Raw genomic sequence first — 57,671 nt, 5'->3', positions numbered from 1 at the left:
GAGATTTTGCATGAAAACTCGACACGTTCCCATGATCACAAAGCTTTGGCGGACTGCGATTTTGGTTTTGGCGCTGCTGCCGTGGGTTGGAACCGCCGGGGCAGACGCGACGCTCGACGAGCAACTCATAAAGGCAGCAGCGCGTGGGGACGCGCCGCTGGCCAAAAGCCTTTTGGACAAAGGGGCTGACGTAAATGCCGAGAGAGTTGGTGGCACGGTCCTCATGGCTGCTGCTCGTGCAGGCAACCTGGAGCTGGTAGAGTACTTTATCGACAAAGGGGCTGATGTAAATGCCACGAACGTTCTTGGCCAGACGGTCCTCATGATTGCAGCCGCAAGAGACAACTTGGACATGGTAAAGTACCTTATCGACAAAGGGGCTCACATAAATGCCAAGGACATCCGCGGCGACACGGCTTTGACTTATCTGACTAGGTATATGGATGCTGATTCAACAGAGATGGTCCGATATTTGCGGTCTCATGGAGCGAAGTAATATATCGACATTTAAACACCCTATTTTAAATGAAAACAGGTCAAGTCTCCTCTTGGCTCATGTTGAGTTTTTGTGCGGCCCCCCAAGCGTCAGGGATGAAACAAGAGCGAGTTTGGCCCATCCTGTAAATTCTTCCTAGGCTCTAGTCTTGATAGCGCGTCCGGTCATTGTCCGGTAGGCCCATTCCGCGGCCAGACAGATCGGAACCAGGGCTATCATCGTGATCAACGCGGGCCGTGAGTTTTCGTAGATGTAAACGGACAAGACAGCAAACATGGCAAGACAGCTAACCAGGGAAAGAGTCACGATCCACTTGTTCCCACCTGTTTCAGCCAGCACTCTCAAATGGGCCGCGTGGACACAAGCGTAAATCAACAGAAAAGCACCGCTTCCCATCATTGCGATACCCGACAGATCGAAAAACAAAATGAATACGATCACAAGCCCGGCGGTTATGAATAAGCCGCCCGTCGCGTCTTGCCGCAGCTTCCATGAAAACACGCGGGGCAACTCACCGTCACGTGCGATCATATAGCTGACGTTTGCTGCACCGAAAAGGGTTGCATTGATCGCGGATGCAGTGGAGAACAGCGCTCCTATGGCAATAAGCCTGAAGCCAAAGTCTCCGAGGAACGGTTTGGCAGCTTCCGCCAACGCGTAATCCTTTGCCGCCAGGATGGCCTTGACGTCAAGGTTCCCAATCACCGCGACCGAGACCGCCACGTAGATTAGAATGACAGCGATGACGCTTAAATAAAGGGCCTTTGGAAGCATCTTCCGCGGGTCGTCCATATCTTCAGCCGCGTTTGCCACCAGGCCGAAACCCTCGTACCCGATGAATAGGACCCCCGCGCCGAAAAGAATACCGGAACTCGAAGGCCAGGACGCGGGCGTCAAGTAACCCGGATGAATGAAATACAAGCCCGCAACAGCGAACACTCCGAGAATGATCAGTTTTACAGTGACAATGAACGTTTCCGAGCCACCGACGACCCTCGCGCCTACAACATTGACCGCTGTGAATATTAGGACGATGCCGACGCCGAATCCCTTGGAAATCCAAGGCGGCAAATGCGGTGGAAAAAAGGTCATGGCATACCCGGCAAATCCCTGAGCGTAAAGGGCCAGAGCAATCACGTACCCGACCCACATGTACAGGTTTATTCCGCCGCTCAACACACCGTCCCCGAAGCCCTTAACCAGGAATTCCACGGCTCCTCCTGCTGACGGATAGCGGACCCCGAGCTTTGAGTACGAGTAGGTTGACAGCAGCGCGACAACCCCTCCTATCATAAACGACAACCACATGGCCGTTCCCGCGGCTTCAGCCACAACGCCGAGGATGGAGAAGATCCCCGCACCGATCATCCCTCCTATGCCGATGGACATGGCAGCGAACAGACCGATTTGGCCGGCCGAAGAACGGGCCGATCCACTCCCTGAATTGGAGCCCTGAAGCATCATTGAAGCACCCCCAAAGTACAAGTGGCTCTACTGGAATAACCCGAAACCCTTGCGGCCATTCTTAACTATTTCCAGGAGCCTGTCACTTAATTCCCGAGACAGGCCAAGACCGTTCAATTCCGCTTCCAGCGACTCAACCTTGCCGTGTCCCCCGAGTAATCCGTTCAGCCGCGCGGCCGCGGTAGAGTTGACGAAATCGTTGGGATTAGGATAAATCGCGTCGAACTGCTTCATCAATTCCCCGTGCCTTCTGAGGCTATATTTTTGATGGTACGCCTCAGCCAGATAAAACTCCGTAAAAGGAATAATTTGAGTGTTTATCTTTCGCCCTTTGCGTGCCTGCTCACGGTCCCTTGTTTGAATAGCGATCCTCTTTTGTTCTTCGTCGTGATAGAAAACAGCCGCCATGTATTGTTTTGACCAAGCCTGCTCCGTTGGATTGTGGCTTCGCCAAAACACATTCAACAGGTCTTCGTACGAGATCTGCGCAGGGTCGTAGTCGATTTCTATGGTCTCGGTGTGATCACCCAGGGCATGATACGAAGGGTTTTTCTTCGTGCCTCCCGAGTATCCCACGCGAGTCCGAACCACGCCTTTCATGCTCCCAAACTGGGAATCAGGGCCCCAAAATCAGCCCAAGGCGAAGGTCGCGGTTTCCGTCCTTGCCGGCGCAGAAGCGTCAATGGCCGGTATCGCTTCAATTCCAACTGCTTTCATCTGGGTTTGTATCATGGCTTCTTTCTCCCCGGCGATTCCAAGGTCTGCGGTAGCATCGCTCTTATTAGTGAGATAAAGCAGAGCAAAACAGGAAGCAACTACCAAACAAACAATTGCCGTTATGTACAAGGTCTTATGAAGTCTGTGATTTACCTTTGAGCGCAAGGGATTCGTCGATTCTCCTACGCGGTCCATATTTTTGTCCTGCATCTAAACCTCCGGTTGGACATTCGCCATAGAGGCATATTGTTATAATTTAAGCATTAGTAGAGCCATTGGCATTTGTGAAATCGCGCGGCTATTACTACCTTTCCTTATAAGTGATACGGGATCGCCTTCAAACGGTGAAGATTGTTTGATCCAAAATCAGCACTGACCTGGTTCCCAGGTCAGTGGCACCCAACAGCCTACCGGTATCGGCCTTCGGGTGCCACGGACCGGAGGTCGCTCAGGTCCGTGCGGGATCTACCTGATCCTTCAGTGTTTGAACGTGACCTGGTATGAATGGCCAGTTCAGGCCTCAGCGGAGAACGATTACATTGAAAGAAAAGAGGGACGCAAATCATGAGATTTTTGATAAAGGTGTCGATTCCTGTAGAGTCAGGCAACAAGGCGGCTAAGGAAGGTCGCTTGTCCAAAATCATCGGGTCCATTTTGGAGGACCTGAAACCCGAGGCGGCCTATTTCTTCGCGGAAAATCGGCAGAGGACCGGCCTTATCTTTTTTCACGTGCAGGACAATTCCGAAATACCAAAAGTGGGCGAACCGTGGATGCTCGGGCTGAACGCCAGCATCGAGATACATCCAGCAATGTCGCCCGAGGACTTGCAGAAGGCGGAACCGTACATCGAGGAAGCGGTTAGAAAATATTCCTGAGAAAGGGAAGAATCGTGGAAATTGAAGAGGCTTTCGATAAAATCACGAGCATATTGACGGCTGCAAGCGCTCGAGGGATCACGCCGTCGGTAAGAGTTACTCGTGAGGAGTGGGTCTGTACCATTGAAGACAAACAAGTCAAAACCAACATAATTGCCAAAGAAGGGGAATTAATCATCGTGAATATGGATTTACAGAAAGGGCGACCGGAAGTGGATAGATGCAAGGCCCCTGACCTTGCCCGGGAAAAGATCGTAGAACGGATCGAGAAAGCCTTAACCAAAGTGCGTGCCGATTAATACCGTTTCGCAATTGTTTGCCTAAGCCAGGCGGTAGGCCTCCGGAGCGGAGTTAGGTCAACCGTTCGTAGCGAAGGAGGCCTACCGCCTGGCTGGGAAGTTGTGATCTTTATGGCGAATCAGAATAACGATGGTTTGGCAGGAATAGCCGTTTCTCCCTCTTCGGCGGAAGGTTCGAGGCAAAAAAAAAGCCCGACCGGAAGTCGAGCTTGGAGGGTATGCAAATTGCGGTCGGGCAATAAAATCGGGGGAGGAATAGGGGTAATACCGGCTAAACCTGCATCAGAAGAGAAATCCGATCTGAATGAAAGCCCCATCCATGGTCGTGTCGAACATCGAGGCCGCTTGATCGGTTTTCAGGCTTGCATACCGATAACCGCCTTTGACGAACCCGAAACGGCCGGCTTTGATCGGGATCATGTAATTCAGCCCTATTTCTCCCTCATAACCGAAGGTGTTGCTCATGAAGGCCAGCCCACCTTTGAGGTTAAGAGCGAGAGTGTTGCCTCGATAGTTCTTCAGGCACTTTTCAAATTCCAGACCAGCCACGGCCAAGCTCTTGTTGGTGTCCCAGGTTACCGAGGAAACCGTGCCGGAGGTTGCGCCGATGCTCAATCTGTCCTGGACATACATCCATTCGGCAAAGAAGCTCGTCATGCTGTTGGTCGTCTGGCTGATGTTGAATAACAGGCCTGCTCGGTGCTCATAACGCTCCCATTTGGAGTGGATCGGCGTCAGAGCCGCGAAGCTCGTGCCCGAGAAGGAGAAAGCTGTCTTGGGACTGGCGGTCGCTTCCATCATTATCGGGGTGAAGGAATACCTGAGGCCCCAGCGCGGCCGAAGCTGATAGAAGGCCTCAATAGACCAGATCGGCCTGCCGCTTCTGGGAAATCCCAGATGATCCTCGAAGTTCACCACGGATGCCGCTGCACCGCCGAGCATTTCCGTCCCTTTGCGCACATCGCCACGCATCCTCGTAAAGGTCACTTTCGGGCCAAGGAGGAACTGCCCTTTTGCCGGCGTGGGCAAATAGCATTCCGGTCCCCAGGTAATCGGATTGTATCGGGAGAGACCCCCGAACTTCGACATGATGCCTGGCTTGACCTTCAACGGAGTGGGCTCGGTCGGCTTGACTTTCGCGATAGACTTGTATCCCGGTGGGCAATCAAGCCGAGCGCCGCTAGCGAGTTCTTCGTTTGTGGGCGCGGAGTCTGCGGACGCGACAGCCGGGAAGACTGCGGCGATAATAATCATAATCCACAAGTACTTCTGGTATTTTCCTAACATAACACCCTCCCTCAGTGTTCTAATGACTTGCAATTGGGAGATTAACCAGATTTAAAATATTGTCAAGAAAAAAATCTACCACAACCTTAATAAGTTATACCGAAAAGCTAGAAAACAGTTTAAGAAGAGGCCGTTCGAGGCCTTCCCTGCTCGACCAAAATACGGAGCCGGAACGCGTCATCTTTGAGACCTCCGCAGAGGGCAAGAGGCCCTTTTTGTTATAATGATAAGTAATAATAGCTCGTTATAGCCCCCCCCACCAAGATCGACCAAAAAAGGAACTCATGCCTCCGGCATGAGCCAGGCGGTTCAAGGAGAGATATCAACTTTAAGGGTTAGTGATAAGTGCCTGATTATAATGAGAGTAGTGGGTTAATTAAGAAGGAGCCTCTGGCCGCTGTTGGTGTTCAAACGGTGAGAAACGGTTATTCCAATGCACGATCAAGCCGGTGATGTGAACGTGGGGCGGCAGGGAGAAAGGGTCTCAAGATTCATCCATCTGGCGGAATGGTTTTACGGACGGCAATTGCCCTTCCCGGGTGGCCCGGACGTGTGGTGGGACAGGCTTCCAGCCTGTCTATTGGGATGACCGGCAAGATGCCGGTCCCACCAGCGGGTCGCGAAGCGACAAGAGGTGTATTTTTTGCACGGCGTTCCAGCAGTGGGGATTCACGATGGAGGGGGATTAACGCACTTCGGTGTAGTAGTTTCTCAGGGTGCTACCGCGTTGCCCGATAAAAATGCGGAAACTTGCCAGGCCCCATTTCTGAAGCCGGAAACGTACGGAAGTCCACAATACTCCGAGCCCATAGACCACGGAACGCTGAAAATTGATGGAAGAGGCCTCGGGAAAGTAGCGCGTGGGGCAGGAGATCTCCCCCACGGAGAAATTGAAATAAATGGCCTGGGCAAGCATCTCGTTGTCGAACAGAAAATCGTCCGAGTTTTCCTGGATGGGCAATTCTTCAAGCACTTTTCGGGAAAACGCGCGGTAACCGGTATGAAATTCGGAGAGTTTGGAGCCCAGGAGCAGGTTTTCCACCAGCGTCAGCAGTCTGTTGGATATGTATTTATAAACCGGCATTCCGCTTTTGTGGGCCTTTCCCCCGAGGATGCGGGAGCCCAAAACCACGTCATACTCCCCCGAGACGACCATGGCGGCCATGGCTGAAACCAGCTTGGGTGAGTATTGGTAATCCGGATGGAGCATGACGATCACGTCCGCGTCCGATTTCAGGGCCTCGGAATAGCAGGTCTTTTGGTTCCTGCCGTACCCGTAATTCTTGTCGTGGAGGAAGCAGCGGAGGCCCAACTCTTTGGCCAAAGCAACCGTGTCGTCCGCGCTGCAATCGTCAACCAGGAGGATGTCATCCACGACTTGCCGGTCCAATTCCGAAACAGTCTGGTGCAAGGTTTTGGCCGCGTTATATGCGGGCAGCACCACGGTTATCTTTTTCCCACTGAGCATTTGTAAGATCTCATTCTAAATGGCCGCCCCCCATGGAAGCGGTTCCTGGTTTGGCCCGTTCATATGAAGGCTCATCGGAATTGACCCAAGTGTCCCGCCAAAGGGCGCGGGTAGCGACGCGGCATGCCTTACCCTTGCAAGAGCACAAGGTCCGCCGATGAAGCGTCATTTTCGATGTTCCGAGGCACGGTTCGCTCCGGCCTTTGTCGAGAAGTTGTCAAAATTACACATTCAGAGTCTGGAGCCGCTCCTTACGGTTACGAATCTGCACCATCTCCGCGATTATGGACACACCTATCTCCTCGGGCGTTTCTCCTCCGATGGGCAGGCCGATGGGAGCGTGGACCCTCTGCAAGTCTTCCCTGGAAAATCCTTCTGCCAGCAGGGCCTGATAGATGAGGTTGATCTTGCGACGAGAGCCGATCATTCCAATGTAACCGGCTTTGGTTTTGAGCGCCTCGGCCAGAACGGTCTTGTCGTGGGCATGCCCGCGGGTGACAACGACCAGGTAGCTGTCTTCGTCAATAGGCAGATTCGCAAGAGGATTCGCGAACGAATCCAATACAACGACTTGATCTGCAGAAGGGGCCCGTTCCAAATTTGCGAACTCCGCGCGGTCATCCAACACGACAACCTTGAAGTCCACATACGCGGCCAAATGCGCCACGCATACGCCCACATGTCCGGCACCGAACACGTACGCCGTGCCCGTGGGATGGAGCCACTCAAGGAAAACAGGATAATCGAGGCCCGTCACCTCAAGAAGCTGCGCGGGTTTGAGCAGCCGCGACTGGGGCATTGCTCTGAGGGCCGTCTCGTCGCCGGGAAATCCTCCGATGCGCCGCCCGGAATCATCTATCAGCAGATGTTGAACGGGCGAGGGGTCTTCGCCACCCACAGGCATGGCAACGCTTGTGAGAAAATATCCCGAGGTTTTGTCCCTGCTGACGATCTCCAAACGGCTGAAAATCTCCTCCTTCACCCGATCGGCCGCATTGACAAATTCCACCAGGACTTCGGCTTCACCACCACAAATCATTTCTGCGGATTGAGCGTCCTTGCCCGTGAACGAAAAGAACGCCCTATGAGATGTGCCCGATTCCAGTGCAGAAGCAGCGAATCGCTGGACCGAGGCCTCGAGGAGGCCACCTCCGATGGTTCCAACTATGCCGCGGTTCTTCCGCACCAGGAAACGAGTCCCCACATGCCTTGGAGAGGAACCTCGCACCGATATAATGGTCGCGAGCACAAAATCCTCGCCCTTGCGGAATTCTTCAACAGCAGTTCGCCATATTGAAAGCATGTTCCCTGGTCCACTCCCGGGCGACTGAGACGCCGCCCCGCGCCTGATACGACCGAATTGAAAAGCGTCCGTTTGTAATATAACTTTAGACTGCCAGCATACGCAGTGACCCGGAGGTTGTCAAGGCTGGGCGTGCGTCCATGCCGGCCCTTGAACATCGCGTTAGATCTGTGCGCGGCCATGTGGTATCCTCTCCGGGAAAAATTTGCGCTTAAAGCGCGATTGGCCGGGAAGCGGGTCATATCTTCAGTGAAATAAGACGGGGGCATGTATGAAAAAGATTTTTGCGATTTTCAGCCTCATGGCTTTTCTGATTTTGCTGCCGATGTCAGTGAGTTCCGACTATGAACTAGTGAGCTGCTGCCTCAAGGGGTGCGGCTGACGGTCGAGCGACGAGCCGAAATGCTTGGAGATTCCGAAATCGGAATGCAAGCGACTCGGCGGCCAGGTGGTCGGTGACTGCCTATTTTGTAACTAGAGCGACCTTAGAGAACCGGAGAGGTTTCCCCGACGTTTGTGCGGGCAACCCGGATAATGCGGCGGGCAAGCCGTGACGACGATCCATGTCGGCCAAGTATTCTTTCAATGGAGGTATTCAGAATATTTCCGGCAAACGAGTGATTCTAGCCAGGCACGGCCAGACAGTTTTCAATCAGGATAACTTTGTGATGGGCCGGTCGGACTCTCCGCTGACCGAGGTGGGCATACAGACGGCGAAACAGATGGCACGGATGCTGAAACCGGAAGGCATCGCCGCAGTCTTTTCCAGTCCGCTTGGGAGAGCGACTTCCAGTGCCAACATTTACGTGGAACCTCTGGGCCTTCCAATTGCCCTGCGCGATGGCATGGCCGAACTCTCTTGCGGCCTATGGGAAGGCAAGCCTCGTAGCGAATTTACTCAGCACGCGTGGAAGCTGAGAGAAACCTGGCAACAAAAGCCTCCTGACGGGGAAAGTTATGAGGACGCGGAAAATCGGGTCGCGGCGGTCATTAGAGAGATTCGGACAAAAAGCGTTCCACCGGTGGTTCTGGTAGTAGGTCACGCGGGGGTCAATCGTGTTTTCTTGAAGCTCTGGTTGGAATTGCCGGAAGACACGGCAATCGAGATCATGTTTCCTCACGACATTGTCTATCTGCTTGAAGGCGACAACAGGGTTCGCGGCAAGTCAGCCGCGGGGGAGGAATTCAGCGGGTTACTCGTCGAAACGGAGCGCTTCTCTGGTGACCATCAGCGGGGCAGCCGCTAGCCTTTCGTGAACCGGCTCGCCAAGGTCGATTCGATGAGGAACCAGTGGGGAAACCTTTGCACGCACTATAACGTTCCACCCTACCCGGTTATAAGGGAAGACTCTCCCCAGCGCTCTATCTATCCAGCTTAGGGCGTCCAATCTTAAGAACTCCTTGTGCGAAAGCCGCAGGGCCGGCAGTTTGTAAGGAACCAGGTAAACCGATCGCCAGCTAAAGCTGCCAAAACCCGCGCGCTTCAATTTACGTCCCAGACTCATAGGTGTATAGAATCGCAGATGAGTGTCGTCCCAACCGCACCACTCCTTGTTTCCTTGGATAGTGCGCCGGTACGTGCCTTCAAGGAGATAATTCAAGGATAGCGAATTCTGGGTGCTCAGCACTAAGGAGCCGCCCGGGGCCAGGGCCTTCCTGGCCGCTAAAAGCAAATCTTCGTCGTCAGCAACGTGTTCCAATACGTCTTTCATAAGAATGACATCGAAGCGAGGCCTGCCGATCAGCGAAGGAAAGGTCTCACTCAGAATGAATCTGCATGCTTGTTCGACGCCTTCGCGGCGGGCAAAGTGCTTGGCCGCGGCCAGGGCCCCACTCTCCGCGTCTACCCCTACGACTTCCACTGCGCCGCCTTCAGCCGCGTGGACCACAAACATCCCTCCGCCGCAACCGTAGTCGAGGAAATGCTTGCCTTCCAGATTGCCGACTAAATCGCGGATGTACGCGTTCTTTACCCTGCTATAAGCCTTGGACTGTTGGTCCATGTAGGCTTCGAGGGCCCTTTCCGGATCTTGCGACCTCAGCCAATGGCCTTCTGGGTAAAGCTTTCTGTTCATATTCATGCGATACACTTCCGCTTGGGCAAGCCGCGACTTCTCATTCTTATGATGCAGTCATTGCGCAATCAGTTCCATTGTCGATCTTTCACTCTTCCGGTCGGGACAACAAACGCGTTCGTAAGCACTCCTCCGTTGGTGGGACAGGCTTCCTGCCTGTCTATTTGAATGACCGGCAAGATGCCGGTCCCACCGAAGAACGGAGATTGCTTTTCCGCGGAACGGGGGACTTGACTCCTCGCAATGACCAGGTGATACGAGCGACACCAATCCTGGAGGCGGCTCGCTGGTATTTCCCCACACATCAGTGGGGCACCATGCGCGGCGCGGCCGGTCATATCTCAGAAGCTTAGCAGCTCTCGGTACACCTTTTCCCACGCTTCCCTCTCCCTGGATGGTGAGAATTCCTTCATTCGGGTCCTTCCCGCGCTGCCAAGCTCCTGAGCCAGCCTCGGATTGTCCATGATCTCACGCAGCGCGGCTGCCAGGGCCTGGGAATCTCCCCAGGGAACCAGCAGACCGGAGACGCGATCTTGCATCAGGTCTTCAACCGCGCCGGTACGCGTCGCGATTGAAGGCACGCCTGAAGCCATAGCTTCCATCAATATGTTAGGGCATCCCTCGGTAAGAGACGGGAGGACAAACACGTCCAGGGTACGCAACCACTCGGGTATTCGTTCATGCGCTAGCGGCTCCAACAAATGGCATAAGGTTCCAAGACCTGTCGAATCACGCATATGCTCAAAAACGGCTCGCTCCGAATCTCGGAGTTGCCCTCGTAGCTCCAGTCTCAGGCCCTCAACGGAGCCTAGCTGGGCCACGGCTTTGAAAAGATAGGGAAGCCCTTTCGCGTATTTGAATATTCCCGCGCAGCCTATTCGGAACGAATCGTCCGCGTTTCTCGTTCGCGACCAGCTTTCCCCGGGGATTTCCACTGAGTTGTAGATTACCCGAGCCTTGCCTTCCATTGGAGTGAGCGCGTGGGCCATTTCCACCAGGTCGCGGCTCAGCGCAACCACAATATCCGCGTTTTCCAGCCCACTCCGACAAACAGCTACTTTTTCCGGGCTGAAGATGTATTTCTTTATGTCATTGCCGACCACGGTGACGATGGATGCCACGTGCATTCTGGCCGCGAGCATACCCGCGACAAATCCCACAGGGTAGAGAAAAAAAGAATGAAAAAGATCGAATCCCTCGTCTCGATGAAGCATTTCCAGAGATTGATACATCATCTGCAAAGTCATGTTGTGCGGGCAATCCCAAAGCTCTCGCGGCGAATCGGTCATGGTTTCTTTGCCGACTCGTATCCGGTGGACCGTGATCCCGCCAACAGTTCGGGTTTCCCGGTTTTCATCGAGAAGTACCGGCCCGGTGGAATCCACCACCAGGTGAGCAACGTGAACGTCCAATCCCATGTCAGCCGCGTGACGGGCTACCCGTTCCACCGTCCGCGCGAGGCCGCCCCATTGCTCCGGGGGGAATTCGGGTGTAGCTATGCAGATCTTCTTGCCAGGTTTTTCAGCCGGGTTCATGTATTGATCGCTTTTTCCCTTTTCGGGAATGTTGCCGTCAGGTATCGTTGTAATCATCTTTCTACCATCGGATGAACCGGAGAGGAACAAGAATAGATGTCCTGCCCCTTGCGTCGCCAACCATTGCGCGGAGGTTCGTAATGCACCATACCGTGATCACCAACGCCATGAAAGTTCGTAGGGCGGGCTGTGCCCGCCATCTTTTGAATTCCTGGCCAACACGCATTCTCACGTTCCTGACGCGGTCGCTGGCTATGATTTTGGTTTTGACCCTGCTGCCTTCCCTTTCAATCGCAGGGGCCGATGCCTCTAAGAACGCGCAACTCACACGAGCAGCGGCAGGTGGGGACCTGGCTGTGGTCAAAACGCTTCTGAACCAGGGCACTGGGGTTAACGCTAAGGATGACTTTGGGATGACTCCACTGATGTGGGCTTCTGACAAGGGTCAACTCGAGGCCGTGAGACTCCTTTTGGAAAAAGGAGCTGAGGTCGATGCAAAGAATAATTATGGCATGACAGCATTGATGAAGGCTTGCGTCAACGGTCACCTTGCGATTGTGAGCCTGCTTCTGGACAAAGGGGCTGATGGCAACGCTAGGGACGACAGTGACATGACCACATTAATGACCGCTTCCAATGCAGGTCACTTGCGAGTTGTAAAAATGCTTTTGGCAAGAGGAGCGGCTGTCAACGCATCTACATATTTCGATGGCCGGACGGCTCTAATGGAAGCGTCCGAAGAGGGCCACCTTACCGTTGTCAGGCTACTTCTGCAAAAAGGCGCCCACGTCAATGCAATGACAAACAAAGGCTCCACGGCATTGTCGCTGGCTTCTGAAGGGGGCCACACCCAAATCGTGGAACACCTCAAAGCGCACGGAGCGAAATCCAGAAAAACCAGGCGGCAAATGAAATGATGGGCTTTTGGCCTCGGAGCGGTTTATGCGAGTCGGCATAGTCTTTCACAAGAATCCTTTTGGTCCGCCAACGGGCATTGATCTGGTGCGGTTGCGCGCGGTGGCAACAGCGCTGACCGGAAAAGGAATCGAGGTGGAAATTGTAGCTCCGGTTGAAAGAGAGAGGGAGCTGGAGGAAGGGATTCCGGTACGCGCGCTGTCGGTTCTAAGGCAGTCCGGCCGGTACGATCTAGTCAAGACTTGCTATCACCAGTCGATCATGCTTGTGGAAGACCACAAGGGACCTGTGGTCTCCCGGATAGTGAGAGTCGTGGACCACAAACTGCCTGAACGCGATGACGCTTTTCGGGCAACACTGCTTTCCTGCCAGGAGCGCATCAGAACTCGTGCCTCGGCTCTCGCGCTGAACAACATTGAGAACGAACATCGGTGGCGTGGACTCTACGGCTCGGAACTGCCCATTGTTCTTGCTCCGACCGGATGTCCCGCGACTATTCCTCCTTCGAGAGGCAATCCGTTTAACCGCAATCTGCCTGTAGTGCTGTTTCTCGGTAGTCTTGCCGCGCCTCGCATGGTCCACACGCTCAATCATGCGGCCCGGAGGCTGCGCGGCAAGGCTGAGGTTCATTTGGTAGGTCTCAACAAGGCCTGCCTGTACGGCGGGGACGAAGATTGTTCGCTGGACCCGCTGGTTATTGACCACGGCGAACGCAGCGAATCGGATGTGTGGGATTATATCCGGCACGCGGCCATGGGTTTGGCCGTGGCAACCGGACCGCATGGCTTTGACAATGATGTGTCCAAAATCCTGAACTATCTCAGGGGTGGGCTTCCAGTGCTGTCAGAGGAGCCCATTCTTAATAATGATCTTGTACGTCAGACTCAATACGGAGAGACCTTTGATTTCGGCGACATGGATATGCTGGTCCAAAAAGCGTTGGACCTGCTTGAAAACCCTCCCACGGAAAGGCGCGAACAGGTAATGTCCTTTATGGCCGAAGAACATTCGTGGGACAGACGTGTCGAGACCTACGTGGAATTGTTCAATAGGATACTCAAATAATGAAAGTTGTGCTCGTGCGGCCACCGTTCTATGCCCTTTTCGGGGTCACCACGCCGAAAATGAAGACCTATCCTCTGAACCTGCTTTATTTGGCCACGTACGCCAGGGACAAGGGCGGCCATGAAGCCGCAATCGTGGATGGTGAAAACATTTCGGTTCCCGGCCTGGAACCGCTCGGTTCGTCCGCACAAGACCCTGCAATTTTGATGCACGAGGGAATTCCTCGGATGGTGGAGGTGCTAGGTAATCCCGAACACGCTCTCTGGGTGGAAATGGAGCGCCGCGTTCTTGCCGAAGACCCGAATCTTGTGGGCATCACGTGTAATTCCGGAAACATGGATACTGCCCGCCTCATGGTGGCCAGGCTCAAAAAACACAAGATTCCCGTCATTCTCGGAGGGAGCCATCCTACGGTGCTCCCGGAGCAGAGCCTCAATTACACGGCTGCGGACATGGCCGCCATTGGTGAAGGGGAACCAACGTTGCTCCGCGTCCTCGATGCGATCGGCGGGAAAGGATCTCTCGAAGCGATTCCGTCACTTGCGTGGCGAAACCATGATCGCATAGTCGTGAACCCCAAGGGGAAACTGATCGTTTCGGTGGACGATCTGCCGATACCGGACCGCTCTTTCATCGACCGGTCAAATTATTTCGGTGAGGTGATCCTCACAGGCCGAGGCTGCCCTTTCAATTGCGCTTACTGCGCTTCCAGGAATATTTGGGGTCGAAAGGTCAGGCTACGTTCGGTGTCTTGCATAATCGAGGAGCTGCAAATGCTCAAAGACCGGGCCGAGGCCTTGGATGAACAATCCCCGCCTCAATCGAGCGCTTCGATAACCAAGGACTCCTTTGACCACCGACCCGGCCGGTGGGTTGTAAAAGTGGTGGATGATACCTTCACAGTGAACAAGCAACGCACGTTGCAGCTCCTGGATGAAATTGTTCTCCGCGGGCTCAATTGCTTCGAATTCACCGGTGGGGTGCGCGCGGACACCCTTGATGAAAACCTGGTCACCCGGATGCGGGAAGCTAATTTCCGGCGTGTGACCTTGGGGATTGAAAGCGGGAGTCCGCGAATTCTGAAGATGATTCGCAAGGGAGAGACGAACGAGGACGTGAAGAGAGCCGTTAAGCTGTTGAGAGAAGCAGGAATCCACTCACACGGCTTTTTTATGATTGGGCTGCCCGAAGAGACTCCGGAAGATATAGAACTCTCCAAGAAGCTGATACTGGAAGTTCAGCCCGACCACGTTGAAATAAACATGGTTACGCCTTACCCCGGCACTGACATCTTCGAGAAGCTGATTCCCGAAGACCCCATGAAGATCGACCGATGGTATAGATGGTTCCATCAAGGGATGGCAACTCATTCAGAGCGATTGGGTTACGATTTGGACGCCGCGTATGAGGATTTCGTCGAATTCGCTCGTGGGTACAATGCTCGTTCGAATCACTGATTCTCGTCCAGGATTTCCTCGACGTACCATGGCAAAATCTTCGGCTCCACCTCAGGCACGTCTTCTATGGCGACGTTCCCTATTCGGAAGAACTGCCATTGCCCGCGCAATTCGTTTCCGAGAGGCCTCGGTTGGGGTTCGCCGATCGCTCCGGACAGTGGCGGCAATGCAGTTGGAGACAGCGGCATGCCTCCCACGTCTTTAATGATCACGCCCTGGTAGTTGTTGTTATGGTCGTACGCGAGATATTGCTTGTAGATTTTCGGTGCCTGGGGCTCCGTCATGGATGCCTGGATGAAACCCGCGTATTTCCCCTTGGCGTCGAACAGAGTGAACCGCCTTCGCACATCGTCCCACAACGATGATCCAATGATATTGCCCGTGTTCCGGTCCACAATGGAGTACTTGCCTTCAAACTGCATGGATGGCTGCAAATTGAAGCTGTATTCAAAAATGGGTTTTTCTTGCTGACTCAAGGAATCCGCGGGATTGCCGTCCCCAAGCGCGGTGCTGGCCAAACCTGTGATGGCAACTGCCATGAGCACTGCTCTCAAGAGGGGGAGTCTTATCGGCTGTGGTTTGCTACAATTCCAAGTCAAGAGAACTCCTCCGGAAACTCCCCTCTTAACATGGTCTCGTATTCGACTTGCCATTTCTCACCAAACATCTGCCTGCACATGTTTTCCATATCTTTTTTATATCCTTCGGGATCTCTTTGTTTCCACTCTTTGTCGCGATCTTTCGCCTCGTTACACACCGTTTCCATTGATCTTTTTTGATGCAGCAGGCCAAAAGCTTCGTCGATTTCAGCCAGGTTTTCGTCTTTCGCCGGGTCTTTTTTCATGTCGTTTACTCACCCTCGTCGCCGGTCTTTGGAATTATGTGAATGATATCACAAAACCGCCTATGAGACCCCGAAGGTTTCAAAATGTCGTTCCACCGGAGAGACCGCCAAATCCACCCTTAATCCCCCCTTTATAAGCGGGTTGTTGTATTTGACAACCCCATTTTTTCTAAACGGGGGTAAATCATGATGGGGGCGCTTCGTTCTCTTGCTTATCGACTGCGATACGGGCGGTATCCTTCAAGACCCGGAGTAGTTCATGTCGAATTTGGTATTCTAACACGAGGGGCTCAGCATATGCCTCTGGATTATAATGCCTTGCAACGTCAGTTTGAGTTAAAGGGTACCGGAGAGACTTCGCAATTCCTGAAAGTAGATCAAGGTAAGCGTAATGAAGAAGCCCCTCATTTCCAGGACGAGATTGTTGAGAGCTTAAATTGTAATAATTATGCCACAATTCTATTATGCGTGGCTTGTTGGCAAATATTACATCAATCAAATTCAATGAATTCACCAACTCGGACGATTGGAAACCTCCTGCGCGGTAAGCCATGAGCACTTCAAAAAGTCTCTGCTGGGCTTCGAGTTTTCGTCTATAGTACTGATACCAAATGGAAAACCCGAAGGAGAGAATAATGGCTATGCTGGGGCCAGAAATCGTAGCGACAAGGGTTAATAAAGAAGGATCTGGAGAGGACATGTCAACCTCCGACCTTATCATTTATTAGGGCCTAAATGGCCTTAACATACTGAGTATAACGGGAAAGGTCAAGGATAACATGCGGAAATCGCGAAACAAAATACAGATTGCCATGAACTTATCTTTTCAGTTGCGCAATCACAAGGGGTTGCGCGAAGATCCTTTTTGGCAACCATACAAGCTCGTGAGTTTATGGGACATGTTGCACATATACGCTAAATCATTCGCTGCGACTTGTCAGAGGCTGTCTAGCTTTAGTGCTATGTTGTTCGCTGCAAAGCGGGCACAAGGTGCCAATGTTCCGCCCACCAATGGAGATCAGCTCCTTGAAGGATTAAAACTATCCGAACTTGTTGATGATTTTGAAGCAATGGAATTGCCATTAGCTAGTAAGGCAGCCCAAAGGCTTGCGAATTATTTGAAGGATAACCCAGCAGCGCAAGCTGAGCGCGTTGAATGTGATATTCGTGAATTGATTAAGCGATTCAACGATGAATTAAATGACAGGCTTTTTATGATGCTCTTGTCGTCGTCTGCCCAATACTATGAACTTCCAGGCACTATTCTGGGAAAACAGATTACAGAGTGGTGGCCTGAATTAATTGAAGATGCAACAGAGGCCGGGAATTGTTTCGCACTTGGCCGCTATACAGCATGCGTGTTTCATCTAATGCGCATTGTAGAGCGATATGTTCAAAAAATGGGAGATGATCTTGGCTTGCCTGAAAAAATAACCCGTGAGAAAGAGTGGGGCTACATTCTTAATAATATGAGAGGGCCAATCAAAAAACGTTATCCCAATGAAAAAAATGACATGAGGGTGCGGTATGAGGCCGTAATTGCTTCCCTTGACACAGTAAGAATCACTTGGCGAAACAGGACAATGCATCCAAAGGCAACCTATACGAAAGAAGAAGCAGAAAAAATCATTAGAGCAGTCCAAACATTCACTGAAGACTTTTCAGTGTTATCAGGCTTCTTCAGCCTTTGGTTGTTCTTCAGGATCTTTGCATTTTGACAAAATCCGCTTCATAGCCTCTTCAAATCTTTCTTCTGCGTCCTCAGCCTGAATCCGCTCGGCAGTCTCTATGAACCGAGCGGATCTTTCCAGATCATCCGGTTCAGGTTTCTTCTTTCTGCCCATTGCCTTTTTGCTTCTCCTTGTCAATTAGTCGTTTGATAGGTTAACCGCCTTCCCGCTACGCCTTTCAGGAGTATGGCGGCTCTCTCGGTGTCAGGAATTCCCTTACCACAACGATTATTATACCTGAAATCGAATTCCGCAAGATAGCGGTGCAGATGCTCTTTCTTGCAATGCTGATAAACACCCTTCATGCCACGCTTGAAGATGGAAAAGAAGCCTTCAGCGCAGTTGACATGAATTCCCTTGTCTTCCGCTGAAACATACTCGCCTCGACGGTGGCAAACAACCTGATGGTCTGCAAAATGATCTTTGAGGTAACGATATTGTCCGCCCTCGTCAGTCAGTACGCGGGCCTCTTTGTCGATGTTTTCTTTGAGAATGGGCACGAGAGTCTTAGCGTTTATACTGTCAACCACGAAGCTGCGCGCCGAGCGCGAATCACGGTCAATGAGTGACAAGACTTTGCGCTTGTGACCGGTTCCGGGCTTTATTTCTGCCCCCGGTTCATTCCAAATAAAAGTCTCGTCAGACTCGACGCTTCCCCCATTTGCGCCAAAGGGAGCCAGGTCGCCACTTCTCATAGCTTCACGGATACGATGCCCCATGAACCACGCAGTCTTAAGGGTAACGCCCAGGGTGCGATGGAGTTGATTCGCGCTGATTCCCTTCTTTGACGCGGCAATCAGATAGATCGCTGATACCCACACGTCAAGCGGAACGTGGCTGTCCTCGAAAATAGTCCCGATCTTGACAGTGAACTGCTTCCGGCATACATAGCACTTGTAAAGCCCCTTTCGGTAGCTTTTGCCATGCAACTTGCCGATTCGCTTGGTAGCGCCGCAATGGGGGCAAACGGGGCCTTTGGGCCAAAGCAACCCTTCAACGTACGCGTACGCGGCCTCTTCGTTATGGAATCTTGGGTGGGAAATAATTGAGTTTTTCATGGCAGTCCCCCTTATCTGGACCTAATTTAACACAAGGCAGTGGGGTTGTCAAGTATAATATCGCGTTTATAAAGGGGGTATGGGGGGATTTGGAAGCATTTTCTACTGATGGCTCGAACGGGACGCAAGATTGGCTCCGTTTTATCAATTGACTCTACCAACGTACCTGTTATCATGTTTTTAGGGGCATTATATCTGTCACGGCAACTGTAACGCGAGACGGTTTCAATAACTTGGAAGCGCTCGAAGACAGGCCGGAGCAACGTTTGCCTGCCAAGAATACCTTTCCTCTTCTCTGCCCCTCGTTCAGGACCTCCTGAATGTTTGCGAACGCTTCCCGGAATCCATGAACTCACTCTAACCCGAAGCAACCTCAGGAGGGGGCCAATGAAAGAAAAAGGGTCTTACGACAGGTTGAAGTTCGTGGAAGACGCTCGGGCATCCGAACAGTTGAGGCTGGACAAAGTGGAGGCGTGGAAGCAGCAAAACCAACCCTGGATCAAGGAAAATGGCCCCATGCCCTTCGATGTGCCGAAGCTGATTTTTGACGGCAAGTAAGGGGCTGATTTAGGCCCATTACCGCAAGGACCAAAGGGCGATCTCTCGCGGAAGCGAGCAAGGATGTACCTTACTCTGCCTTTGAAGGTTTCAAGCGAGCGGGAGAGAGGAGGAGTTCGTGTCAATTACGCCAACGGAAAGACAGAACATCAGGCTGGGTTGAGATCAGGAAAGGTCCGGGAAAACCTTGCACAAGAAAGCTCTGCCGGAGAAGCCCTGTTTAAGACCACGAGTGCACAAAATGCTGCTTCCTGAAACGTCGAAACTTTTCATTCTTCACACTCTCTTAACAATTCCATAACAATCTTTTCTGTGTTAATTTACCGGCCCATTCGCGGTAGACGGTTCTGTTCACAAATCGGGTAAACAGCGCCAAACGAAGATCTCTGGGCTGTTGTGCGGCTTGGCATAAAGCGGTGTTTTTTGTTATGCAGCCGCGCGAGCCGCATTTTTGTCATTCTTCCGCCTGACGTTGAGCCTTCGGGCGGAAGGAAGGCAAATTGAGGGGCTATGACGGTAGAGCTGTACCTCCTTATATTGAGTGTCCTTGCGGGCGCGTACATGGCCTGGAACATAGGGGCCAACGATTGTGCCAATGCAATGGCCTCCGCTGTTGGAGCCAAGGTCATCACGCTCAGACAGGCCCTCGTGTTGGCCACAGTCTTAACCTTTTTGGGCGCCACTTTTGTGGGATCTCACGTTGCGCAGACGATTCGAAAAGGAATCGTTGACTCACAGGCCATAGGCGATCCGAAGATGATTTGGATAGGCCTTCTTTCAGCCCTGATGGCTGCCTCGCTTTGGGTTTGTCTATCCACGTACAGGAACTTGCCGGTTTCCACTACTCATTCCATTGTCGGAGCAATGATCGGGATAGGCCTTGTCGCTGGCGGTCCCAGTTCGGTGCACTGGGGGCAGGTGGCATACATTGTAGCGTCATGGGTGTTGTCTCCGCTCTTGAGCGGGTTAGCCGCGTTCTTACTAATCAAGTTCATTGATAAGGCCATTCTCAGCCGGATGGACACCGCCAAAGGAGCGGTGATGACGAGCCCGGTGCTCGTGGCGGCAACGGTTTTCATCATGACTCTTGCTTTGTTCCTTGAGACCCCCCTGGGCCAGAAACTTGGCATCCACGGAATCGGAGTTGTGATCATCCCCTGCGCCACGGCTATTCTCGGGTATTTGGTCTGTTTCTTTACCTTGCGGGCCATGCTTCTCAAGGGAAAGCTGGGCGTGGCAGAGGAGATTTTCCGTTACTTGCAGGTAATGACTTCTTGTTATGTCTCATTTGGCAACGGAGCCAATGATGTGGCCAATGCTATGGGGCCATTGGCGGGAATCTACTATATATACTCGACTGGGTCCGTGGCTGAGCAGGCACCGGTGCCGGTGGCCTTGCTCGCATTTGGCGGGGCCGCTATTTGCCTCGGAATTTGGACGTGGGGCTACAGGGTCATCGAGACCATGGGCTCAAAAATAACCGAACTGACTAGCGTACGCGGATTCACCGTGGAATTCTCCGCTGCGTCGGTGATCCTTATTGCCTCCATGATGGGGCTCCCGGTATCCACCACTCACGCGGCCGTAGGAGCGTATGTTGGAGTCGGGCTGGCTAGGGGATTGCAGGGCCTGCTTGACCTCGCTATTCTCGCAAGGATCATGGTTTACTGGATTATCACCGTGCCGGTGGCCGCGGCCACATCGGTGGTAATCTACCTACTACTCTCAGCCCTCTTTTAGGGAGGTCGATTATGAGAATCGTATTGTCAAACTTGCTAAAACGCTCACCTTTTGAAAACACTTTCAAGCACGCGGTGAAGGTTGCACAGTGCGGCCCTCTCTTCGTTGAGGCGGTGCAAGCCTATTTCAAGCCTGATCGCAATAAATTCGAGTTCCTCAAAGAGGAGATACGCGATATCGAAGCGGAAGCCGATCGCCTGAAACGAAATATCCGTGCCCACCTGCCTGCTTCCATACTCATGCCTGTGGAAAAATCGGTGTTTTTCACCTTTCTGAGAGAAGCGGACAAGGTGGTTGATTGCGTAAAAAACTCCTTGTATTGGATGTCCTATTGCGACCTGGTTTTGCCGCCCGAGATCCAACGAGACTACATCTTACTTGTGAAAGAGGTAGGAGATTACCTAGGCTTATTACCGGAAATGGTCCTGCGAGCGCACAATTATTTTAGGAGCCGCATGGAACAAGATCGTATCGCAGTGAAGGATATCATCAGGGAAATCCGATTCCGAGAAAAGGAGTCGGATGATCTGGAAAAGACCCTATTTATTCGACTTTGCGCGGACCAAAGCATTCCCCCGAGAACCTATTTCCTGATGATTCGGCTGGTCGAAACTACCGGTGATATTGCCGATCACCTGGAAAATTCTTCGGACATGATGAGGGCCATGATAGCCAGATGACGCTGGTTGGAAAGTGGCATTATTTTGCTTTGGAATAATTATGGCAGTTGCACAAAGGATTGTTTCCTTAACTCCGCAATAATTGCCCAAGCCACGAAACATGGTTCCGGGGTTTTGCCCCTGGAGCGGGCTCAGGGTTGTCCTTGCGAGGAGTAAAACGACTAGAAGCGGTTGCAAAACCTCGGATGGCATGTAACCGCGTGATATCGCGTATGAAATAAGCCCTTGTACTCCCTATGTTTTTGGTATATTCATCTCACCGGAGGTAAGTCCGGTGAGCAAACGAGTCGTGTACCTGACCGATGAGCAATGGAAGAAGATCGAGCCCCTCATTCCCAAGTCCCCTCCTCGACCGAAAGGAGGTCGGCCCAGGGCGGATGACCGCTTGGTCTTTGAGGGAATCCTCTGGATACTCAAGACGGGAGCCCGGTGGAAGGACCTCCCTGACAAGTATACGCATCCTTCAACGTGCTGGCGTCGCCTGAAACAATGGTACGAGGCCGAAGTTCTCAAGGATATGTGGAGGGCCTTTCTTTCGGAGCTGGATGCCAAGGGCGTGCTTGATTGGGAAGAATCATTCATCGATGCGAGCTTCTTCCCGGCAAAAAAAGGGGTCCAGCGGTCGGAAAGACCAAAAGGGGAAAGGGAACAAAGCTCATGGTGGTGGTCGATGGCAAGGGTATTCCTCTGGGAAGCCATACCGACTCTGCTTCGCCAGCAGAGGTCAGGCTCGCCGAAAAGACACTCCAGCAAATCAAAGTCCCCAAAGCGGGGCCGGGCAGACCGCGGACTCGGCCGAAGAGAGTAATTGGAGACAAGGCGTACGACAGCGATCCCTTGCGCAAGAGACTCAGGAAACGGGGTATCAATCTGCTTTCTCCTCATCGACGCAACCACAGGAATGTTAACAGACAAGATGACCGACTATGGGATCGCTACAGGAGACGATATACAGTCGAGAGAACTTTCAGTTGGCTTGGCAACTTTCGACGCATCGTAGTCCGTTACGAGCATCAGGTCGGCATGTACGAGGCTTTCCTTCAGATCGCCTGCGTCATGATCATCATAAAACGTTTATGAGGTTTTGCAACCGCCTCTAAGCAATCCCGGTTTCGGTGGGACCGGCATCTTGCCGGTCATTCAAATTGACAGGCGAGACGCCTGTCCCACCAACGGAGATTGCTTCCAACGGACCACAAATTAGGTATCGGCCGCAAGCTCTTTATGGCTTGTCACAGGTCAGGCGAAATCCTTTCCTCGATGGCGATGAATCTCGCCGGTAATCATATAAATCACGTCCTCCGCAATGTTTGTGGCATGGTCCGCTATACGTTCGAGGTGGCGAGAAACCAGCCACAGGTTGATCATGGCTTCGATATGTTCTTGGTTCTTGCGGATTTCAGCAGCGAACTGTGCCTGCATAGCCTCCTTCATGAAGTCAACATCGTCATCTTGAGCGCAAACCTGGAAAGCCAGGTTCAGGTCCATGTTTACGAGTGAATCCAGGCTCTTTTGCAGCATCTCTTCGGTCTTTTGACACATGGTCACATAGTCGAACGGCACTTTGAGCCCCTCTTCGGGGGCGATAAGTTCCGCGCGTTCGGCAATGTTCACGGCCAGGTCCCCGATCCGCTCCAGATCGTTGTTTAACTTGAGGACAGCAATAATGTATCGCAGGTTGTCGGCGACGGGTTGGTGCAGGGCCAAGATTTTGAGGCACTCTTCTTCCACGTCGACTTCCGTATGATCTATTTCCACATCGCCTTCGACAACTCTCCGTGCCAGTTCGGGGTCTCTGCATTCGATAGCTTTTACGGCCATGCGAAAGCGTTCTTCCACCAAAGCGCCCAAGGAGATGACGCTTTTATTCAACTTGTCGATATCTCGTTGAAGCTTCACTCTCATAAATCTAGCCCTTCCAGCGTTTGGATGATTTGCCCGGCCCATCCATTTAGGCGGGCAGGTGAATAGAAAATGTGCTTCCGCGGCCGATGAAACTCTCAACCTCGATGCGGCCTCCATGAGCTATTACGATGTGCCTGACAATCGAGAGACCTAGTCCTGTGCCTCCCACTTTGCGGCTCCTTGCCTTATCCACACGATAAAACCGCTCGAATATGCGTGCAAGATGGTCTCTCGAAATTCCGCAACCGTGGTCTTGAACGGTGATAACAATTTCGTCGCGGGCCTTGTGGCCCTCCACCTTTACGCTGCTCTCGGGCTCACTGTATTTGATAGCGTTATCCACCAGATTGACGATAGCCTGTTCCAAGAGGGTGAGATTGATCTCCGCATTCAGGCCGTCGTCAACGGCATATTCCAGCCTTATGTTCTTCGGCTGCGCCTTGTCTCGGCACGTCTTTTCCACAGCCTCGAAAACTTCTTTGATTGAGCCCGTCTCCAGCGCTATTTCTCCCTTTTCAGCGTCTCTCTCTATCCGCGAGAGGCTTAAAAGGTCTTCTATGATAAGGCTGAGGCGATCGGTGTGTTTGATAACTATGTCCAAAAAGCGCTCAGCGTTTTCCGGATCGTTCAGGGCCCCTTCCTTCAGCGTCTCCAAGAAACCTTTTATGGACGTGATCGGCGTTTTGAGTTCATGAGAAACGTTGGCTACGAAATCGCGGCGTATTTTCTCTACGGTCCTTAAACGGCTGATGTCGTTCAGCACTATCAAAGCCCCAAGGATATGGCCTCCGGCATCTGTTAAGGTCACTCCATGAGCCTGAAGGAATTTGTCCGGGTCCCCGATAATGACTATTTCTCCCTCAACCAGCATGCGGCCGGCCAGTGTGCTTGTAACAAACCGGTGCAGGTCGGTATTTCTGATTGCCTCCTGTACGCTCCGCAGACGAACTTTGGTTGCATCGATCTGGAACAGCTTTTCCGCTGACTGATTAACCCTTAGGATACGCTCGCGTGTGTCCAGAACAAGCACCGCCTCCACCATGGCGGATAGTACGGCTTCGAGTTCATTGCGCTGCTGGGTAATAGTAGTTAGGCGTTGATGGAGTTGCGCGGCCATCTCGTTCATGGATTCCGCGAGGGCCCCGAGTTCTTCCGATCGGGGAGTCTCAACCCGAAATTGTAGATCCCCTTGAGCAAACCTGGCAGCCCCCCGCTGTATTTGCTCGATAGGTTTTTCCATTCGGCGGGATACGTAAAGGCTCACCCCTGCGGCAAGCACCAGGATGACTATGCCGGCGAGGAAGAACTCCAGAAAAAAGGGCCGTAATACCTGTGTGAAAGCAGTAATAGGCACCGATGTTCGGATCACCCCGACGACGCGGCCGTCCCTTTGGACGGGTACTGCAAAATATGCCAGGTCCGCGTTCAGGGAGAGGCTGTAGCGAGTCGAAGAGCCGGGTTTTCCTGCGAGCGCCTCTTTGATCTCCGGCCGGATGGCATGGTTGTCCATGCGTTCCGGGTTTTCGTGGGAATCGCCCACCACTTTGCCTGACGGAAGTATTACCGTTATTCGAGTCGAAGTGCTTGCGCCGATCCTTTTCAGTTGCTTGTCTAGTTCGGCCCACCTGTCACCCGAAAATGACCTTTTCACCAACTCCTGCACTAAAAAAGCCTGGGCCTGGAGATTGGCCAGGAGACCCTCTTGGCTAAGTTCCTTCAAAATCTTGAAAGAATACAGTCCCATACCGGTTAGAGACAGAACGACAATGATCAGGTAGGAAGGATATAGCTGCCAAATGAGCTTTCGCCGCTTTCCCATTGCTCACTCCTTAATCCTGTAGCCTACCCCTCTCACTGTCTCTATCCAGTTTCCTGCGGCCCCAAGCTTTTTTCTCAGACCCGCGATTTGCACATCCACCGAACGCTCCGTAACCGGATAATCCCCTCCTCTGATAGCATTGATAATCTGATCTCTGCTGAAGACCCAGCCGGGCCTCCGCGCCATGAAGTGAAGAATCCTGAACTCGGTTGCAGTGAGTTCAATAGGCTTCCCCTTCCACAAGACCTCGTGACGCGCAGGGTTTACTATCATGTCATGTATTTTGACTATTGAAGAGTCATCTTCCTCTTTCTGCTGCCTTCTGCGGAGTACCGCCTTGATCCTGGCCAGGAGCACCCGAGGACTGAAAGGTTTGGTGACGTAATCGTCGGCCCCTAGTTCGAGACCCGTTACGATGTCCGCGTCTTCTCCTTTGGCGGTGAGCATGACTATGGGAGTGTCCGCGGTTGCGGGATTGCCCCGGAGCCGACGGCAGACGTCCAACCCGTCGACGCCCGGCAGCATGAGATCAAGCAAGATTACATCGGGATTCTCGTTTTTTGCCTTTACCAGCGCTTCCTCCCCGGAAGCTACACAGGTTATCCGAAAACCTTCCCGCGCAAGATTGTACCTGACGAGTTCCAGAATGTCTTCCTCGTCGTCCACCACCAGGATCTTTTCTTTAGCCATAGCCTTTGCCCATTCGCGGAGAGTTGTCGAATCGTGAAATTAGAGTTTTGTGACCAATTATTAGTTTATGATGAGACGATCATTCAAAAACGTTGAGTGCAATATTAAGCAAACGAGAGCGATGTTCCTGTTTTTACTTGAAACCCTCGTTTGTGTCAACGTGGCGCCAAGAACCGAGTCAGTACATCCTCCGCACTCTTGCCTGCAAATGGATTTGATATCCGAGATTTCTACCACACTAATCGTTCTACCGCAGCAGCGATCAGTTGCTCGGACTTTTACAAACTGTAAAAGTTGCTGACAACAAGGCTTGCGTCCGGCCGCCTCAAGCAATTGGTCCGTTTGGATCTTCGCTGGTAGATTTGGTCCGTTTGCTCGATCCCGATCGTAAACCATACTTGGCACACGCGTTGCACATTGTCATGAGTGGGAGCTTTTTCAGAGTGAGCCGCGAGGATTTCGCCCAATCCGTCCCAAAATTGCGCGTTCTCATGCCGGCAGCCCAAATGCAGGCGATGAATCATGCGCAGGCCCTTAACCGGAGTATGAATCATGACCAAGGCAAAGCTTATGCTGATTGACGATGAAACAGCCTTTGTAACCGCCATGGAGAAGCGCCTGGCCAAAAGGAATATGGCAATAGTCACTGCCTACAGCGGTCCGGAGGGGCTGAAAAAGCTCGAAGAAAACCCGGAAATCGATGTGGTGGTCCTCGATATCAGGATGCCCGGCATGGACGGCATTCAAACGTTGAGGGAAATCAAAAGGTCATATCCTTTGATCGAAGTCATTCTCCTCACAGGGCATGCAACATTTGAATCCGCCATGGACGGTATGAAATTGGGGGCGTTTGACTATTTGATGAAGCCGTGCGACCTGGAAGAACTGCTGGCCAAAGTGGAAGAAGCCAGAATAAAAAGACAGCGCCATCTTCAAAAAATTCAGGAATGCGCGGGCAAGCCCTTTTCTCGGAGACGAAGTGTGTAATTGCCGTGCATTCCTATGAACAATGCTCGCCTCTCAGAATTTGAAGGGGTAATTCCGCAAGCCGCGGGCAGGAGTGACCTCAAAGGAGAAAGTCGATGTTGGTCAAAGATTGGATGAGCACCAAAATTATCACGGTAAATGTTCAGGACACCATGCAGCACGCTATCAACCTCTCTATGGAAAATCAGGTCAGTCTGTTGCCGGTTCTCGAAGATGGGAAATTGGTGGGTATAGTCACCGACCGTGACCTCAAAAGGGCGTCCCCGTCGGATGCATCACTGATGGACATTCAGCACATCCTTTATCATCTGTCGCGTCTCGAGGTCGGGGCCATCATGAGCCGATATCCGATCACGATGCCTCTTGACTACACTGTAGAGGAAGCGGCCTCGGTGTTGCTGACCAACAAGATCTCCGGCGCGCCCGTTTTAGACGAGCATGGGGAGATAAAAGGCATCATTACCAAGAACGACCTTTTTAGGGCCATGATATCCTTGAGCGGTCTGAACAAGAGAGGAGTTCAGTTCGGTCTTTTGCTCGACGACCGGGCCGGGTCGATAAAAGAGGTTACCGACATCGTAAGAAAACACAAAGCCCGCCTGGTCAGCATACTCAGTTCCCGTGAAAAGGCCCCGCAGGGATATCGCCATGTATACATAAGGGCTTTCAACGTTGACCGCGCAGCGCTCCCGAAACTGAAAGAAGAGATCAGGGATATTCTCAAAGAAAAAGCCCGACTACTCTATGTGGTCGACCACAGAGAAAACAAACGGGAAATTTATAACGAATCTTAGCCGGGACAACTATACCACTTGCCACAATTCTTGACCGTTTGCACAACCCGAGCTCCTAAGTAACCAGTAGGGACCGGCGTCCCTGCCGGTCCCTACTGGTTGATTTATATTGGCAAAATGTGCCGGCACGGAGGCCGGCACCTACCACTTTCCCGGAACCGCTTTGCGCAATCGCACATTATTTTTGACCCTTGCTATATGCTTCACCAGATTGCCTGGTACTGCTTTTCGTAAATTGGATAGCGTATGTCAGGTATCTTTGGTGGGACAGGCGTCTCGCCTGTCTATTGTAATGACGGGCAAGATGCCCGTCCCACCGAAGCCCACGGTGGCCATGCCCCTGGACAGGCCGGCAGTAGCGTCTTTCGAATCCGACTACCGGGTAGTGCCCAACAGCTGCCCCAGCGGAGTGTAGGAGTACCCAAGAGACTGCGCGACCTTCTCGTAGGTCACGTGCCCCTTGTACAGATTTACTCCTTTTTCCAGAGCACTGTCCTGGGCAACGGCATGGGTGAGGCCGTTGTCCGCCAGTTTGACGGCATAGGGAATAGTAATGTTAGTAAGCGCAAAGGTCGAAGTTCTTGCAACCACTCCGGGCATATTTGGAACGCAGTAGTGAATAACGTCGTCCACAACGTACGTCGGATGCTGGTGTGTGGTCGGTCTGGAAGTCTCCACGCAGCCTCCCTGGTCGATCGCCACGTCTACAATTACCGCCCCCGACTTCATCCCGCGAATCATCTCCCTGGTCACCAGTTTCGGCGCCCTGGCTCCGGGGATCAGCACTCCACCTACTACTAAATGGGAATTCGCGACGGAAAAACCGAGGTTCTCTTCATTGGATATCAGAGTCGTAACCCGGTTTCCGTAAATGTCGTCCATTTGCATGAGGCGGTTCTGGTTCACATCCATCACGTAGACGTCCGCTCCCATACCTACGGCTATTTTTGTTGCGGCCCTTCCTACCGTGCCACCCCCGATTATCGTGACGCGTCCTCGCTGGACTCCAGGGACTCCGCCCAAAAGGACTCCTCTCCCTCCCTGTGTCTTCTCAAGGAAGTGGGCCCCGATCTGAACCGCCATCCGTCCAGCTACTTCACTCATGGGCACCAGCAGCGGAAGAGACCCGTCCTTGTCCTGGATAGTCTCGTAAGCGACACCGACTATTTTTCGTTCCAAAAGAGCCTCGGTGAGTTTAGCCGCGGGCGCGAGATGAAGAAAAGCGAATAGTATCTGACCCTCCCGTAACAGGCTGTATTCCGATTCCTGGGGCTCCTTGACTTTCATAATCATCTCTGAACGGCCGTAAACTTCCGAAACCTCTTGAAGGACTTCCGCTCCCGCGTCCAAGTATTCCGTATCGGTTATGCGGCATCCTTCTCCTGCGCCTTTTTCGACCAGGATGCGATGGCCCCTCTGTTTCAAAACTCGAACCCCGGCAGGAACAATCGCAACGCGGTATTCATCTTCCTTGATCTCTTTAGGAATCCCGATGACCATAAGGTGCCTCCCATTAACATGAGACGCTCCGGGATCTTGTTTCCTTAGCGAATCCCGTGCAGCCTCTCGACAAGCAATACATTATTCTGCAAACCGGTCCATTAGATAGTCCATAGTCGAAGCCAATTCAAATAGAAATTGCGTCCCCGGAGTGAACCATCTCGCGGCCGGCCATAACAAGGCCGCGGACAGATCATTGCAGTAGCGGACTCGGTTTGCTAGGGTAGTTTGACAAAACACCCAGAGGCCGAAAGCCATCATGCCCAGGGCATGCCAGTACTCAAGACTAACTATCCCCAATGAAGTTCCTTACGCGGACGTGGCCGCGACATATGTGGAACAGGTGGGGAGAAGCTTCGGATTTCCTCCCGCAGCGCTAGAAGACATTGGAGCCGCGGTGAGTGGAGTGGTCTCCAATACGATCAAGGATGCCTTTGAACCCTCTCAACAAGCCACCATTGACATTAGCTGCGAACGGATTCCTGTGGGCTTGAAAATTGTGGTGAAAGACATGGGCTTGCCCTTTTACCCGGAAGAGATATTGCCTCCCGATGTCTCAGCGGTCGCTCCGAACATGTCAGGGTCTCAGCAAGCTCTTCTGCGGGCAAGAAAACTCATGGACGAAGTCTCCTTCCACAACCTGGGCCCCGATGGCAAGGAAACACATCTCATCAAATACCTGCACAATCGAACCATCGAGGACTATTACCAAGCGTGCGAACTGGAACTCTATGAGCCGGCCGCGGCCGGCGTGCGGCCCGTCACACGGAAAGTTGAATTTGAAATCCGCGGGATGCAAGCCTCGGACGCGGTCGAGATTTCCCGGTGCTTTTACAGGGCTTATGGATACTCCTTTGTTTACCGGCACATATATTATCCCGAGAGGATAATTGAACTGAACGACAGTGGAGACATGATTTCAGCAGTCGCGGTCACCCCGGAGGGCCTGATAGTGGGGCATGCGGCCTTGATTCGGCACAGTGACATGTCAACGGTGGCCGAGATCGGCTTGGCGGTGGTAAACCCGGACTTTCGCGGACAGGGCTGTCTTACCAGGCTCACGGAATACTTGACACAGAAGGCCAAGTCCCACGGCTTTAGAGCCCTGTTTGTGTTGGCGGCCACCAATCATACCTTTTCCCAGCAAGTAATTCACCGGTTTGGTTTCCAGGACTGCGGCCTGCTAGTGGGTTTGGGGCCCGCGTCGATTTCATTCAAGGCCCTTACAGAAACTCTTCCTCAACGAGAAACTTATGTGATTTGTTTCCGATACCTGGAAAAACCCCGAACAGGTGAGCTGTATGCTCCGCGGCACCATAGGCGCTTTGTTCGCAAATTGTACGGAAACATAGGCTACGAGCCTGAGATGGCAACCCCTAAGCAGAAAGACTTGCTCGTTCCGTCCAAGGATGCGGTCGTGACGTCACAGTACTACACGCCGTCGGGTTTTGGACGGATCGAGATAGAAGGGTACGGCCGAGGCCTGCTTCCACAGGTACAGGCGAGGCTCAAGGAACTATGTCTGAAACAAATTGAGGTGATACAACTGCCATGCGACCTCACAAATCCTTTGGCCTATCGTCTGGTCGAGCAGTTCGAAGAGCTTGGTTTCTTCTTCTGCGGGATATGGCCGGAATCAGACACCGGTGATGCTTTGATACTGCAATATCTGAACAATGTTTCCATTGACTACGACAGGATAAAAATAGCCTCTCCCCTGGGCAAGGAAATGCTCGATTATGTGAAAAGCCGTGATCCGAACGTGGTGTAGAGGCCGCACCAAATTTCCTTGGGCACGGTGCGCCGTGCCCCTACAAGTGGGTTACGATTGCCAAAATCTTGGGCCGATTTGCTTGTCCGTGTCATTGCGAGGAGTGAAACGACGAAGCAATCGCTATTCTTCGGTGGGACGGGCATCTTGCCCGTCATTCCAACAGACAGGCGAGACGCCTGTCCCACCAATGGAGATTGCTTCGGGCTGACCCCCTCGCAATGACAAGGTGAATCCGGTCGTCAATGACCACACAGCATGCTGAACCGGCATTTTGGTTATTATTTTGGCAATCGCTCTATGTCATTTCCGATAGCTTTCGGCCAATTGCGACAAGGTGACTGAGTCCACGGCCGTTTCCGTATGAAGCCAGGAAAAGAATGCCGCGAGCTTTTCAAGGAATCGGTCGATTGATGCCGTGGTGGGGTGATGAGGATACCCTCCCGGCATAAGCTCTGAAGAATGGAAAAAGATGGTTACTACATTGCCTCCCCGCCTCTGATGTAACTTCACTGCTGCCTTCAGTCTTCGGAGCCCTACCCAGACCGGCTGTACCGGAAGCGAACCCGCGTTCATGGCAAACCATGAGATCCATTTTTCAGGAAAGATTGATTTATGTGACAGGGAATCCAACCAATGCCCCAGCCGCGGGAAAAGAGGGAGAATCGTCATCGGGACTTCCAGCACCGACGAGGTCCCTGCCCGCAATGGGTTGTCAGGATCGGGATAATATGGCTCGGTCGCTGCTGAAAGGTGGTCAGGGCCGCCGTAGTACCTGCGCATAGGTGCTATACTGCTGTCTACCCTTATCCCCGCAGGCTCCAGGACAGAGAACATCTTGGGTCCCATGTTGAAACGCCCCATTCTGAACGAGGCTGGGGTTGCTCCAAATTTCCCGATCTCGTCGAGCAGCGCGCCGAGTTTGGCGGCCAAAAGCTCTCGCGGCATCAATTCAGACGGTACCGGCTCAGGGTACGGAAGAGTGGTCAGCGGGGGGGTGTTCCATGGGTGCAGGTGCGCACCGATCTCAGCGTTCCAATTCTCTTTCAGTTGTCGCAGTAAATCTCTATGGGGCTCATGACTTGCTACCGGATAAGTTACCAGCAGGGTCGGCTTTATTGCCCATTCCCGGAATATGGGATCCAGTCGCCGCAGCTCGGGCACGTTTTTCACGGAGACATTGTGGGAATCGTACTGGTTGCTGAACAAACCCTCCTCTTCGACATCAATTGTAACAACTAATTTCATGCGGAATTTCTCTGTATGGAAGGGTGCCTCGCTCAGTCTTCAGGTTTGCCTTACGCTCGGTAGCGGGTTGCGGCGGGCACGGCCCGCCCTATGATTGAGCGAAATACTTGCTGTAGGGCAGGCCGTGGCCGCCGATTTTGTGCTTCTGGTGGCAGCCCTGACCTGACCTGTGGTATCGAACAGGAATTTTGGAACCTCCTGTATGACTGAGATAAGGCAGTCCTGCACAAAATTCTGCTCAACCCCGCACACCTTGATTTCATTTGAAAAAGCGTTGTTCCAGAACCTTGCCCATGGCCTTTGCGACGATCTTCCGTCCGTCATCGGTAAGATGCACTCCGTCAGGCTGATATACGGGGACCTGCCTGTCGCAGAAAACGCCGCGAAAGCTGACGAAGTATGGCTTTTCCGCGAGCCGGTCGGCAAGCGAATTGTAGGTTACGGAGAAATTGTGGCGCATGGTCGCAAATCGCTCGGCAGCGAGCACAGCGTTCTTCTCCCGATCCTTCACCGTGCCGGACACAGCGCAGTCTTCCACCCAGAGCATGGGCTGCCAAAACAGAATAAACTTCGCGCCGAAGCAAGCGGACATCTTGTTGACGAAATCGTACCTTTTTTCAGTCATCGCTACCATCTGCCGGAGTTCGGTGGATCCTGGATCCAAAGGTACTGCCACTTGATTGATGCGATCATAAAGCTCTTTGGTGAAAGAGGCATTGAATGCTGCATTGAGCGGTTTCAGCACGCCGAACCAGCTATGGTAGTAGCTTTCGATCAAGGCTCGTGTCCTGCGATATCCGTGATGCCCGTAGGCAGTCCGATGCTCCAAGAAGTACTTTGCATCGTTTGCGCCATCGTAAAAAATGATGAGGTCCGGCTGGGAAGGGCTTTCTATTAGCAGTTTTTGCAGGTATTTGGTTTCCAGCAGAGAATTGAAGGAATTTACTCCGAAATTTGTGACGGAAAAATGTAGGCCTTGGGGATTGGAATTCAGATAGTCGGACAAAAAGCTCGGGATAGTCCATTCGTCGAAATCTGTGGTTCCCCTCATGGTTGAGCCACCGAACATCCATACGGTTCTATTCTTTTTGCTCTCCGCCGCGACCGAATTGCCTACTGTGGGCCGCACACCTGAAGATTGCAGGAAAAGCGTATAAGGATCGTAAACGGCTCTGCTACCCTCTCGTGCATGGCCGTACATGATGAAATTCGTGGCGCTCACAGCGAGAAAGCTAAGAAGCTCAATGCAGAGGATTCCCAGGACAATCCACTTGACCAGTGCAAGCGTCCATCGCAGCAATTGTTTCAATACCGTCACCTGAAGATTGATTTAGCGCGGGCATAGTAGCACGAGGAGTCTATGGCTGCAAAGTTCCCGGAGTAGAGAATGGAACCATCGTAGGGTCAAGCACGGCTCTGAAAAGGTCATTTGTTATCGCAGGAACAGGACTCGCGCTGCCGACGACCATCAATATGACAATTTTCGTTGACACGGCCAACGGTTGCGCTTACGCTCCGTTCAGTCTTCGAACATTTCATCTGTACTCGCCTAATGTGGTTCATACAGGGCTGCTGTTCAACCGGCCGGACATGGTCGGTAAGCCCGGTTGCGTCCACCAATACCAATGAGTCGTTGGAACAAGTACCTATGTCGAGACCGGCGGCACGTCTGACTTTGTTTCAGAGCCATGCCACCGGTCCTACTTGATGAACGGCACATTGGTATAACCACGGATCGCGTGCCATGAACTTCCTATGCTTATTGTCTCCATGTCTTAATTCAACCGCCGAAAGGGGGTGGGGCCCGTTTCCATCGAGGACTTAATCCCTGTAATTCCATGCACCTTTCGTGAGGAGGAGAAATGAAAATGGCGCAGACAGAGAGTCGTTCCGCGTTTGAGTTTCTGAAAAACTGGGGTGACGGTCTTACGCGATGGAGTGAGCGATGGATTCCCGACGCGCTCGTCATCGTCTGGATCCTGAGCATGATTGCTTTTGTGCTTGCCCTCATCTGGGGCAATACAACGCCTAAAGGGGCTGTCATCGCATGGGGGAAGGGGTTCTGGGCGCTTCTGGAATTCGGTATGCAGATGTGCCTCATCATGATAACCGGTTACATTGTGGCCTGCACACCACCTGTCAGGAGGGTCATGGACGGTCTTGCCGGGCTGCCCAATTCGGACAAGCCCTGGCAGGCCATAATGGCCATGGCGCTCTTCTCGATGAGTACCGCTTGGGTGCAGTGGGGGCTCAGTCTCATTGCCAGCGCGATGTTTGCTCTGTTCCTGATACGGAGAAATCCCAAAACGGACTACAGGTTGCTGGTGGCGTCCGCGTACCTCGGGCTGGGATGCACATGGCACTCGGGGCTTTCAGGGTCCGCAACCTTGCTGGTCAACACGCCCAACAACTTCCTCATTCAAGGCAAATATCTCGACGGCACAATACCTACCACCGAAACGATATTTAGCCCGTTCAATTTAATTCTCACCCTGATAGTCATCGTGGTGGTGACGGTTCTGATGTGCCTTATGCACCCATCCGAGGAGAAAACCTACAAGGTCAAGCCGGAACTCCTCGATCAGCTCAAGCTCTACGTAGCGCCGGAAAGGCCCACGGGAAAGCTGGACTTTTCCGACTGGCTGAACTGGTGGCCAGGCTGCAACATCATTATCGCGGGCGCCGGACTCTTGTGGCTCGGCTGGGAGGTGGCAGCGAAGGGTTTTGCCAATTGCGTGAACTTGAACAACATCAACCTGTTCTTTTTGATGTTGGGCGTCCTCCTGCACTGGAGGCCCTGGGCTTTTCTGAAGGCCGCGGAGGACGCGGGAAAAGCCACGTGGGGAGTGATTATTCAATTCCCCTTCTACGCGGGCATTTTCGGGTTGTTCAAGTTTACCGCGTTGGCCGACGTAATAGCCCAGTTCTTCGTAGCCATTTCCACGCCGAGCACTTTCCTACTCATAATTTACTGGTACTCCGGCATTGAGAACTACTTCGTTCCGTCCGGGGGGTCCAAGTGGGCAATCACCGCGCCCTTTATTCTTCCTGCGGCTAAGCAGTTGGGCGTCAGCATTCCCAAGACCGTTCTAACCTACGCGTGGGGTGACATGCTCACTGATATGATTCAGCCATTCTGGGCGATTGCGATGCTGGCCATTGCCAAGCTTGAGTTCCGTGAGATCATGGGCTGGTTGATGCTGGTGTTTTTTGCCTACTTCATCATAACGTCCGTAGCTTTCCTGATTTATCCGTGGATTTGAGCGCAGCCCTCGGTGGAGTTCGATCCGGTGGACCGGGAAATCTGCCGGAAATCCACTGGGGGTTCGACGAGGAAAACGCGGGGAGACCCTTTGTGGGGTCCCCCGTGAATTTCCCAATTCCGCAAATCATGTTTTTCGGGACACGTCCAGAATCTTGACGGGCGCCTCAAAGGTCTTCCACCCGTGACGCTGACCCGCGGGCAAGAAATAGGCCTCGCCAGCATTCAGGAGCCTGACATCCTCCCCGGCGAACATCTGAATATTGCCTTCCAGCACTATCCCGCATTGATCAAAGGGATGCTCGTGGCCGGCGTCTTCCATGCCGGGGCCTATTTCCATGCATGCCATTATGAGGCCGTCACCGATGTGTGCTTTACTCAAGATTCCAGGGCGGAATTCCTCCAACTGAATGGTCGCCAAATCCCAGAACGCCATTTCTTCCTCCTTCCTCACGAATAAGCTTACGTCGCTCCCCGCAATGCCGTTTCTATCAGGACACGGGCCGGCGCGCCGTCTGCGTCTTTAATCTTTAGGGGGAGGCAATAGATTTTACATGGCCCGGGAGGGATTTCGAGAAGATTGACTCCCTCCACTATCAGCACACCCGCGTTCAGGAGCCTGTGGTGAACCGGCGCACCGGGGGTCTGGAACCGTTCGATGGACAGATAGTCTGTGCCAATCAGTTGAACACCTCGCTCGACGAGGAATTCCGCTGCATCTTCGGTAAGATAGACGTAGTCGGTTACGAACTCGGATTGCAGGAGCCTGGGACCGTTGTCCGTCTTTAACAAGACTCGGCTATGGCCGGCTAGGGCGGATTTCTCCAGCGCAGGACGGTCTACGCAGGGCCTGCCTCGCATGTCCAGTATTATTCCAGGCCCGATCAGGACCTCGATGGGAATTTGATCCACCCCCGCGGCGTTCTCAAGGTAGTGAGCCGGAGGATCCACATGGGTGCCGATATGTGTGCCCATGGACATTTCGCACAGGTTGAACGGATCTCCTTTTTCTACCCGATAGAGGCTCCGGAGCTTGAAAGGAGGATCGCCCGGGTAAAGCAACATCCCTTCGTGGATGGATACAGTGGCGTCGTACAAAGGCATGGCAGCGACTCCATAGCTCGAAGTGCATTAACCTTGTCTTACCCGCCGAGCCTGAATAGTATAACAGAAGGTCGCGCATGGGCATCGTGAAAAAGACGAGCGAGAATAAGGGATAATTGGGCTTTTCCAAGAACTGAAAGCTTGTGAAGCTATTTCTCGCCTAACAACAAGAGACCGTCATGAATCCGAACCTGATTCTTACCTGTTTTGTAACCGTGTACTTGTTGCAGCTGGCTTTCTGCATCTGGCTGGAGAACCTCAACCGTAATCATCTGACACTACAAGGAAAAGAGGTTCCGGAACAAATGCAGGGGTTCATCGACAAGGAAAAGCTTGGCCGCATCAACGCGTACGCCGGAGAGAAGAGCCGCATTTTTGTGATTGAAAAGCTAGTGGGGGACGCTATCCTTCTCGGGCTCATCTTTTCCGGACCGCTGAATGATCTGGCCGTTTTTTCCTCGGGTTCGGATACCCATTTCGTGTGGGCCGGCTTGATCTTTTTTCTGATCCTCGGGCTGTTTTTCTTTCTGGTGGGACTGCCGTTTGACTACTACCACACGTTCTTTGTCGAGGAGAAGTACGGCTTCAACCGTTCCGATCTCAAAACATGGGTACTAGACAAAATCAAGGAAACATTGCTCTCCACGGTTCTTCTTGTGGCGCTGCTCGCACCTGTGCTTTGGGCTATAAAGGCTTTTCCTGATTATTGGTGGTTCTGGGGATTCTTAATAGCATCCTTTGTCCAGTTGGTTCTGGTGGTGCTTTATCCGGTGCTGATTGCGCCGATATTCAACAAATTTGAACCATTGCAGGACGAAAACCTCGCCCGCGATGTTGAAGAAATGGCCCAACAGGTGGGCATGAGGACGCAAGGCATATTCCAGATGGATGCGGGAAAGCGCAGCACGCACAGCAACGCGTATTTCGCCGGGTTGGGCAAGGCCAGGCGCATAGTGCTTTTCGACACTCTCCTGAGTTCTCTGTCTCACCAGGAAATATTAAGTGTCCTGGCGCATGAGATGGGGCACTTCAAGCTTAAGCACATTCTGAAATCGTACCTGGCGGGCGAGGCCATAATGTTCGGCGGCTTTTATTTGACCTATCTCATGCTCAACTGGGACAGCTTGTATCAGGCGTTCGGGTTCGATTTCTCTCAGTCGTATGGCATTCTCTTCGTCGTGGGCATTTTTTGGCGGCGGCTGGGGTTCTTCTTGAGACCTTTGTACATGTTCTTATCTCGAAGGGCGGAGCGTCAGGCTGATCTCTTTGCCGTGAAGCTGAGGCAGAAAGCGGAGCCTTTGGCAACCGCGTTGAAGAGAATGTCGGAGCACAACTTATCCAACTTGAATCCGCACCCGCTATACGTATGGTTCTACTACTCGCATCCGCCGCTGCTGGAAAGAGTTGCGACTCTAGAGGATTGTGGAAAGACGATTGAGGGAAGGCCCGTGCAGGGCTAGTTACGACGCGACCTATGCCGCGAATTGCCGTCGCATAATCACCTCTTTAGCTCGATGAGGGACGGTACCGGGACGCACTGAACTCGGGCTTTATCAGCCCGATTGATGTAGGAATTAGAGCACGACTCTGATAGTCATTGCCCTGAAGACGCAGCGTGATGTCAGGATTCCTGTTCAACGCGAAACGCCACGTCTCCTCATCGAGTGGAGTTGGAGGTTAATGATAACTTTGCCGCTCCCTGGTTAGCGGCACTCTTTTCCTGTTGATTGGGCGAGCAATCCGCGTGCCAATTTCAGGCAAGCGATTCACCGAACAACATGGTGTGAATACAGGCTGTTATCGGTACCGCCGATCCGAGCGCTCGGCCAAAACCTGTCGAAGTTTTTTACAGACTGTAAAGATCGGGCGTTGCGTTGAAAATAAGTCGGCGGCCTTATAGAATGTCGCGCAGTTTGAAGCGCCAATCCGCGGCTCAAGGCAGTTGCAGGAAATTCTGTTCTCTTTCTTGAGGCAACCGGCGGTTGGGGATCATGGTTCGGGTGCCACCAGTGGCGCCCGTTGCAGAGCGCTTCCCGGGCAAGGGGACGATGCACCGGCATGAGACCGGCATCCTTAACGGCATTAAAGACATCAATTTTGGAAATTAGTTAGAGAGCAGGCAACGGAATGGAGCTACCGGAGCGCAAGGTATACACGGTTTCCGAACTGACGGCCGGAATCAGGGAACTTTTGGAGAAAGAGTTCCCTTCGGTCTGGATTCAAGGTGAGATTTCCAATTTTCGGGCAGCCCCGTCAGGGCATCTCTATTTTACCCTCAAGGACGAATCCGCTCAGATTCGCTGCGTAATGTTCAAAATCCAGAGCCGTTTCTTAAGGTTCAAACTCGAGGACGGACTGCGCATTATCGGGTGGGGGCGGCTGTCGGTTTACGGGGCCAGGGGTGAGTATCAGATTATCATGGATACGCTGGAACCCATGGGGTTCGGCAGCCTGATGCTGGCCTTTGAGCAACTCAAGAGCAGGCTTGCTGCAGAAGGCCTCTTTGACGAGAGTCGCAAAAAGCCCTTGCCCCGTTTTCCGAGGACAATCGGGGTAGTTACCTCTCCCCGCGGCGCAGCCGTTAGAGATATGATCCGCATAATCCGGCGTCGCTTCCCCGCGGTAACCATTCTGGTCAGCTCCGCTACCGTTCAAGGGGATCGGGCCCCTGACGAAATCGTGGACGCGATTGAAAGACTATGCGCGGCCGGGGATGTTGACGCGGTTATTGTGGGACGCGGCGGGGGATCTATAGAGGATTTGTGGGCTTTCAACGACGAACGAGTGGTAAGGGCGGTCTGCGCATGTCCTTTGCCCATAATAAGCGCGGTGGGCCACGAAACGGACGTAACGTTGACGGATTTCGCCGCGGACCTGAGAGCATCCACTCCTTCCGCGGCCGCGGAATTGGCCGTGCCGGACAAGCTTGAACTGATGGACGGCATTGTTCATATGGTGGCTCGCGTCAGGAATTCCGTCCTTGGGACCACCAGCAGACTTAGGCAAGGGCTCAATGAGTTGGCCAAAAGGCTTTACGATCCACGGAGGCAGATCCAGGAGCGTCGCATGAGGATGGACGATTTGATCATGCGCCTCGGGTTGACCGTGCGCCGTAGACTCGAACTGCTGCGCGGGGAAACTTCCGCCTTGACCGAAAGGATGAGACCTCAGTATTTGCAGCGAATCGTGGCCGCGGACAGGCAGGAATGCGGCTTGTTGTTCCGGCGTCTTGAACGGTCCATGAGCGATGCCTTAAAGCATCACAGGACAGCCGCGGAGAATTCAGCCGCGCGGCTGGACGACCTGAGCCCCCTGGCCATCCTGTCCAGAGGATATTCAATAACCTTGAAGGTGGCTACCGGAGACATAATTACGGACGCTGCAACCGTGGAAACAGGTGACCGGGTTCGTGTTCAGCTCCACCGAGGCGAATTGTCTTGTCAGATTACCGGAAAGAAAGACTCCGACGTGGCCCGATCCAAAGAAAGGGACGTCTTATGACCACTGATATAAAGCCGGGAGATGTGCTCCCTTTCTTGGAGCACATGGTTGGGAAAGCGGGCCGGGTGCTCATGGGGTATTTCCAGGGGGAACTTCACATCAAGCTCAAAGACGACCGCGAGGGGGCCATTGACATTGTTACCGACGCGGACCGCGCTTCAGAAGATCTTATTCTTGAAGCAATCCACAGACAGTTTCCGGGGCACGACATCCTCACGGAAGAGACTCCGACTGAAAAAACAGGGTCGAAATACTTGTGGCTCGTGGATCCTTTGGACGGCACGGTCAACTTTGCCCACAGTTACCCTGTTTTCGCCGTTTCCATTGCGCTCATGGTAGACGGATCGCTGGTCGCGGGCATGGTCCACGATCCGCTAAAACAAGAGACCTTTTCCGCTTTTCGGAACGGTGGGGCTTTTCTCAACGGGACGCCTATTCGAGTCTCGAACGCTGATCGACTGGAGCAGAGTGTGGTCGCCACGGGTTTCCCGTACGACAAGGCTTTCTCTACCGAGAATAATTTAGCCGAGTTTTCCAGAGTGTTGATGAAGGTTCAAGGCATGCGCCGCGGAGGATCAGCAGCCATGGACCTGGCGTACGTGGCCTCAGGCAGGCTGGACGGGTTCTGGGAGCTGAAGCTGAAGCCTTGGGACATGGCCGCGGGGATGCTGTTGGTGGAGGAAGCCTGCGGCCGGGTCACGGATCGGACCGGTCGGCCGACGGATGTTTACACCACGAGTATCTTGGCGACCAATGGGCGGATTCACGACCTTCTGGTGGAGGCTCTCGACGAAAAGCGCCCTAAATTAGCGTGACTCTCCGCCATCCTTCGCGCGGCAACCGCACGGGGCTTCGTTCAGGAAGGGATTCAGGCTATTAAACAAGGCTATCTGTTCTTGGATGGAAAGCTTGCTGACGGCTGTACCGTTTCTTCGGCAGCGACAGGCGGAACATCTGCTTTCTGTGCACTCCTGGCACATCTTGCAGTCCGGACAAGGGTGCTTACGCGGAGCACCTTTTGGAGAAAGCTTTGATTGCATCATGGCATCCGTCCATGTTAGTTTAGCAATTCTTTCGACGGTGTCAAACATCTCCTGCAAGATTTTTGCAGGAATTCACATTAGAAGGACCAGCGCACCATGGGTGTCCAAGTTATGAAGGAGACATCTCTGCCGACATTGACGCTTGCCGGGCGAGGCAAGGTTCGGGATGTGTACCAAATTGAGGATCTGCTCCTAATTGTCTCCACAGACAGGCTTTCGGCTTTTGACGTGATCCTTCCGGACCCTATCCCCTTCAAGGGAAGGGTGCTCAACAATCTGAGTCTTTTCTGGATGCGCGAGACAGGGCATTTGGTCCCGAATCATTTGGTTACGGCTGACGTGTCCCAATATCCGGACGAGTGCAGACAGTTTTCTTCTGTGTTGGAAGGTCGGAGCATGTTGGTGAAGAAGGCTCAAACCTTTCCTGTGGAATGCGTGGCCCGCGGCTATGTCATCGGCAGTGGGTGGAAAGATTACCAGGCTACGGGAGCAATTTGCGGTATCCCTTTGCCCAAAGGCCTGGCCCAAGCCCAGAAGCTTCCTGAACCTGTATTCACTCCTTCCACAAAAGCGCAGATAGGCGATCACGACGAAAATATTACATTTAGCCGGGTGAAGGACCTTGTAGGGGAAGAGACCGCGCGGTGGCTTCGTGACAAAACCTTGGAACTATATCTTCATGGCGCGCGTTGGGCCGAGGAGCGCGGAGTAATCATAGCGGATACAAAGTTCGAATTCGGCGTTATAGATGGCGTGCCTTCACTTATTGACGAAGTGCTCACACCCGATTCCTCGCGGTTTTGGCCCATGGCGGACTACCGCACGGGCATTTCTCCCCCGTCACTGGATAAGCAGTTTGTAAGGGATTATTTGGAAGGGCTGAAATGGGATAAAAGACCGCCCGCGCCCGGACTGCCACAGGAAATTATCTCCAAGACGACAGAAAAGTATCTGGAATTATACAGAATCATCACCGGCCAGGACCTTACGCAGGGCGTTTAGGGCTTTATTTCCCGCGGTCGTCCTCTGCATTGATTTATGAAGCTTTAATGAGTAAAATTAGGAATATAAATCCGGCCAAATAGCCGCTTGACATTGAACTTTTTCCGTAAGAGATTACCCCCGTCGTTGGGTCCGCCATTCTGTCAGCCAAAGGACGAGCGAGGTGAAAAGCAAACGATGTCAAATAGTTGAATCGTGCCGCGGACCTTTTGAAACCGGGCGGTTCGGCATGCGGCGGTCGGCCGTCTGATGGCAAGTAGTGCTGAAATGAGGCAATTGAGAGGCGAACCGTTTTTCGAGGAAGGTTCCCCCGGAAATTTGTCGTTTGAAAGCCCATTTGCATGGGCGCGGAGCAGCCCATCACTGATTGCAGGGTCTGGAGCAGATCATGTATAAGAGCACAAAGTTCATATTCGTCACCGGAGGGGTTCTATCGTCACTCGGGAAGGGGCTGTCCGCTGCCAGCATCGGCGCGCTGATGGAATGCAGAGGCCTGACAGTGACCCTTCTGAAGATGGACCCGTACATTAACGTGGACCCGGGGACAATGAATCCCTTTCAGCATGGCGAGGTCTTCGTGACAGAAGACGGAGCCGAAACCGATCTGGATCTTGGCCATTACGAGAGGTTCACGCACGCGGTCCTTCGCCAAAAGAACAACTTCACGACAGGACAGATTTACGACTCCGTAATACAGAAGGAACGTAGGGGTGAATACCTGGGCGCTACCGTCCAAGTGATTCCGCACATAACCGACGAGATAAAGGACAAGATCCGAAACCTGGGAAACGGAGTAGATGTTGCCATAGTAGAGGTCGGTGGAACAGTGGGAGACATAGAAAGCCTGCCGTTCCTCGAAGCCATACGGCAACTACGGGCTGATTTGGGACCTCAAAACGTGCTGTACGTCCATCTCACTCTGCTCCCGTATGTGAAAGCGTCGGGCGAGGTCAAGACCAAGCCCACCCAGCACAGTGTGAAGGCCCTCAGAGAAGTGGGAATCCAACCCGATATACTGATATGTAGAACGGAAAAGAGAATTACTCGAGACATCAAGGAGAAAATAGCCCTTTTCTGCAACGTCAGGCCCGAGGAAGTAATCGCGGCGGAAGACGTGGACTGTATCTACGAAGTCCCTCTGAAATTCCACGAAGAGGGCCTGGACCAGAAGATCATCGAACTGCTTAATATTTGGACTCGTGCGCCGATACTTGATCAATGGAAATCGTTTGTCCAAGCGGTCCACTCGTTAAAGAACGAGGTGACCATCGGGATTGTCGGGAAATACGTGGAGCTTAAGGAATCGTACAAGAGTCTCAACGAAGCTCTATTTGCCGGAGGAGTTCATAACAAAGCCAGAGTAAAGTTGAAATTCATCGACTCCGAGTTGATTGAAAAAGAGGGACTCCGGGACGAATTCGACGACATTCATGGCATATTGGTTCCGGGCGGCTTCGGTTCTCGGGGGATAGAAGGCAAGATCAGAGCCGTTCAATACGCGCGCGAAAACCTTCTCCCATACTTCGGGATCTGCCTCGGAATGCAGGTGGCTGTGGTGGAATTCGCGAGGAACGTCTGCGGAATGGCCAAGGCTAATTCCACCGAGTTTGATGCCGGCACGCGCTATCCGGTGATCCACCTGATGGATGAGCAGCGCGCGATCACCGACAAGGGCGGCACCATGAGATTGGGCACCTATGAATGTTTCATTCAGCCGGACAGCCGCGCTTTCGAAATCTACGGCAAGACTGTCATAGGTGAGCGGCATAGGCATCGGTACGAATTCAACATGGAGTTCAGGCAAAAGCTCGAGCAAAAGGGGTTCAGGCCGGGTGGAGTATCGCCGGACGGCAAACTGGTGGAGCTTGTGGAGTACTCCGACCATCCCTGGTTCGTTGGTTGTCAGTTTCATCCCGAGTTCAAGTCTCGCCCCATGGATCCTCATCCGCTCTTTGCCTCATACATAAAGGCCTGCGTCGAATACAAGAACAGATCGTCGAAGGCCGGAGCTGTCCGCGCTGCGGGTCTCCAAGGGGAAAAATTTGCGGAAGATCGGCCCAAGTTCCCTGCTTCGGCAGGCCGGAAAGTGAGACACCTGAAATCCGCTCCTGCCAAGGGCGGCAATAAAGGGTGAGAAATCTTTGTCCAACCGCGGGCTTGTGACAATTACGGGTCTGTCCACGTCGATTATTCAAAAGCAAACCGGACACTCTTGTTTCAATCAGATTTGACAGGGAGAGCGATATGGATGATCAGATGCCCTCCCCGGCCCCTCTTGAGGTGGGAAGATATCGCCTCGGAGGCGACGGGGAGTTGTTTCTTATTTTGGGTCCTTGTGTCATAGAGTCGGAGCAGCTCACCTTGGACATTGCCCGCGAACTGGCACGAATAAGCCAAAGCACGTCCATTCCCGTGATATTCAAGGCTTCTTTTGACAAGGCCAACCGCACGTCGGTGGAATCCTTCCGTGGTCCCGGGCTTGAGAAGGGCCTGGAGGTTCTTAAAGCTGTCAGGCAAGAGACAGGCCTTCCCGTAATTTCCGACATCCATACTCCGGATCAAGCAGAACCGGCCGGTCGAGTGCTGGACGTTATTCAGATTCCAGCCTTTCTCAGTCGCCAGACGGATCTTCTACTTGCCGCGGCCAAGACCGGAAAGACCGTGAACATCAAGAAGGGCCAGTTCCAGGCCCCGCCTGACATGGTCCACGCGTTGAAAAAAGTCCTGAGCACCGGCAACGACCGTATCATGATTACCGAACGGGGAGCCACTTTCGGGTACAACGATCTGGTGGCGGACATGCGTTCGATAGTGAGGATGAAACGCTTCGGCTTTCCGGTGGTTTTTGACGCGACCCATTCCGCTCAATTCCCCGGTCGAGGCGACGGACGTTCAGGCGGGGACCGGTCGCTGGTGCCGTGGTTGGCCCGGTCCGCGGTAGCCGCGGGTGCGGACGGCATTTTCATGGAGGTTCACCCGGAGCCGGACAAAGCCTTGTGTGACGGCCCGAATTGCCTTGATCTGGGAGATGTGGAGGCTCTGGCCGTGAATCTGCAAGAAATTTACAGACTTATTCCCCGCAGAGAAGTCGGTCTTACAGATCAGCGCGCTTTTGTTCGGAGTGAACCAACAGACGACTTGCCCACCTTGGAAGACCGATTGAAAAAAATTCGTTTGCTCATCTTCGATGTCGATGGAGTGCTTACAGACGGCAGAATTACGTTTGGGAGCGGCGATCTGGAGATAAAATCCTTTGATGTCCGTGATGGACATGGTATAAAGATTGCTAAGAGGTGCGGTCTCGAAGTTGCGATGGTTACAGGAAGAGTTTCCGAGGTTGTTCCCAGACGCGCACAGGATCTTGGTGTGGAACTGGTGTTTCAGCACGTTTTCGACAAAAGACCGGTGCTCGCGGAACTTCTCGAAAAACTCAACCTCGTACCCGAGCAGGTGGCGATCATAGGAGACGATGTCGTGGACATACCGCTCCTGCGCCGAGCGGGTGCGGGGTTCGCGGTGCCGGACGCGCCCGAAGAGGTGCGAAGAGAAGCCCATTACGTCACTCGACGCCGCGGCGGCGAGGGCGCGGCAAGAGAGATGATCGAAATGATCCTGCAAGCCCAGGGCAAATGGGACGCCGCATTGGCCAGATACTATGAGTAGAGGTAGGAGCCGTGCAACCCGTATGCTGTAGTAGCTGGCGGCAGTCAGCGTTTCAGGATGTTCGGGCAAGCACGGGAACTCCAGGTCTTGTAGGATTTATGGAAGAAATTTCGAGCCGCACAATGAACCATAAAGAAATCGAACGCTGGTACAGGCTCAGAAATCTCAAGAGGTTGTCCCAGTTTCTTGTGTTGTTCGCTATCGTGCTCCTGGCGGCCGGTTACGTTGCATCGCGTTTAATCGTGGAAAGGCCGATGTTTCCCAAGTTTCCCTTGACCGGTGGGACAGGGATAACCATCGAAAATTTCAACTATTCATCTCCAGGCGCGCATCCCTGGGAACTTGCCGCTTCAAGAGCGGTGGTGTCGGACTCGCTTAACAGGGTGGAGCTAACTGGACCCAAGGTGCTGTACCACGGCGCATCGGGCGCGGATATTCATTTGAGCGCTGGAGCCGGGACTCTCGACAAGAAGGACAACAACGTCTCTATGAAGGACGATGTAAGAATTCAATTCCGAGGTTTTCTTTTCAAAACGGATGATATCCAGTACTCGCACAGCGCACGCGAGGCGGAGACTGCTTCCCCCGTTTCTCTGGAAGGCCCGGATCTTCATCTGACCGGCAAAGGGCTGAAGGTCTCTGTGGAAAAGGAAGAAATCGTTGTGGAGGACGATGTGCAGGCACGCCTTTACAATGTAAAATGGGTGGAATCCGGCGGCAAGCTGCCTATGTGAAGGATCGATTGACCGATGAGACGTCTTAGAGCTGCACTTGTAGCCTCCATATTTTTTGGGATGATGGCTTCGACCTCCGGCGCCAATGATTTTCTGGGCTTGGGAAAGGGGTCGAACCAGCCGATAGACATTACCGCCAAGTCGAGTATCGTCCGAGACACCGCTGAGGGAAAAGAGGTGACGTTCGAGCGCAATGTGAGAGTCCGGCAAGGGGACTTGACCTTGACCTGCGACAAGCTCATCATACTTTACGATGAACAGAAGAGCCGCACCGCGGAAGGCGCGCCAAAGAAGCTTCCCAAGGACTGGCAGACGGTAAGTGGAATCAAGTCGATCACCGCTATAGGAAAGGTCAACATAGCTCAGGACGAGCGGTCCGCGGTCGCGGGGAAAGCTCTCTTTGATAACGCCAAGCGCACCATCACCTTAACGGAAGGCCCGCGGCTGTGGCAAGGACCGGACATGCTGGTGGCCCACACGATCATCATATACATGGATGAAAACCGGGCGGAGTTGCGGAGCAAAGACGGCAAAGACGGCAAAGAAGGCAAGAACGGTGATGAAATAACTGTGCGCATAAACCCGGGAAAGCAGAAAAAAGACAAGGAGAAATAGCCGCGAGCAACAGAGAGTTAAGGGCTCGGGGCCTGGTAAAGGAATACGGAGGCCAACGTGTCGTTGACAACGTCAGCCTCCGAATTCATTCCGGGCAGGTGGTAGGGTTGCTAGGTCCCAACGGAGCCGGCAAGACCACGACTTTTTACATGATTACCGGCCTGGTCAGACCGGATGGCGGAGAAGTGTTCCTGGACGATCAGGACATATCTCAGCTCCCGGTTTATCTGCGGGCGAGGCTGGGGATCAATTACCTGCCGCAGGAGACCTCGGTTTTTCGGAAGCTCACGGTGGCCGAGAATATTATGGCAATCCTTGAAACCATGGAGACCGATAAGAATGTCCGAGCGGAAAGGTTGGATCAACTCCTGGCGGAATTGGACATCACGGCTCTGAGGGATCAACGCGCGGACAGTCTTTCGGGAGGTCAAAAAAGGCGCCTGGAAATCACCCGCGCCCTGGTGACGCATCCGGATTTCATACTGCTGGATGAACCGTTCGCAGGGCTTGACCCCATCGTCGTGCTGGAGATCCAAAAGATCATCGCAAAGCTCAAAGAGCGCGGGATCGGCGTGGTTATCACCGATCACAACACTAGAGAAACTCTGGGTGTATGTGATATAATCTATCTCTTGGATAAAGGTCGAATCCTCGAAGAGGGAGATCCGCGGACCATAGCGTCCAGCGAACGAGCCAGAGAAGTCTATCTGGGCAAACAATTCAGTCTATGATTACTATTTATATAGATGTCTCTTGAAATAAAACAACAGCTGCGTCAGACCCAGCAACTGGTCATGACGCCTCAGCTACAGCAGGCTATCAAGCTCCTCCAGTACAATCATCTGGAGTTGGTCGGCGCGCTGGAGCACGAACTCAAGGAGAATCCTCTACTTGAGGTTTCGTCTTTCGAAGAGCCGTTTTCCGAGGCCGAGACGACCAACAGGAACGACATCGAATCTTTGGAGGACATGACCCGGGAACCACAGCGCCCGGAAAGTGACATCTTCGATATTGACTGGGAGAATTACCTGGAGAGCTATGGGGCCGATTATTCTCCTCGCCAACGTGACTTCTCCGAGCGGCCGCCTCTGGATAACGTTGCTTCCTCAAATGACAACCTGTTTCACTACCTGTTGCGCCAACTCCAATTGAGCCGGATAGAAGGGGATAACCGGCGAATCGCCCTGGAAATCATTGGAAACGTAGACGAGAACGGTTACCTGGACGTAAATCTGGAGGAGCTTGCCCGGCAACGCCAAGTGGACCCATCGAGAGTGTACAAAGTCCTTGCCGATGTTCAGACCTTCGACCCGGCCGGTGTGGCGGCTCGTGATCTGCGAGAATGTCTGCTAATACAGGCAAGATTGATGGATCCCGCGGAGCCCCTGGGGATTCGGATTCTGGAAGAGGCCTTCGAACCGTTTGAGCATGGAAAGCTCGATCTAGTGGCCCGCAAGCTCAAGGTGTCCATCGACGAAATAAAACAGGCTACAAAGGCCCTCGCCCAATTGGAGCCGAAACCGGGCAGGCCGTTTCAGAATTCGGACACGATCTACGTGGTTCCGGACATCTATGTCCTCAAGGTTGGGGGAGAGTATTCCGTCATACTCAACGACGATGGGCTTCCTCGACTGAAAATCAGCGCGTTTTATCAGAGAGAATTGCACTCCAATTCTTCCACTTCCGTCACGAGGAACTATATTCAGGAGAAGATGCGAGGAGCCATGTGGCTCATCAAGAGCATTCATCAGCGACAAAGAACGATTTACAGGGTGACCCAATCCATTATAAAATTTCAAAAGGAATTCTTTGATAAGGGGATCGACTTTCTGAGACCCCTGATCCTCAAGGACGTGGCTGACGACATAGAAATGCACGAGTCAACCATCAGTCGCGTTACGACCAACAAATACGTCCATACCCCGCGCGGGATCTTCGAGCTAAAATATTTCTTTAATTCAGGAATTCGTCACGGGGACGATTCAATCGCGTCTGAGTCTGTGAAAAACCATATCTTAAAAATCGTCAAGAATGAGAACCCGAAGAGGCCCGCCAGCGATAAGCAAATCGTGGACGTGCTCTTGAGGGAAAAAATTCAGATCGCCCGCAGAACCGTTGCCAAGTACCGGGAAGTACTGGGAATTCCTCCATCGAGCAAACGAAGAAAGAAATATTAGGTTGGGGACTTGCGGGCAAGATTATCAAGGAGGTAGTTGAATGCAACTTGCCGTTACTTTTAGACATATGGACCCTTCGGAGGCGTTGAAGACCTACGTTCAGGAGCGGACTTCAAGACTGACCAAATACATTGACAAACCTCTTGACGCCCAAGTCACCTTAAGCGTCCAGAAGTTCAGGCAGACAGCCGACGTGGTCATAAACGCCAACGGCATTCGTATTGCCGGCCAAGAAGCCCATGAGGACATGTATGCAGCCGTTGATCTGGTGATGGACAAGATCGAACGGCAGGTCAAAAAGTACAAGGAAAGAATAAGAAAACACAAGCCCATTCAAGGAAGAGAACTAACGTGGAGGAGAGACATCTACGAGCAGGAGAGCTTCGAGGACGATAGGGAACCGGTGGTGGTCCGGACTGAGAACTACTTCGTGAAACCCATGTCCGTGGATGAAGCGGCAATGCAAATGGATTTATCGCACCAGGACTTTTTGGTGTTTAACAACGCATCTACACAAACGGTGAACGTGCTTTACAGAAGAAAGGACGGCAACTACGGTCTGATCGTCCCGCAGACCTCTTAGAGAGCATGAGGCGGTCGCTGCGTACCTTGCTGAGAGGGCCGATCTGCGACATAATGAGACTCCGAGAATGAGCGGTTTTGGAGGAATTGAATCCAAAACCGCTTTCACTGTGATATATCAGGTGTCCGGCCGAGGTTCCGACATTAGGCTGCGCCGGAACTCATTCATAAGCAACCCGGCGAATTCGTAGATCAGGCCATGGTGTAAAAAGAGTGTTTCAGATGAAAATTCTAGATTTCCTTCGCGCCGACGCAATTATTTCATCCCTTGCTGCCCATTCCAAGGAAGAAGTGCTTCAGGAGTTGGCGGAGCCCATTACCAAGGCTAATCCCGGGATGGACAAAGAGGGCCTTGTCAGGACTCTCGTAGACAGAGAGAACCTCGGCAGCACCGGAATCGGCGGCGGCATAGCCATACCTCACGGCAAGTTTGAAGGCCTCAAACATCTGACAGCCAGCTTTGGCAAGAGTGACGCGGGCATTGACTTCAATTCCATGGACAATAGACCGGCGCACCTTTTCTTTCTGCTGGTGGCGCCGAAAAATTCCGCCGGCGAGCATCTTAAGGCGCTTGCACGCATTTCCAGGCTTTTCAAGGACCCGCTGTTGAAGAATGGTCTCCTGCAAACAGAATCCAAGGATGAGATCTTCCGCCTGCTGGAGGAATACGACCTCCGCCTTCCGTAATCCCGACTCGCGTTCAAGATCGTGAACCGGTTTCTCCGGTGCGGGCCGGCCCGCACCGGGAACCAGGCGCGCGCTAGTTCTTCCCCCACCGACCTTCAGCGTTTGAAACCAGATTGAATCATATATATACCGGTTGCCAAAAGTAGTGTCCGTTTGGCCATGAGACGTTCAGTCCGGTTTTCATACCAGTTCGCTATTATTCTCGTAACATCAATGATAGTAGCTGTCATTGCGAGGAGCGGAGCGACGAAGCAATCTCTCGCCGCTGAGATTGCTTCGGGCTCGACGCCCTCGCAATGACAACTTTCGGCAATGTTATGTTTTTTATGGCGGATCGGTATCAGAACGTACCGAAAGACCCGACTTTGCCGGCCCGCTATGACGCCCGTCGTTCCCGCGAAGGCGGGAACCCAGGAAACCCAGCGAGACGCGGAACTGGATTCCTGCCTTCGCAGGAATGACAGAATGGAGTGCCTGCAAATCGGACAAGGAATATGGCAAATGCTATAAGCGCGCCCGAGGGCCTCTCGCCCTAACTCTCACGCCAAGAACGCGTACCGGTCTCGAATCTGTGGCATTTCACCACAGGCCTATGGTTTTTCACAACATCGAGCAAAACCTTTCTAATTTAACATTGTTATGGTCGCTGTGGAGTAACGCCTCAGCCATCTGTGGTTTATATCCACACTCTCGCCTTTGGAACAACAACGCCTGCCTGCTTATATAAGTCAACTTGTTCAAGTAGTTACCACAATAACCTAAATTTGGCACACGTTATGCTTATTCCTTGGGGCAGAGGAGAGCGACACAACAAATCGGATTACCAGTTCCAAATATGACAATACCGAATAAGGAGGCCCGTCATGGCAACAAGAGAAATCATCAGAGTAGTCAATCCGGCAGCAGAGCAACAGCTTTGCACCCATGCTCTAACCGGTCGGGCCCCCTGCACAAAGATGTGCGCCAACAACTATGAATGCGGGTCCTGCGAGTTTGATCAGGTACTGGAAGACCTGGCTGAGGCCCGTCGAAACCTTCCCAAGCCCTCCGAAGCTCGAATGAGGGCGGCATAGGACGAACCAAGGGAGGCGGAGCCGCCTCCCAGAGCTGCCTAAGCAGAGTGGGCGATGTTGCGATTGCGGCTAGTTGTCACCTCCCATTTTTCGCTCCCGTCCAGGAAGGGGGTCCTCCAAACCCTCTGCCCTGGCGGGAGAGGGCGGGGTGATGGGGCAGGCGAACATGGCCGACCCCGTTGAGTCCGCCGCAAGACAGAGGATTTACTCGCAGTCCAAAATCGAATTCAGATTCGAACCAGTTATAAGGAGGCGCATCATGACGACCAAGAAAGATATCGTTGCCGGGTTCAACTTCTCGGAAAGAGAGTGCATCTGGATGCGGGCCAAGGTAGTGGCCACCAAGTACTGCGACAACGCTTTCGACTGCACGACCTGCGCGTTCGATAAGGGCATGGCGAAAAAGATGTCGCGGGAGTCCGCGGACGCGGGTTGGAACACAAAGATGTTCGAACTCCCCAGCGATGAACAGCGGTGCCGTCATGCGCTCACAGGCCGGGCGCCCAAGAACAAGATGTGCGCTCGCAACTACGAGTGCGGAGAGTGCCCGTACGATCAGATGCTCGACGATCTCATCCAGGTGGATCACACCCTGTTCGGGCCACCCCAGTACCTGAATGCTCACGGGTACCTGATCCCCCGCGACTACTACCTCCACAAGGGGCATGGATGGGCCCGAGTGGAATACGGCGGCCGTGTGCGGATCGGTTTGGACGATTTTGGGAACAGGTTGGTCGGCAAGGTGGACCAGTTCCGGCTCCCGTCTCTTGGGACTCGATACAAAGCAGGAGAAGAGTCCTTTATCCTCAAGAGAGAGGACCATGAGGCGGGTGTGCGTTCCCCCATTAACGGGGTGGTCACCGCGGTCAACCAGAAGTTGATGGATCGTCCGGTCTGTGCGAACTCAGACCCGTACAGTGCGGGATGGGTCATACTGATCGACCCGTTTGAGCTGAAATCCGACCTGAAGCAGCTTACCTTCGGAGTGGAAAGCGTCAAATTCATCGAAGCAGAGGCCGAGCGGCTGCTGTCCATGATCACCGACGATCCCAACGCGGCCGCTGCGTTAGGCGGTGAGCCCATATCCGATATCTACGGCGCTTTCAAGGACATGGGCTGGGACACTCTGGTCAAGGGTTTCATCTAACCGAATACAGTTTAGTTGGTTGAACCTACCTCCTCCAACTGACTTGTGAGCCCCCCGTAGCGTGCGGAGGGCTTACTTTTTTCGAAGGAATCTCTTCGGCACAAAAAGGCTTCCTCGGTAATTGCCAGATTTCACATCTCTTTTCTGTTTTCTAAAGCTCGGGTGAGGGTAAGGGGGTCTGCGTATTCGAGGGACCCGCCGATGGGGATGCCGTACGCGATGCGCGAGATCTTCGCGCCGGCGTCCTTTAGCCTGTCACGGATGTAGGTGGCGGTGGCTTCGCCTTCTACGGTGGGATTGAGGGCTAGAATCACTTCAGAGATGTTTTGGGCTTTGACACGTTCGACGAGTTCCGCGAGCCGAATATCTTGCGGTCCGATAGCGTCCAGGGGTGACAGCACACCGTGGAGCACATGATAGAGGCCTCTGAAATAACTCGCCTTCTCCACAGCCATCAGATCTAAGGGGGTCTCCACAACGCATACCCGAGTAGCATCTCTGCGTTTATCCGAACATATTGCGCAAGGATCTGTGTCGGTCAGGTGAAAACAGGTCGAACAGAGCCGTAGCTTGTCCTTCACATCCTTTATGGTTTTGATGAGTTCCTGGACTTCTTCTTTGCCTGCGTTCAAAATATAAAAGGCATAGCGGGTCGCGGTCTTCTCACCGACGCCGGGGAGGCGTTTCAGGACTTTTATCAGTGCATCCAGGGGACCGATCACGTGACGGCCTCTCTCAGGTCAATCCGGGGATTCGTATCCCGCCGGTAAGCTTTGTCATTTCTTGGGCTGCCAGTTCTCTGGATTTCCTCAAGGCGTCGTTCACCGCAGCCACGATGAGGTCTTCCAGCAGCTCGGAGTCACCTGACGACAGAACTTGTTCCTCTATTTTCACCGAGATAATCTCTTGGGTGCCGCTCGCTTCCACCGTAACCATGTCGCCGCCTGCTGTGCCGGTTACGGTTTTCTCCGCCAGTTCTTCCTGTAAGGCGGATATTTTGGCTTGCAGGCCTTGTGCCTGCTGCATCAAATCCTTGAAATTAAACACGGGCTGAACCTCCGCGGCTGGAAAGTGAATTTCGGAATTGTCGGTTGGGATGGAGTCCCGGGGTGCAGAGTCGGCCTTGGGCAGGGGCGTCCCTGCGTTTGAATTTTAATAGGGTCTCCGATAAGTTACAGTACGGACACATTATCAGAAGGCCGTCTTATAGGCAACAAGATGAAGAGACCGGAAATCCTCCTTGTGAATCCGTGGATACACGATTTCGCTGCATACGACCTCTGGGCCAGGCCGCTTGGGTTGCTGGTCCTGGCTGCCAGGCTACGAAAGGAAGGATGGGAGCCCCGTCTAGTGGATTGCCTGGACCCGGACCATCCAGCCATGCCGCGAGCAAAAGTTAGGGAGCACGCGCACGGCAGGTTTGCCAGGAGCCCGATCCCCAAACCCGAACCGCTGCAGGGCATTCCCAGATCGTACAACCGTTACGGTGTGCACCCCGAATTCATCGAAAAAGACCTGTTGTCCATTCAGGCGCCGCGAGCGATCCTTGTCACCGGCCTTATGACGTATTGGTACCCCGGGGTTCGGGAAACCGTTCTATTGCTGAAAAAGGTTTTTCCGCGCATACCTGTTTTGCTGGGAGGGGTTTACGCGTCCCTGTTGTCGGATCATGCTCGACAGCATTCTTGTGCTGACGAGGTCCTGGTCGGTCCGGGCGAGAAAGCACTTGCTTCTGCCCTTCAACGGCATACCGGAGTCAGCCCGATAGGGGCGCCCCATCCCACTGACCTGGAATTTTCTCCTGCGCTGGATCTCCTGCGAGTCGTCAGGTTTCTGCCTTTGATCACCTCTCGAGGGTGTCCTTTCAGATGCGCTTACTGCGCCTCGGCACGGCTTTCTCCATTTTTTGTCAGGCGAGATCCGGCCGCGGTGGTTCAGGAAATCCATGACGCGGTCCATAAATACGGCGTTCAGGACATTGCCTTGTACGATGACGCGTTTCTCGTGGACGCGGACGCTCATGCTCTCCCGATTCTAGAAGCCGCAGCGGAACGGTTCCCAGGCTTGCGATGGCATTCGCCCAATGGTTTGCATGCATCGGCCATAAACCAACGTGTGGCGCATGCTATGAAAAAAGCCGGGTTTGAAACCATACGCATAGGTCTGGAAAGCTCGGTCGATGAATTCCATCTCCGGACAGGTGGAAAAACAGACATGAACAGCTTCATCTCGGCAGTCCGCGGCCTCAAGGAAGCGGGCTTTTCAAGGGAGCAGATAGGCGTCTATCTTCTCGTGGGGTTGCCGGGCCAGTCGCCCGCGCAGGTGGAGAATGGCGTTGAACGTGTACTTCAGGCAGGAGCTTTCCCGAAGCTGGCGGAGTACTCCCCCATACCAGGCACCCGAATGTGGGACCACTCGCTAGAAACCGCCCGCTATCCCATAGACAACGAGCCGCTCTTTCAGAACTGCACGCTGTTGCCAACTGCGGAAAATGGAGTGGACGCGGAGTTTTTGCAGAGGACTCGCAAGCGGATCACGGATTATACGGAATCCGCGTAACGCCGGTTCTCAGTCAAACGCTAAACGCAGGAATGAAGAAGCACGGACCGGGTAGTGCAGGTCCGCGTCACCCAAAGCCAGTGGAAGACCGAAGTGATTGGGTGCCACTGACCTGGGAACCAGGTCAGTGCGAATTTTGTCCTATTGGATCGTCAGTGGTTTCTGCAAGCGAGTTGATGGAGCTTGGCCGACCCAGTGTCATTCCGCGTATGGAAACGCTCCCAGAGCCGGTAAATCAAATCACATCAAACCGGGCATCTTCAGTTCGGCAACCTGGCAATTCTGCATGTCAGAAACCCCATGCGAGCGTGCCCCGGAGACATTGACATAATCTGAGGATATTGGTAGAAATATATGTACTCCATCGCTTGTAGAAATCCAAATAACAGACTTGGAAGGTGATTATTCCATGGCCCAATCTAAGGACGTGGTAGGCGCCGCTCTTGTGGTTGGCGGCGGAATTGCGGGCGTGCAGGCTTCATTGGACTTGGCGGAATCAGGGTACAAGGTGTACCTGGTCGAGAGTCAAACGGGGATAGGGGGGCGCATGGCCCAACTCGACAAGACTTTCCCCACCAACGATTGTTCCACCTGCATCTTTTCGCCGAAACTGGTTACGGTCGGACAAAACCCCAATATAGAGCTTCTCTCGTACAGCGAGGTCGAAGATATCCAAGGCGAGGAAGGTCGCTTTAAGGTAAAAATCCGGCAGAAATCTCGCCATATCCGCAAAGACCGGTGCAAGGCCTGCGGCGACTGCGCCACTGCATGTCCGGTCCACGTCCCGAATCAATTTGATCAGGAATTGAGCAAAAGGGCCGCAACGTACCGATTGTTCCCTCAGACGATTCCACAGACTTTCGTTATCGAGAAATACGACCGCGCTCCGTGCGTCATAGCGTGTCCCGCGCACATAAACGTTCAGGGATACGTGGCTCTGATCAGCAAAGGGAAATACAAAGAGGCGGTCGAGCTTATTTATAAGAGCCTTCCACTTCCCGGTGTCCTGGGACGGGTTTGTCCTCATCCCTGCGAAAAGGTCTGTCGCAGAGGCGAGAAGGACCAGGCTGTATCTATCTGCAAGCTGAAGCGTTACGCGGCCGATCAGATTGATTATTCGGAATTGACCCTACCGGAAATTACACCCAGAGAAGAAAAAGTCGCGGTGATAGGTTCCGGTCCCGCGGGTCTGTCAGCAGCATATTACCTTGCCCTGGAAGGGTACAAGGTCACGATATTCGAATCAGCCCCGGTATTGGGCGGCTGGTTGCGAGTCGGAATTCCCGAGTATCGCCTTCCCAGAGATGTGCTCGAAAACGAGATCAATCACATCCTGAATTTGGGCGTTGAAGCCAAAACCAACACAACCCTGGGAAAAGACGTTACCCTTCAGGGCCTCAAGGAGAACGGATATCAGGCAATCTATCTCGGTGTGGGATGCCAGAAGGGCGCAAGCCTGGCTATTCCCGGAGAGGACTCCGACGGAGTCGTCCAGGGAGTGGATTTCCTAAAAAATTGCGCACTAGACAATCACACCAACGGCGTGAAGAAAGCCGTGGTGATCGGCGGTGGGAACGTAGCAATCGACGCGGCTCGGACGCTTAACCGCATAGGCGCGGAGCAGGTCACGATCCTTTACAGGCGCTCTCAGCAGGAGATGCCCGCGTTTGCCGAGGAGGTTCACGCGGCGCTCGACGAGGGGGTCAAGATTCAATTCCTGGCCGCTCCGGTAGAGGTCGTCTCCAACGGAAGCAAAGTTACCGGCATAAAGTGCATCAAAATGGAACTCGGCCCCGCGGATCAGTCGGGCCGCAGGCGACCCATTCCGATTGCAGGATCGGAGTTCGTCGTAGACGCCGACACGATCGTTCCTGCCATCGGCCAGATTATCGACCCGATGATATGGGACAGTATTTCAGGCCTGGAGCGGAGCCCGTGGAACACCATCGGCGTAGACCCGGTAACTTATCAGACCTCCATCGCGGGAGTCTTCTCCGGTGGAGACGCGGGAACGGGCCCGGCGACGGTGGTGGAAGCAGTAGCAGCGGGTAAGGAAGCAGCCGAATCCATATCCCGTTTTCTCAAAGGCGCGGATATGGGCGAAGGCCGGCCTGTGAAACTTCCCGAGCATTCCAATTATCCGCCTATTCCTGAAATGAAGGCTGAGGCAAGAGCCACGAGCCCTGAGATTTCTTTGTCCGAACGCAAGGGATTCCAGGAAGTGGAATTGGCTTTCGCGGA

General features: G+C 53.1%; 55 protein-coding genes (1 of these 55 cut by a window edge). 32 read left to right on the top strand and 23 right to left on the bottom strand.

Going from position 1 to position 57,671, the window contains the following annotated elements; translation table 11 throughout:
• The first annotated feature begins 10 nt into the window (after positions 1–10).
• The gene (locus HY913_21835) at positions 11–496 is read left to right on the top strand and encodes an ankyrin repeat domain-containing protein (protein ID MBI4965935.1); all 486 of its coding nucleotides are present in this window, start codon (positions 11–13) and stop codon (positions 494–496) included.
• 135 nt (positions 497–631) lie between these two features.
• Here HY913_21835 and HY913_21830 read toward each other — a convergent pair whose 3' ends face one another.
• From HY913_21830 to HY913_21820, 3 genes are read right to left on the bottom strand one after another with little or no spacing between them, the layout of a single operon-like run.
• Positions 632–1,960 (bottom strand): APC family permease, encoded by a 1,329-nt coding sequence (locus HY913_21830; GenBank protein ID MBI4965934.1) that lies wholly within the window; start codon positions 1,958–1,960, stop codon positions 632–634.
• A gap of 27 nt (positions 1,961–1,987) precedes the next feature.
• Positions 1,988–2,677, bottom strand: a complete 690-nt coding sequence (gene msrA / locus HY913_21825) for a peptide-methionine (S)-S-oxide reductase MsrA (protein ID MBI4965933.1) — start codon at positions 2,675–2,677, stop codon at positions 1,988–1,990.
• Positions 2,591–2,887: a hypothetical protein gene (locus HY913_21820; protein MBI4965932.1), complete on the bottom strand. Its 297-nt coding sequence runs from the start codon at positions 2,885–2,887 to the stop codon at positions 2,591–2,593. Before HY913_21820 ends, msrA begins: the two co-directional genes overlap by 87 nt.
• Positions 2,888–3,241: 354 nt before the next feature.
• On the opposite strand from HY913_21820, the gene HY913_21815 reads away from it, so the two are divergent.
• Positions 3,242–3,553, top strand: a complete 312-nt coding sequence (locus HY913_21815; protein ID MBI4965931.1) for a hypothetical protein — start codon at positions 3,242–3,244, stop codon at positions 3,551–3,553.
• A 14-nt stretch (positions 3,554–3,567) separates the two neighbouring features.
• Positions 3,568–3,852 carry a hypothetical protein gene (locus HY913_21810; protein MBI4965930.1) on the top strand — a complete coding sequence of 95 codons (285 nt, stop codon included), beginning with the start codon at positions 3,568–3,570 and terminating at the stop codon, positions 3,850–3,852.
• Positions 3,853–4,134: 282 nt separating this feature from the next.
• Here HY913_21810 and HY913_21805 read toward each other — a convergent pair whose 3' ends face one another.
• The 3 genes from HY913_21805 to HY913_21795 form a co-directional block, all read right to left on the bottom strand.
• Positions 4,135–5,139, bottom strand: a complete 1,005-nt coding sequence (locus HY913_21805) for a hypothetical protein (protein MBI4965929.1) — start codon at positions 5,137–5,139, stop codon at positions 4,135–4,137.
• A 685-nt stretch (positions 5,140–5,824) separates the two neighbouring features.
• The gene (locus tag HY913_21800; protein ID MBI4965928.1) at positions 5,825–6,607 is read right to left on the bottom strand and encodes a glycosyltransferase family 2 protein; all 783 of its coding nucleotides are present in this window, start codon (positions 6,605–6,607) and stop codon (positions 5,825–5,827) included.
• Positions 6,608–6,830: 223 nt separating this feature from the next.
• On the bottom strand, positions 6,831–7,910 hold the full coding sequence (locus HY913_21795) for an XdhC family protein (GenBank protein ID MBI4965927.1): 1,080 nt from the start codon (positions 7,908–7,910) through the stop codon (positions 6,831–6,833).
• Between the two features lie 563 nt (positions 7,911–8,473).
• Here HY913_21795 and HY913_21790 point away from each other — a divergent pair.
• Positions 8,474–9,157, top strand: coding sequence for a histidine phosphatase family protein (locus HY913_21790; GenBank protein ID MBI4965926.1), 684 nt, complete (start codon positions 8,474–8,476; stop codon positions 9,155–9,157).
• Here HY913_21790 and HY913_21785 read toward each other — a convergent pair.
• Positions 9,104–9,991 (bottom strand): methyltransferase domain-containing protein, encoded by an 888-nt coding sequence (locus tag HY913_21785; protein ID MBI4965925.1) that lies wholly within the window; start codon positions 9,989–9,991, stop codon positions 9,104–9,106. The genes HY913_21790 and HY913_21785 overlap by 54 nt on opposite strands.
• A 335-nt stretch (positions 9,992–10,326) precedes the next feature.
• Positions 10,327–11,577 carry a glycosyltransferase gene (locus HY913_21780; protein ID MBI4965924.1) on the bottom strand — a complete coding sequence of 417 codons (1,251 nt, stop codon included), beginning with the start codon at positions 11,575–11,577 and terminating at the stop codon, positions 10,327–10,329.
• An 83-nt stretch (positions 11,578–11,660) separates the two neighbouring features.
• On the opposite strand from HY913_21780, the gene HY913_21775 reads away from it, so the two are divergent.
• Genes HY913_21775 through HY913_21765 form a run of 3 tightly spaced genes read left to right on the top strand, consistent with a single transcriptional unit; the run spans position 11,661 to position 14,957 of the window.
• Complete coding sequence (locus HY913_21775; protein ID MBI4965923.1) at positions 11,661–12,437, top strand: ankyrin repeat domain-containing protein; 777 nt, start codon at positions 11,661–11,663, stop codon at positions 12,435–12,437.
• Positions 12,438–12,462: 25 nt separating this feature from the next.
• On the top strand, positions 12,463–13,500 hold the full coding sequence (locus tag HY913_21770; GenBank protein MBI4965922.1) for a glycosyltransferase: 1,038 nt from the start codon (positions 12,463–12,465) through the stop codon (positions 13,498–13,500).
• On the top strand, positions 13,500–14,957 hold the full coding sequence (locus HY913_21765) for a B12-binding domain-containing radical SAM protein (GenBank protein MBI4965921.1): 1,458 nt from the start codon (positions 13,500–13,502) through the stop codon (positions 14,955–14,957). The genes HY913_21770 and HY913_21765 overlap by 1 nt, the downstream gene beginning before the upstream one ends.
• Here the strand turns inward: HY913_21765 and HY913_21760 are convergent.
• The 3 genes from HY913_21760 to HY913_21750 form a co-directional block, all read right to left on the bottom strand.
• Positions 14,951–15,496, bottom strand: coding sequence for a hypothetical protein (locus HY913_21760; GenBank protein ID MBI4965920.1), 546 nt, complete (start codon positions 15,494–15,496; stop codon positions 14,951–14,953). The two genes, HY913_21765 and HY913_21760, sit on opposite strands and share 7 nt — an antisense overlap.
• A 56-nt stretch (positions 15,497–15,552) precedes the next feature.
• Positions 15,553–15,801 carry a hypothetical protein gene (locus tag HY913_21755; protein MBI4965919.1) on the bottom strand — a complete coding sequence of 83 codons (249 nt, stop codon included), beginning with the start codon at positions 15,799–15,801 and terminating at the stop codon, positions 15,553–15,555.
• A 184-nt stretch (positions 15,802–15,985) separates the two neighbouring features.
• Entirely contained in the window at positions 15,986–16,501 is a 516-nt protein-coding gene (locus tag HY913_21750) for a hypothetical protein (protein ID MBI4965918.1), read from the bottom strand.
• A 112-nt stretch (positions 16,502–16,613) separates the two neighbouring features.
• Between HY913_21750 and HY913_21745 the strand changes: the two genes are divergently transcribed.
• Positions 16,614–17,519, top strand: a complete 906-nt coding sequence (locus tag HY913_21745) for a hypothetical protein (GenBank protein ID MBI4965917.1) — start codon at positions 16,614–16,616, stop codon at positions 17,517–17,519.
• Here HY913_21745 and HY913_21740 read toward each other — a convergent pair.
• Positions 17,472–17,645 carry a hypothetical protein gene (locus HY913_21740; protein ID MBI4965916.1) on the bottom strand — a complete coding sequence of 58 codons (174 nt, stop codon included), beginning with the start codon at positions 17,643–17,645 and terminating at the stop codon, positions 17,472–17,474. The two genes, HY913_21745 and HY913_21740, sit on opposite strands and share 48 nt — an antisense overlap.
• Positions 17,646–17,665: 20 nt before the next feature.
• The gene (locus HY913_21735) at positions 17,666–18,589 is read right to left on the bottom strand and encodes an IS1595 family transposase (protein MBI4965915.1); all 924 of its coding nucleotides are present in this window, start codon (positions 18,587–18,589) and stop codon (positions 17,666–17,668) included.
• Between the two features lie 387 nt (positions 18,590–18,976).
• On the opposite strand from HY913_21735, the gene HY913_21730 reads away from it, so the two are divergent.
• From HY913_21730 to HY913_21715, 4 genes are all read left to right on the top strand, one after another.
• The gene (locus tag HY913_21730; GenBank protein MBI4965914.1) at positions 18,977–19,147 is read left to right on the top strand and encodes a hypothetical protein; all 171 of its coding nucleotides are present in this window, start codon (positions 18,977–18,979) and stop codon (positions 19,145–19,147) included.
• Between the two features lie 510 nt (positions 19,148–19,657).
• Positions 19,658–20,887 carry an inorganic phosphate transporter gene (locus HY913_21725; GenBank protein ID MBI4965913.1) on the top strand — a complete coding sequence of 410 codons (1,230 nt, stop codon included), beginning with the start codon at positions 19,658–19,660 and terminating at the stop codon, positions 20,885–20,887.
• A gap of 11 nt (positions 20,888–20,898) precedes the next feature.
• The gene (locus HY913_21720) at positions 20,899–21,567 is read left to right on the top strand and encodes a DUF47 family protein (protein MBI4965912.1); all 669 of its coding nucleotides are present in this window, start codon (positions 20,899–20,901) and stop codon (positions 21,565–21,567) included.
• Between the two features lie 274 nt (positions 21,568–21,841).
• Positions 21,842–22,375, top strand: a complete 534-nt coding sequence (locus HY913_21715) for an IS5 family transposase (protein MBI4965911.1) — start codon at positions 21,842–21,844, stop codon at positions 22,373–22,375.
• A 431-nt stretch (positions 22,376–22,806) separates the two neighbouring features.
• Here the strand turns inward: HY913_21715 and phoU are convergent, their stop codons facing one another.
• From phoU to HY913_21700, 3 genes are read right to left on the bottom strand one after another with little or no spacing between them, the layout of a single operon-like run.
• Positions 22,807–23,472, bottom strand: coding sequence for a phosphate signaling complex protein PhoU (phoU, locus tag HY913_21710; GenBank protein MBI4965910.1), 666 nt, complete (start codon positions 23,470–23,472; stop codon positions 22,807–22,809).
• 46 nt (positions 23,473–23,518) lie between these two features.
• Positions 23,519–25,291, bottom strand: a complete 1,773-nt coding sequence (locus HY913_21705; protein MBI4965909.1) for a HAMP domain-containing protein — start codon at positions 25,289–25,291, stop codon at positions 23,519–23,521.
• A gap of 3 nt (positions 25,292–25,294) precedes the next feature.
• Positions 25,295–25,981, bottom strand: a complete 687-nt coding sequence (locus HY913_21700; protein ID MBI4965908.1) for a response regulator transcription factor — start codon at positions 25,979–25,981, stop codon at positions 25,295–25,297.
• Between the two features lie 552 nt (positions 25,982–26,533).
• Between HY913_21700 and HY913_21695 the strand changes: the two genes are divergently transcribed.
• Positions 26,534–26,968 (top strand): response regulator, encoded by a 435-nt coding sequence (locus HY913_21695; GenBank protein ID MBI4965907.1) that lies wholly within the window; start codon positions 26,534–26,536, stop codon positions 26,966–26,968.
• 95 nt (positions 26,969–27,063) lie between these two features.
• The gene (locus HY913_21690; GenBank protein MBI4965906.1) at positions 27,064–27,762 is read left to right on the top strand and encodes a CBS domain-containing protein; all 699 of its coding nucleotides are present in this window, start codon (positions 27,064–27,066) and stop codon (positions 27,760–27,762) included.
• Between the two features lie 375 nt (positions 27,763–28,137).
• On the opposite strand, the gene ald is transcribed toward HY913_21690, so the two are convergent.
• Positions 28,138–29,262 (bottom strand): alanine dehydrogenase, encoded by a 1,125-nt coding sequence (gene ald / locus HY913_21685; protein MBI4965905.1) that lies wholly within the window; start codon positions 29,260–29,262, stop codon positions 28,138–28,140.
• Positions 29,263–29,521: 259 nt separating this feature from the next.
• Here ald and HY913_21680 point away from each other — a divergent pair, with 259 nt between their 5' ends.
• Positions 29,522–31,033, top strand: coding sequence for a GNAT family N-acetyltransferase (locus tag HY913_21680; GenBank protein ID MBI4965904.1), 1,512 nt, complete (start codon positions 29,522–29,524; stop codon positions 31,031–31,033).
• 303 nt (positions 31,034–31,336) lie between these two features.
• Here the strand turns inward: HY913_21680 and HY913_21675 are convergent, their stop codons facing one another.
• Both HY913_21675 and HY913_21670 read right to left on the bottom strand, forming a co-directional pair.
• Positions 31,337–32,281: a hypothetical protein gene (locus tag HY913_21675; protein MBI4965903.1), complete on the bottom strand. Its 945-nt coding sequence runs from the start codon at positions 32,279–32,281 to the stop codon at positions 31,337–31,339.
• 259 nt (positions 32,282–32,540) lie between these two features.
• Entirely contained in the window at positions 32,541–33,590 is a 1,050-nt protein-coding gene (locus HY913_21670) for an SGNH/GDSL hydrolase family protein (protein MBI4965902.1), read from the bottom strand.
• Between the two features lie 559 nt (positions 33,591–34,149).
• Here HY913_21670 and HY913_21665 point away from each other — a divergent pair.
• A complete protein-coding gene (locus HY913_21665; GenBank protein ID MBI4965901.1) occupies positions 34,150–35,544 on the top strand; it encodes a short-chain fatty acid transporter in 1,395 nt (464 codons plus the stop codon).
• A gap of 126 nt (positions 35,545–35,670) precedes the next feature.
• Here HY913_21665 and HY913_21660 read toward each other — a convergent pair whose 3' ends face one another.
• Both HY913_21660 and HY913_21655 read right to left on the bottom strand, forming a co-directional pair.
• Positions 35,671–35,979, bottom strand: coding sequence for a cupin domain-containing protein (locus tag HY913_21660; GenBank protein ID MBI4965900.1), 309 nt, complete (start codon positions 35,977–35,979; stop codon positions 35,671–35,673).
• 26 nt (positions 35,980–36,005) lie between these two features.
• Positions 36,006–36,647, bottom strand: a complete 642-nt coding sequence (locus HY913_21655) for a cyclase family protein (protein ID MBI4965899.1) — start codon at positions 36,645–36,647, stop codon at positions 36,006–36,008.
• Between the two features lie 179 nt (positions 36,648–36,826).
• Here HY913_21655 and HY913_21650 point away from each other — a divergent pair, with 179 nt between their 5' ends.
• The 14 genes from HY913_21650 (at position 36,827) to HY913_21585 (ending at position 52,871) form a co-directional block, all read left to right on the top strand.
• Positions 36,827–38,107, top strand: coding sequence for a M48 family metallopeptidase (locus HY913_21650; GenBank protein ID MBI4965898.1), 1,281 nt, complete (start codon positions 36,827–36,829; stop codon positions 38,105–38,107).
• Positions 38,108–38,774: 667 nt separating this feature from the next.
• Entirely contained in the window at positions 38,775–40,148 is a 1,374-nt protein-coding gene (locus HY913_21645; protein MBI4965897.1) for an exodeoxyribonuclease VII large subunit, read from the top strand.
• Positions 40,145–40,963, top strand: a complete 819-nt coding sequence (locus HY913_21640) for an inositol monophosphatase (GenBank protein MBI4965896.1) — start codon at positions 40,145–40,147, stop codon at positions 40,961–40,963. The genes HY913_21645 and HY913_21640 overlap by 4 nt, the downstream gene beginning before the upstream one ends.
• 324 nt (positions 40,964–41,287) lie before the next feature.
• Positions 41,288–42,193, top strand: a complete 906-nt coding sequence (locus HY913_21635) for a phosphoribosylaminoimidazolesuccinocarboxamide synthase (GenBank protein MBI4965895.1) — start codon at positions 41,288–41,290, stop codon at positions 42,191–42,193.
• A gap of 388 nt (positions 42,194–42,581) precedes the next feature.
• Positions 42,582–44,327 (top strand): CTP synthase, encoded by a 1,746-nt coding sequence (locus HY913_21630; protein MBI4965894.1) that lies wholly within the window; start codon positions 42,582–42,584, stop codon positions 44,325–44,327.
• 110 nt (positions 44,328–44,437) lie between these two features.
• Positions 44,438–45,856, top strand: a complete 1,419-nt coding sequence (gene kdsA / locus HY913_21625; GenBank protein MBI4965893.1) for a 3-deoxy-8-phosphooctulonate synthase — start codon at positions 44,438–44,440, stop codon at positions 45,854–45,856.
• A gap of 122 nt (positions 45,857–45,978) precedes the next feature.
• Positions 45,979–46,590: an LPS export ABC transporter periplasmic protein LptC gene (gene lptC / locus HY913_21620; protein ID MBI4965892.1), complete on the top strand. Its 612-nt coding sequence runs from the start codon at positions 45,979–45,981 to the stop codon at positions 46,588–46,590.
• Between the two features lie 15 nt (positions 46,591–46,605).
• Positions 46,606–47,205, top strand: a complete 600-nt coding sequence (locus tag HY913_21615; protein ID MBI4965891.1) for a hypothetical protein — start codon at positions 46,606–46,608, stop codon at positions 47,203–47,205.
• Positions 47,202–47,936 carry an LPS export ABC transporter ATP-binding protein gene (gene lptB / locus HY913_21610; GenBank protein MBI4965890.1) on the top strand — a complete coding sequence of 245 codons (735 nt, stop codon included), beginning with the start codon at positions 47,202–47,204 and terminating at the stop codon, positions 47,934–47,936. Before HY913_21615 ends, lptB begins: the two co-directional genes overlap by 4 nt.
• A 15-nt stretch (positions 47,937–47,951) precedes the next feature.
• A complete protein-coding gene (gene rpoN, locus HY913_21605) occupies positions 47,952–49,382 on the top strand; it encodes an RNA polymerase factor sigma-54 (GenBank protein ID MBI4965889.1) in 1,431 nt (476 codons plus the stop codon).
• A gap of 40 nt (positions 49,383–49,422) precedes the next feature.
• Positions 49,423–49,965, top strand: a complete 543-nt coding sequence (gene raiA / locus HY913_21600) for a ribosome-associated translation inhibitor RaiA (protein MBI4965888.1) — start codon at positions 49,423–49,425, stop codon at positions 49,963–49,965.
• A 221-nt stretch (positions 49,966–50,186) separates the two neighbouring features.
• Positions 50,187–50,651, top strand: a complete 465-nt coding sequence (locus tag HY913_21595; protein MBI4965887.1) for a PTS sugar transporter subunit IIA — start codon at positions 50,187–50,189, stop codon at positions 50,649–50,651.
• An 863-nt stretch (positions 50,652–51,514) separates the two neighbouring features.
• On the top strand, positions 51,515–51,724 hold the full coding sequence (locus HY913_21590; GenBank protein ID MBI4965886.1) for a hypothetical protein: 210 nt from the start codon (positions 51,515–51,517) through the stop codon (positions 51,722–51,724).
• Between the two features lie 259 nt (positions 51,725–51,983).
• Complete coding sequence (locus HY913_21585) at positions 51,984–52,871, top strand: glycine cleavage system protein H (GenBank protein MBI4965885.1); 888 nt, start codon at positions 51,984–51,986, stop codon at positions 52,869–52,871.
• A gap of 131 nt (positions 52,872–53,002) precedes the next feature.
• On the opposite strand, the gene recR is transcribed toward HY913_21585, so the two are convergent.
• On the bottom strand, positions 53,003–53,590 hold the full coding sequence (recR, locus tag HY913_21580) for a recombination protein RecR (GenBank protein MBI4965884.1): 588 nt from the start codon (positions 53,588–53,590) through the stop codon (positions 53,003–53,005).
• A gap of 16 nt (positions 53,591–53,606) precedes the next feature.
• The gene (locus HY913_21575; protein ID MBI4965883.1) at positions 53,607–53,918 is read right to left on the bottom strand and encodes a YbaB/EbfC family nucleoid-associated protein; all 312 of its coding nucleotides are present in this window, start codon (positions 53,916–53,918) and stop codon (positions 53,607–53,609) included.
• 171 nt (positions 53,919–54,089) lie between these two features.
• Here HY913_21575 and HY913_21570 point away from each other — a divergent pair, with 171 nt between their 5' ends.
• Together HY913_21570 and HY913_21565 are read left to right on the top strand one after the other, a co-directional pair.
• Positions 54,090–55,430: a radical SAM protein gene (locus tag HY913_21570; protein MBI4965882.1), complete on the top strand. Its 1,341-nt coding sequence runs from the start codon at positions 54,090–54,092 to the stop codon at positions 55,428–55,430.
• A 409-nt stretch (positions 55,431–55,839) separates the two neighbouring features.
• On the top strand, positions 55,840–57,671 hold the beginning of the coding sequence (locus HY913_21565) for an FAD-dependent oxidoreductase (protein ID MBI4965881.1). The gene runs 2,605 nt beyond the window's last position; 1,832 of the gene's 4,437 nt are visible here — the first part of the coding sequence; the start codon lies at positions 55,840–55,842; its stop codon lies beyond the right edge, outside the window.

The sequence above is a fragment of the Desulfomonile tiedjei genome, assembly GCA_016212925.1.
In the GTDB taxonomy this organism is placed as follows: domain Bacteria; phylum Desulfobacterota; class Desulfomonilia; order Desulfomonilales; family Desulfomonilaceae; genus JACRDF01.
This window is presented reverse-complemented; position numbering and strand designations above follow the sequence as displayed.

Coding starts and splice junctions, on each gene's coding strand:
- HY913_21835 (MBI4965935.1), top strand. CDS start 11: ATGAAAACTCGACACGTTCCCATGATCACAAAGCTTTGGCGGACTGCG.
- HY913_21830 (MBI4965934.1), bottom strand. CDS start 1,960: ATGATGCTTCAGGGCTCCAATTCAGGGAGTGGATCGGCCCGTTCTTCG.
- HY913_21820 (MBI4965932.1), bottom strand. CDS start 2,887: ATGCAGGACAAAAATATGGACCGCGTAGGAGAATCGACGAATCCCTTG.
- HY913_21815 (MBI4965931.1), top strand. CDS start 3,242: ATGAGATTTTTGATAAAGGTGTCGATTCCTGTAGAGTCAGGCAACAAG.
- HY913_21805 (MBI4965929.1), bottom strand. CDS start 5,139: ATGTTAGGAAAATACCAGAAGTACTTGTGGATTATGATTATTATCGCC.
- HY913_21800 (MBI4965928.1), bottom strand. CDS start 6,607: ATGCTCAGTGGGAAAAAGATAACCGTGGTGCTGCCCGCATATAACGCG.
- HY913_21795 (MBI4965927.1), bottom strand. CDS start 7,910: ATGCTTTCAATATGGCGAACTGCTGTTGAAGAATTCCGCAAGGGCGAG.
- HY913_21790 (MBI4965926.1), top strand. CDS start 8,474: ATGTCGGCCAAGTATTCTTTCAATGGAGGTATTCAGAATATTTCCGGC.
- HY913_21785 (MBI4965925.1), bottom strand. CDS start 9,991: ATGAATATGAACAGAAAGCTTTACCCAGAAGGCCATTGGCTGAGGTCG.
- HY913_21780 (MBI4965924.1), bottom strand. CDS start 11,577: ATGATTACAACGATACCTGACGGCAACATTCCCGAAAAGGGAAAAAGC.
- HY913_21775 (MBI4965923.1), top strand. CDS start 11,661: ATGCACCATACCGTGATCACCAACGCCATGAAAGTTCGTAGGGCGGGC.
- HY913_21770 (MBI4965922.1), top strand. CDS start 12,463: ATGCGAGTCGGCATAGTCTTTCACAAGAATCCTTTTGGTCCGCCAACG.
- HY913_21765 (MBI4965921.1), top strand. CDS start 13,500: ATGAAAGTTGTGCTCGTGCGGCCACCGTTCTATGCCCTTTTCGGGGTC.
- HY913_21760 (MBI4965920.1), bottom strand. CDS start 15,496: ATGGCAGTTGCCATCACAGGTTTGGCCAGCACCGCGCTTGGGGACGGC.
- HY913_21755 (MBI4965919.1), bottom strand. CDS start 15,801: ATGAAAAAAGACCCGGCGAAAGACGAAAACCTGGCTGAAATCGACGAA.
- HY913_21750 (MBI4965918.1), bottom strand. CDS start 16,501: ATGTCCTCTCCAGATCCTTCTTTATTAACCCTTGTCGCTACGATTTCT.
- HY913_21745 (MBI4965917.1), top strand. CDS start 16,614: ATGAACTTATCTTTTCAGTTGCGCAATCACAAGGGGTTGCGCGAAGAT.
- HY913_21740 (MBI4965916.1), bottom strand. CDS start 17,645: ATGGGCAGAAAGAAGAAACCTGAACCGGATGATCTGGAAAGATCCGCT.
- HY913_21735 (MBI4965915.1), bottom strand. CDS start 18,589: ATGAAAAACTCAATTATTTCCCACCCAAGATTCCATAACGAAGAGGCC.
- HY913_21730 (MBI4965914.1), top strand. CDS start 18,977: ATGAAAGAAAAAGGGTCTTACGACAGGTTGAAGTTCGTGGAAGACGCT.
- HY913_21725 (MBI4965913.1), top strand. CDS start 19,658: ATGACGGTAGAGCTGTACCTCCTTATATTGAGTGTCCTTGCGGGCGCG.
- HY913_21720 (MBI4965912.1), top strand. CDS start 20,899: ATGAGAATCGTATTGTCAAACTTGCTAAAACGCTCACCTTTTGAAAAC.
- phoU (MBI4965910.1), bottom strand. CDS start 23,472: ATGAGAGTGAAGCTTCAACGAGATATCGACAAGTTGAATAAAAGCGTC.
- HY913_21705 (MBI4965909.1), bottom strand. CDS start 25,291: ATGGGAAAGCGGCGAAAGCTCATTTGGCAGCTATATCCTTCCTACCTG.
- HY913_21700 (MBI4965908.1), bottom strand. CDS start 25,981: ATGGCTAAAGAAAAGATCCTGGTGGTGGACGACGAGGAAGACATTCTG.
- HY913_21695 (MBI4965907.1), top strand. CDS start 26,534: ATGACCAAGGCAAAGCTTATGCTGATTGACGATGAAACAGCCTTTGTA.
- HY913_21690 (MBI4965906.1), top strand. CDS start 27,064: ATGTTGGTCAAAGATTGGATGAGCACCAAAATTATCACGGTAAATGTT.
- ald (MBI4965905.1), bottom strand. CDS start 29,262: ATGGTCATCGGGATTCCTAAAGAGATCAAGGAAGATGAATACCGCGTT.
- HY913_21680 (MBI4965904.1), top strand. CDS start 29,522: ATGCCCAGGGCATGCCAGTACTCAAGACTAACTATCCCCAATGAAGTT.
- HY913_21675 (MBI4965903.1), bottom strand. CDS start 32,281: ATGAAATTAGTTGTTACAATTGATGTCGAAGAGGAGGGTTTGTTCAGC.
- HY913_21665 (MBI4965901.1), top strand. CDS start 34,150: ATGGCGCAGACAGAGAGTCGTTCCGCGTTTGAGTTTCTGAAAAACTGG.
- HY913_21660 (MBI4965900.1), bottom strand. CDS start 35,979: ATGGCGTTCTGGGATTTGGCGACCATTCAGTTGGAGGAATTCCGCCCT.
- HY913_21655 (MBI4965899.1), bottom strand. CDS start 36,647: ATGCCTTTGTACGACGCCACTGTATCCATCCACGAAGGGATGTTGCTT.
- HY913_21650 (MBI4965898.1), top strand. CDS start 36,827: ATGAATCCGAACCTGATTCTTACCTGTTTTGTAACCGTGTACTTGTTG.
- HY913_21645 (MBI4965897.1), top strand. CDS start 38,775: ATGGAGCTACCGGAGCGCAAGGTATACACGGTTTCCGAACTGACGGCC.
- HY913_21640 (MBI4965896.1), top strand. CDS start 40,145: ATGACCACTGATATAAAGCCGGGAGATGTGCTCCCTTTCTTGGAGCAC.
- HY913_21635 (MBI4965895.1), top strand. CDS start 41,288: ATGGGTGTCCAAGTTATGAAGGAGACATCTCTGCCGACATTGACGCTT.
- HY913_21630 (MBI4965894.1), top strand. CDS start 42,582: ATGTATAAGAGCACAAAGTTCATATTCGTCACCGGAGGGGTTCTATCG.
- kdsA (MBI4965893.1), top strand. CDS start 44,438: ATGGATGATCAGATGCCCTCCCCGGCCCCTCTTGAGGTGGGAAGATAT.
- lptC (MBI4965892.1), top strand. CDS start 45,979: ATGAACCATAAAGAAATCGAACGCTGGTACAGGCTCAGAAATCTCAAG.
- HY913_21615 (MBI4965891.1), top strand. CDS start 46,606: ATGAGACGTCTTAGAGCTGCACTTGTAGCCTCCATATTTTTTGGGATG.
- rpoN (MBI4965889.1), top strand. CDS start 47,952: ATGTCTCTTGAAATAAAACAACAGCTGCGTCAGACCCAGCAACTGGTC.
- raiA (MBI4965888.1), top strand. CDS start 49,423: ATGCAACTTGCCGTTACTTTTAGACATATGGACCCTTCGGAGGCGTTG.
- HY913_21595 (MBI4965887.1), top strand. CDS start 50,187: ATGAAAATTCTAGATTTCCTTCGCGCCGACGCAATTATTTCATCCCTT.
- HY913_21590 (MBI4965886.1), top strand. CDS start 51,515: ATGGCAACAAGAGAAATCATCAGAGTAGTCAATCCGGCAGCAGAGCAA.
- HY913_21585 (MBI4965885.1), top strand. CDS start 51,984: ATGACGACCAAGAAAGATATCGTTGCCGGGTTCAACTTCTCGGAAAGA.
- HY913_21570 (MBI4965882.1), top strand. CDS start 54,090: ATGAAGAGACCGGAAATCCTCCTTGTGAATCCGTGGATACACGATTTC.